A 56383-nucleotide genomic window follows, 5' to 3' on the forward strand; every position below is an offset into this window, starting at 1 on the left:
ACGAGTGGAAGACCATTCGCGGCGTGGACCGCAAGGTCGACGACGCGCTGTGGCGCCGCTTCTCGGACAACCCCGAACCGGGGGCGCCGGCGGACGACGGTTCCGAGACACCGTGTCCCGGAACACCGTTCACGCCGGCGGCGGTCGTGGCGCCGGACTTGTCGGCGGGCTGCGCGGACTGCGGCGTCGACGTACCCGTGGTGGCGGGCGCGCCATTGTTGGGCAGGGTGGTGTTCGCCGGAATGTGCGAAATCCCCTGTCCCAGTTGCTGGTTGTAGGCGTCGAGCTGGTTGCCGACCGCGCCGACACCCAGATCGGCCTTCAGATTGGAGTGGAACCACACGCCGTCGAGGCCGACGTGGGCGTCGAAGGCCCAGTCGGTGCCCAGGAAGACGCCGCCGCCCTGACCGGCGCCCGCGCCGATGCCGTCGAACGCGCCGGAGTGGTCGGCCAGGCCGGGCTGATGGTCGGGCACCAGGCCCGTCGCTCCCATGCCGGGCAGGTGCATGCCGTCGGAGCCGGGCAGCCCGAAACCGGGCAGGCCGGACGCGAAGCCCGGCAGGCCCGGCAGGTGTGACTGGTCGAGCGACGGCAGCTGCGGATTCTCTTGCGCCGGTTCCGATTCCGTCGGCTGCTCGCTCTCCATCGGCAGACCCCAGCCCGGGCGCGGCCCGTAGGTCGGGAAGGCGGTCATGGACGCGCCGGTGTCGGTGTCGGGCAGACCCATGCCGTGGAAGCCGGCGTGCGAGGGCTCGGTGGACGGGATGGCGTCGAGCGAGGGGAACAGTCCGGCGTCGGTGCCGTGGTATTCACCGAGCGGCCCGAAGACGCCGTTGACGGGCGCGACCACGGGACCGTGGTGCTGCGGCAGCGAGTCGGCGGTCAGGTCCGGGAAGGTGATGGTCGGGCTGGGCACGTTCGGCTGCGGGTCCTCGGCCTGCGACCAGCCGACGTTCTTGCTGTCGTGGTTGATCGCGGGCGATCCGCCGCGGCTGCCGCCGGCCGCGATGAGCGCGCCGCCGGTCACGTAGGCACCGCCCCGAGCCACGCGCGCGACACCGTTGGCAATGCGATAGGCGGCGTCACCGTCGTTCTCATCGGCGCCGGAAGCATCGTCGAAGGGCAGATCACGTGTCATGCTGGCTCCGCTCTCAGGGCTCCGGCGGCGCCGTACGCGGGCCACCGGACCAAACTCGTTTCACACCCTATTTCCGGATAACCGGTCTGTCACATCCGCCAGGTAGGGGATGGTGCGCTCAACGGTGTGCCACACAGCTTGTCACCCTGTGAATCCGGACGGAAGCCCCATTTTGGGCCTGCATACCGAACCTTGCGCTTGACCGGCCGACCGGAAGTTTCCCCACCCTATCCCCCCGGTGACGGCAGATGTCGCCACCCGCGGCCCCCAATTACTGTGCCCCCGTTCTCCGAGGGCATTACCGTGCCCGGATTCTCCGAGAGCCGGGCACGGGACCGAACACCAACCCACTCCCCCTAGTACTGTGCCCCGCTCCCGCAGGGAGCGGGGCACAGAAGCCCGGAGCGTCGGCTACTTCTTCTTGTCCGTGGCCGAGTCGGTCGACAGCGCCGCCACGAAGGCTTCCTGCGGCACCTCCACGCGACCGATGGTCTTCATGCGCTTCTTGCCTTCCTTCTGCTTCTCGAGCAGCTTGCGCTTACGGCTGATGTCACCGCCGTAGCACTTGGCGAGCACGTCCTTGCGGATCGCCCGGATGTTCTCGCGCGCAATGATCTTCGAGCCGATGGCCGCCTGGATCGGCACCTCGAACTGCTGGCGCGGGATGAGCTCGCGCAGCTTGGTGGTCATCTTGTGCCCGTACGCCTGCGCGGCGTCGCGGTGCAGGATGGCCGAGAACGCGTCCACAGCCTCACCCTGCAGCAGGATGTCCACCTTGACCAGGTCGGACTGCTGTTCGCCGACCTCCTCGTAGTCGAGTGAGGCGTAGCCGCGGGTGCGCGACTTCAGCGAGTCGAAGAAGTCGAAGATGATCTCCGCCATGGGCAGCGTGTAGCGCAGTTCCACGCGGGTCTCGGACAGGTAGTCCATGCCGAGCAGTTCGCCGCGCCGCGCCTGGCACAGTTCCATGATGGTGCCGATGAACTCGCTGGGCGCGATCACGGTGCACTTGGTCATCGGCTCGTGGGTCTCGCGCAGCTTGCCCTCGGGCCAGACCGACGGGTTGGTGACGATCTGTTCGGAGCCGTCCTCCATGACCACGCGGTAGATGACGTTGGGCGCGGTGGAGATCAGGTCGAGCCCGAACTCGCGCTCGAGCCGCTCGCGGGTGATCTCCATGTGCAGCAGACCGAGGAAGCCGCAGCGGAAACCGAAGCCCAGCGCCACCGAGGTTTCCGGCGAGTAGGTGAGCGCGGCATCATTGAGCTGCAGTTTGTCGAGTGCGTCGCGCAGGACCGGGTAGTCGGAGCCGTCGACCGGGTACAGGCCGGAATACACCATCGGCCGCGGTTCCTGATATCCGGCCAGCGCCTCGGTCGCACCGTCGCGGGCGGTGGTGACGGTGTCACCGACCTTCGACTGCCGCACGTCCTTCACGCCGGTGATCAGGTAGCCGACCTCGCCGACGCCCAGTCCCTGCGTGGGCTTGGGTTCCGGTGAGACGATGCCGATCTCGAGCAGTTCGTGCTGCGCGCCGGTGGACATCATCTTGATCTTCTGACGCGGGGTCAGCTTGCCGTCGACCACACGCACATAGGTGACGACGCCACGGTAGGTGTCGTAGACCGAGTCGAAGATGAGCGCGCGGGCGGGCGCGTCCGGGTCGCCGACCGGTGCGGGGATCTCCGCGATCACCTTGTTCAGCAGTTCCGCCACGCCGACACCGGTCTTGCCGGAGACCCGCAGCACGTCGTCGGGATCGCAACCCACGATGTGGGCGATCTCGGCGGCATAGCGGTCGGGGTCCGCGGCCGGAAGGTCGATCTTGTTCAGGACCGGAATGATGGTCAGGTCCTTCTCGAGCGCCAGGTACAGGTTGGCCAGCGTCTGCGCCTCGATGCCCTGGGCCGCGTCGACCAGCAGTACCGCGCCTTCACAGGCTTCCAGCGCACGTGACACCTCGTAGGTGAAGTCGACGTGGCCGGGGGTATCGATCAGGTGGATGACGTAGTCCTCGCCGTCGACCATCCACGGCAGCCGCACGTTCTGCGCCTTGATCGTGATGCCGCGTTCGCGCTCGATATCCATGCGGTCCAGGTACTGGGCGCGCATGGCGCGCTCCTCGACCACACCGGTGAGTTGCAGCATCCGGTCGGCCAGGGTCGATTTCCCGTGGTCGATGTGCGCGATGATGCAGAAGTTCCTGATCCGGCTGGGATCGGTGAACGTCTTGTCGGCGAAGCTGCTAATCGGAGTCACTCCTCGGCATGGCGAAACAGCGGCATGTCAACCGGCAAGTCTACGGGGTTGGACCCGATGACCTCGCCCCGGTCTTCCCCGGACGTGAACGACCCGTCGCCGCAGGCGAATCCACTGCGGATGAGAATCGGGGTCTCCGCCGTTAGGCTGCGGTGTCATGGCCGGCAGGTGGAACGCTCTGGGGAAGCAGTTGGGGATCGTGGCTAAGGAGCAGGGCACCCAGCTCGTCACGCAGCAGGCGCCGAAGTTGATCGGGCGGGTGCGGCAGTCGACGGTCTGGGACCGCGCGTTGAAGGCGGTGGGGACGCCCCGCAAGGGTCCGGGGGTGAACGTGCGGCCGACCTCCTCGGCGGGGGTGCCGTCGCACGAACGCGCGCGGATGATCGTCTACAGCCCGCAGCTGGACGGGCGCGCCGATCCGGGCGAGATCGTGTGGACCTGGGTGCCCTACGAGGAGGACCCGGACAACGGCAAGGACCGGCCGGTGCTGGTGGTGGGCCGCGAGGGCGGCACGCTGCTCGGGCTCATGCTGTCCTCCAATGCAGATCACGCGCACCACGACAACTGGGTGGGTATCGGCAACGGGCCGTGGGATCACGAGGGCCGCGACAGCTGGGTGCGGCTGGACCGGGTGCTCGATGTCCCCGAGATGGGCATTCGCCGCGAGGGCGCGATCGTGCCGCGCAAGACCTTCGACAAGGTCGCGCACCGACTGTGCGCCGAATACCACTGGCACTAGGGCTTTCCCGAACAAGCGATCGGTCCCCGCTCCGGAACGGAACGGGGGCCGATCGAGGATTCGCGACGCTCAGCTGATCATGTTGCGCGAGCGGCCGAACATCAGGCTGTACACCAGCGCGCCCAGCACGCCGCCGATCAGCGGGAACACGATGAACACCCACAGCTGCGCGGGCGCGCCGTCCTGGTAGAAGGCCACCGCCAGGCTGCGGGCCGGGTTCACCGAGGTGTTGTCGACCGGGATCGAGATCAGGTGGATGACGGCCAGGGTGAAGCCGATCGACAGACCCGCCAGCGGCACGTCCGACAGCTGGTCGGTGGAGGCCAGCACCACGAACACCAGCAGCGCGGTCAGGATCACCTCGACGGTGATGGCCGCCGCCAGGCCGTAGCCATTGGTGGTGACGTCACCGAGCACCAGCTTGGACGGGCTGTGCTCGCCCCAGCCGTTCGCCCCCAGACCGTCTTTCGCGCGGTCGTAGGACGGCAGGTTCTTGGCGACGGCGTAGATGACCGCGCCACCGATCAGACCGCCCACGATCTGCGCGACCCAGTAGCCCGCCGCGACCACGATGTTCACCCGGCCCAGCAGCAGCTGGCCGACGGTGACCGCCGGGTTCACGTGGCAGCCCGAGATCGGGCCGATCGCGTACACCAGGAACAGCAGGGTCAGGCCGAAGGCCAGTGCCACGCCGAGCGCGCCGACCCGGCTCCCGGCCAGCACCGCGGTGCCGACGCCGCCCAGGACCAGGACGAAGGTGCCGAGCGCCTCGGCGAACAGCTTGCGCCCCAGCGTGGGTGGTTGTAGGTCGGTGAGATCCTCGGCGACTTCCTGAGCTGTGGGAGACATCGGCTACCTTCCGCTTGCATGGACAACGCACCGGTGTAGAGCGAGCGGCGCGAGCCGGAAACCTCAGGCCAGGCGGGTTATTTCCACCACCACGTCGAGATCGGTCGAGCCGCTTCCGCTGAAGATACCTTTCAAGGGGGGCACATCCGCGTAATCACGACCCACACCGACCGAGACGTGTTGCTCGGTGACCGCAATGTTGTTGGTCGGGTCGTAGCCCCACCACTGCCCGGTCCAGGCCTCCACCCAGGCGTGCATCTGGCCCGCCACGGTGTGGCCCACCTCGGCGGCGGGATCGGGGTGCAGATAGCCGGAGACGTACCGGCTGGGAATCCCCATGCCGCGCAACAGCAGCAGCGTGAGGTGCGCGTAATCCTGGCATACGCCTTGCCGTTCGGCGTACGCCTGCACCGCGGAGGTGTGCACCGACGTGGTCCCGGCCAGGTAGTTCATCTCCCGATGCACCCATTCGGCCGCGCGGACAACCGCTTTGGCGGGCGGCACGCCGCGGGCCAGCTGCCGCGACACCGAGGCCAGCCGCCGCGCCCGGGGCACGAACTCGGTGGGTTCGAGCAGTTCGTCGAAGCGGTCGCCGATGGCGTCGTCGCGCAGCTCCTCCCAGGACAGTTCCTCGGGCGGGCCCGCGAACGGCTCGGTCTCGACCACCGACGCGCTGGTCACCTCCAGTTCGGTGTGCGGGGCGTGCAGATCGAAGGCGGTGACGGCGGTCCCCCAGTAGTCGGTGTACCGGTAGGACCGGGTGGAGGGCACGGTGTCGACGCGATTGAGGATCACGTTCTGCCGGCTGTCGGCGCGCGGCGTGAGCCGGGCCTCGTTGAACGACCGGGTGACCGGCGCGTCGTAGACGTATCCGGTGGTGTGCACCACCCGCATGCGCCAGCTCATGCTGTTTCCTCCTCGGCGCGAACGGGGCCCTGTGTGGTTACGCCGCGCTCCCGCCTCCGGGCCTGACCGTTCACGCCGGCTCCTCCATCCGCTCGGCATTGCGGCCGTGCAGTCCCGTCCACGCCACCCAGGACTCGGCGTGGAAGTACTGCAGCGCCACGGCCTCCCCGACCTCGCGGCAGGTCTGCTGCAACCACAGCAGCCGGCTGGGCAGGTCCTCCAGCAGCACCGTCGAGGGCAGGAACTCCAGCTCGCTGCGCGCCCGCCCGAGCAGGCGGTGCGCCTCGTGGCGGGCCGCGAACCGGCTGTTGGGCCGTTGATCCAGTTCCTGCAGGCAGGCCTCGGCCACCCGCAGCGAATGGAACACCGACCGCGGGAACAGCCGGTCCAGCAGGATGAATTCCGCGATCTGATTGGCGTCGAGCACACCGCGGTGGGTGCGCAGGTACGGGTCGTGGGCCCCGGCCGAACGCAGCACCGTCACCCAGGCCGGGGACGAGGTGCGGTCCCCGGCGCGCGAATGCAGCAGGCGCACGGTCATGTCCACGCGTTCGATGGAGCGGCCCAGCAGCAGGAAGCGGTAGCCGTCGTCGCGGCTGAGGGTGGAATCGGAGAGTCCGACGAACATGGCGGCGCGGTCGGTGATGTAGTGGCAGAACTCGTGCGGCCCCAGCGCCCGCGCCGCCCGTTCGGCCGCGGCCAGGCCGTTGAAGGTGGCATTGAGGCATTCCCACATTTCGGTGGAGGTGACTTCCCGTGCGCCGCGAGCATTCTCGCGCGCATGGCTGATGGAATCGACGATCGAGCCGCCGTCGCGGCCGAAAGCCACCAACTCCGTCACCGACCAGACATCCAATTCCTGTTCCGCCTCGGGCGGTTCGATACCGAGCACGCGCAGCAGGACCCGCGACGTCCGATCCGGATCGACGGTCGCCTCTTCCAGCAATTGGTGGACCGCGACATCCAGAATGCGCGCCGTATATTCGGCACGCTCCACATACCGACCGATCCAGAACAAGGATTCGGCATTGCGCGCCAACATGATCCGACCACCTAACGCTGTAACCACCCGCCGAGCGCCATTGCCGCCGATGTTCTCGATTTCCTGCTGTTTCTCTTACTGTTGCTGCTGATGGGTGCGCACGGAAGGGGCTTCCCGCGACTGGTCCCGTTCCAGGGCGAGATCCATTTCGCCGACCAGCTCCGAGCCCGCCAATTCCCGTTGCGCCACAGACGTTCTCGGGGACAACACCCAGGTGTCCTTGCTACCGCCCCCTTGACTGGAATTCACCACCAGCGAGTTCGCGGGCAGCGCCACCCGGGTCAGTCCGCCCGGCAGCACCCAGATGTCGTCGCCATCGTTGACCGCGAACGGGCGCAGGTCCACATGCCGGGGTGCGAGGCGGCCGTTGATCTTGCTGGGCACGGTGGACAGCTGCACCACCGGCTGCGCGATCCAGCCGCGCGGATTCGCCCGCACCTTGCGCCGGGTCGCCTCCAGTTCGCGCGGGCCCGCGGCCGGGCCGATCACGATGCCGTACCCGCCGGAGCCCTCCACCGGTTTGATCACCAGTTCCGCGACCCGGTCGAGCACCTCGTCGCGTTCGGCCGGTTCCCAGCAGCGGTAGGAGTCCACGTTCGGCAGGATCGGCTTCTCGCCCAGGTAGTACTCGATGAAGGCGGGCACGTAGGTGTAGACCAGCTTGTCGTCGCCGACGCCGTTGCCCACCGCGTTGGCCAGCACCACGGTGCCCGCGCGGGCCGCGTTCAGGATGCCCGCGACGCCCAGCATGGAATCGGGCCGGAACTGCATGGGATCGAGGAAGGTGTCGTCGATGCGGCGGTAGATGACGTCCACCTGCCGCTCCCCCGCGGTGGTCCGCATGTAGACGACATTGTCGCGGCAGAACAGGTCCCGGCCCTCGACCAGTTCCACACCCATCTGCCGGGCCAGCAGCGAATGCTCGAAGTAGGCGGAGTTGTGGACGCCCGGGGTCAGCACCACCACGGTCGGGTCGGCCTCGTTGGGGGCGGCCGCGGCCCGCAGCGCCCGCAGCAGGTGGGCCGGGTAGTCGCCGACCGCGCGCACCCGGTGCGAGGCGAACAGGTCCGGGAACACCCGGGCCATGGTGCGGCGGTTCTCCATCACATAGGAGACGCCCGACGGGGAGCGCAGATTGTCTTCCAGCACACGGAAATCGCCGTGCTCGTCGCGCACCAGGTCGATTCCGGCCACGTGGATGCGGACACCATTGGGCGGCACCAGGCCCGCGGCCTCCCGGTGGAAGTGGGCGCAGGAGGTGACCAGGCGCTTGGGGATGACGCCGTCACGCAGGATGGTCTGCTCGCCGTAGACGTCGGCGAGGAAGGCCTCCAGGGCGCGCACCCGCTGCTTGATGCCGCGCTCGAGTTTGGTCCACTCGGTGGCGGCGATCACCCGGGGCACCAGGTCGAGCGGGAAGGGCCGCTCCTGGCCCGAGAGAGAGAAGGTGATGCCCTGATCGACGAAGGCGCGGTCCAGCGCCTCGGCGCGAGCGGCCAGGTCCTCGGCGTCGATGGCGGCCAGGGCATTGAATATGCCCCGGTAGGGCGAGCGCGGGCGGCCCGCGGAATCGAACATCTCGTCGTAGGCGCGGTGATAGCGTCCGGGCTGATAGCCAGCGAATACCCCGGCGGGAGCAGTTGCGGCGGGAGTGAGCGCGGCCATGCAAAAATGGTCCATCACGCAGGGGCAACGCGCAGTTGGACGGGGATAAATTTCTGGTTTCGTCCATGTCGCGGACCAGGCCGATTTCGTGCCCCGACACCTTGCCTGGTAGCCTCGACGGTCGGTGCTGCGACTACCCATCTCGTAGTGCGCACGAAGACTTTGCATCCCGCATACACACCAAACGAAGGAACACGAGGAAACCGGCGTGGCCAACATCAAGTCCCAGATGAAGCGGATCCGCACCAACGAGCTTGCGCGCCAGCGTAACCAGTCGGTGAAGTCCGCGCTGCGCACCTCGATCCGCAAGTTCCGCGAGGCCGCGGCTGCGGGCGAGAAGGACAAGGCGCTCGAGCTGATGCATTCGGCGAGCAAGAGCCTGGACAAGGCCGCCTCGAAGGGCGTCATCCACGCCAACCAGGCCGCCAACAAGAAGTCGGCGATCTCGCTGGCCTTCAACAAGCTCGGCTGATCCGACTCCGGTAGCACTTACCGGATCAAAGCTTTAGAACAGCCGCCGTGGCCACGAAGACCACGGCGGCTTTTGCCGTACCGCCTCCCCGGGACTTCAGCGCACGGCTCGGTGCCGCTGACCGCCCTGCATGGGGACCGGCGGTTGAGAGCCAAGACAATTTTGGGCGTACCCGGCGAGTTACCCTCATCGGCACGAGATCAGTTGTGACGCCTGTAACGGGAACCGTTGTGTTGTCGACTGTGTCGGAGAGACTTGCTGACTTCGGCGGCACGCAGCAGGATGGCTGCGACACCGTCGGGGTGACATCGACACCTGTACTGGAGAGTTCTCTTGGCATCGCTGCGTGACAACCGTTCCTACTGGACCCGCGGCTCGCTGGCCGCCGGCGTGGCCGCGGTCGCGCTGACCACCGGAATGGGTGTCGCGACCGCGCGGCCCATCGGCCCGTTCGAGGTGGGCGGGGCCATCGAGGCCGAGTACGACCGGGCGGGCGGGCCGGAGTTCTTCGGCGACCCGACCACCCCGGAGGCCGACGCGGCCGGCGGCGGCAAGAAGCAGGACTTCGTCAACAACGCCTCCATCTACTGGACCCCGGCCACCGACGCGCACGCCATCGGCGGCGCCATCCGCGACAAGTGGCGCGGCACCGGCTCGGAGTCGGGCTCGCTGAAGTACCCCGTCACCGACGAGGGCCAGACCGCCAAGCCCGGTCGCTTCCAGCACTTCCAGGGCGGGTCCATCTACTGGTCGGTCGGCTCGGGCACCCACGTGCTCAGCGGCGTGATCCGCGACAAGTTCGCCTCCGTCGGCTGGGAGAACAGCCCGCTCGGCTTCCCCATCGCCGACGAGAACAAGACCAACAGCTCCTCGACCCACATCCAGCTGTTCGAGGGCGGGGCGATCTACTCCACCCAGAAGACGGGCACCCACATCGTGTGGGGCGCGATTCGCGACACCTGGGTGCGCAATGGCGCCGAGAACGGCCGCTACGGCTTCCCGAGCGGCGACGAGTACGACTACGAGGGCGGCAAGGCCCAGGACTTCCAGGGCGGCAAGATCATCTGGAAGCCGGAGGCCTAGTCCCCCGGGCGCGGCGCTGTCCGCCGCGCCTACGGGGCGCTCTCGCGCAGGTCCAGAATCCGCGAGAGCGCGTGCTCCAGCGCGTAATCCGCGTCGGCGGCCTGGCCCTTCACGTCGGCGTTGAGTCCGGCCACCACCTGCAGGGCCGCGCCGATGGTCGCGCCGGTCCAGCCGCGCGCCTGCCCCTGGGCCTTCTTCACCTTCCACGGCGGCATGCCCAGGTCGCCCGCCATCTTGAACGGGTCTCCGCGCCCGGCCGATCCGACGCGTGCGATGGTGTGCACCGAATCCGCGAGGGCGTCGGCGAGCAGCACCGCGGGCACGCCCCGGTCGATGGCCCAGCGCAGCGCCTCCATGGCGGCGGGGCGGTCCCCCGACACGGCTAGGTCCGCGACCTCGAATCCGGTCACCTCGGCCTTGCCGGAGTAGTACTGCCGCACCGCGGCGATGTCCACCTTGCCGCCGGTGTCGGCGGCCAACTGTGAACTGGCGGCGGCCAGTTCCCGCAGATCCGAGCCGACCGCCTCCAGCAGGGCCTGCACCACGTCCGCGGACACCTTCACATTGGCGGCCCGGAACTCGTTGCGCACGAACTCGACCCGCTCCCCCGCCTTGGTCAGCTTCGCGCAGTTGTGCACGACCGCGCCCAGCTTCTGCAGGGCCGGTGCGAGCGCCTTGGCCCGTCCACCACCGCTGTGCAGCACGACCAGCACCACGCCCTCGGGCGGTGACGACGCGGCGTCCTGGATGACCGCGACCGCGTCCTTGCCCGCCTCGGCCGCCGACTCCAGCACGATCACCCGGTCCTCCGCGAAGAGCGAGGGACTCAGCAGCTCCGCCAATTCCGGGGTGCTGGCATCGCCGGCCCGCCGCCGATCCACCGGCAGCGCCGAAGGATCCGTGGTGGTGGCCCGAGCCTGTGCGGTGATGGCCGCCACCGCCCGTTCGATCAGCAGTTCCTCTTCACCGAGCACGAGATGCAGGGGCGCGGGTCGCTGGTTCACGCAACGATCCTACGAGTCCGCCCCGACAACCCCGCGAGCACCAGCCCGCATACCACCGCCGCGACCAGACCCGACCGCACTCCGGTGGGCACGGTGACCGACGCGCCCAGCGCCGCCGCCCGGTCTGACACGGTCAGCAGCCACCACAGCGGCGGGGCGGTGCAGTGGATGACCACCGCGGCGGGTGGCGACCAGACCACCGCGAACACCGCACCCAGCGCCCCCAGGATGGTGATAGGCGCGATCACCGGCTCCACCAGCATGTTCACCGCGATGGCCACCAGGCTGAGGTGGCCGGTCATGGCGATCACCAGCGGGGTGGTGACCACGAAGGCCGCGGCGGCCACCGCGAACGAGTCCGCCGGAATCCGCCACCAGCCATGCGCCCGAAGCCATTCCGACCAACCCGGCGCGATCACGATCAGCCCGGCCGTGGCCTGCACCGACAGCGCGAACCCGGCATCCACCGCCAACCCCGGCGACCATGCCAGCAGCCCGATCACCGCGGCGCACAGCGCGGGTAGCGCCTGCTTCCGGCGCCCGGTGCACACCGCCAGCAGTGCGATCGCCCCCATGACGGCGGCCCGCAGCACGCTCGGCGATGGCCGGGCCAGGATCACGAACATGACCAGCGCGGCGCCCGCCGCCATCGCCCCGATCCGCGGATCCACCGTGAGCGCGCGCATCGAAACCAGCACGGCCCCTAGCAAGATCGTGATGTTCGCCCCGCTGACAGCGGTCAAGTGAGCCAGATCCACCTCGCGGAAGTTCTCCGCGACGTGCTCGGTCAGACCCGACGTATCGCCGATGACCAACCCGGGCAGCAGTCCCGCCGCGTCATCCGACAGTGCCCGACGCGCGGAGCTACCGAAATCCCCGCGCACCTGCCCGGCGGCCCGCTGCCACCACGGCGCCGCACGCACGGCGACCGGAGCGCCATCGGCCCGCAGCACGGCCACCGTCAGGTCGGCGCGCCACGGACGCCCCACGCGCGCCCCGAATTCCACCCGCTGCCCCGGCATCAATGTCCGCCACCCGCCCGCCGGAGCCAGCACGGTGACCGCACCGCCCGCCCGCACGATCCGCCCGCCCACCCGGTACTCGACCACTTCACCCCGCACCATCACCTTCGGACCACCGAAGGCCTTGCCCGACAATCGCTTCGGATCCTCGCCCAGCTCCACCACCGCGACGATCCGCTGCCCGGCCCGCACCGCCCCCAGCGGATGCTCCCGCACCCGATGCGCATGCCACGCCCCCGCCAGCCCGAACCCCGCCCCGATCAGCAAGGCCCCCAACACGACCCAGACCACCCCACCGACCCGACCCACCCGAGCCAGCCGAACAGCCAGGGCGGACACGCCCACCCCGGCCACCACACACCCGGCCGCGACCCCGACGCCCGCCTGCCACCCCACCACCACGGCGACAACCGTTGCGCCCCACCCGCACACCGCCGCAAGCACCAGCCGAGCATCCAGCACCTCCGGCACATCGGCCGGTCCGTGGTCCGCACCCACCGCCCCGTCGTCGGCCGTCATCGCCGCCACCCCGATTCGCGACTCCGCGGCACGGCAGCGCATCTCACGGCGCTCATGTGGTGACCCGGTCGCGGAGGCGGTTGAGCCGGGAGTGCCCGATCCCGTCGATTTCGGCGAGCTGGTCGACGGAGGTGAAGCGGCCGTGGCGGGCCCGCCAGGTGAGGATCGCTTTCGCGGTGACCGGTCCGACGCCGGGAAGGGTGTCGAGTTCGGATTCGGTGGCGGTGTTGAGGTTCACCTTCGCGGCCGCGGCGGTCGAACGGGGAGGTCCGGTAGCGACGGGCGAATCGGCGGTGGAGTGAACGGAATTCACGATCGTGCTCCCGACCCTGGTGGGGGTTGTGCGTGGTGTCGCACGAGCGACGACGATCTGGTCGCCGTCGGTGAGCTGCTGGGCGAGGTTGAGGGTCGACAGGTCCGCCTCGGGTCGCGGGACGGCGGCACGCAGGGCATCGGCCACCCGGGCTCCGGGCTGCAATCGACGGAGACCACCGTGCTCGACCAGACCGATGACGCTGACAACCAGCTCCGACGACGCGGCGGTCCCGCCCGGCGTCGGAACGGCGGTGGCGACGATCGGATTCCGACCCGATGGCGGGACGGCGGGACCTGACGCGACCGGTGCGGGAACGGCCGGCCGCGGCGCAGCGCCTGCTGACGCGACGGGTTCGGTCGCGGCGATGGCGGGCGGATCCTGGCCGGCCGGTGCGGTGTCACTGAGGGGCGCGATGGGTGGGACCGGTTGGGAGACAGGGGTTTCCCGCAGGGACACGTAGGCGGCGAGAAGGATGGCGAACACGGCCAGGGCGGCGAGGACGAGGACACCCCGCGGGCCCGGGTCCCAGCGGGTGCCGCGGAAGCGTTCGGGGACCAGGCGTTCGTGCCAGAGGGAGACAGGACCGCACGGCTCGGAGAGCCAGGCGGGAGGGGCGGAGTCGGGGTCTCGAAGGTCGTCGAGCGATTCCTCGTCCCAGCGGGACGGGTGCGGGCGGCCGGGGGTGAATTCCGTTGGGCTCGGACGGGGTTCGCTGTCCGGGCGATCGGTGAGGCGCTGAAGTGGAGTGCGTTCGTCGAGTTGCGGCATGGGGCTCACGGTAGGAGCCGGGGCCGCTCGAGCTGGGACCGCGACCTGGCGTTTTCGTCGGGCTGTGGATACAGAAATCCATTGTGGACAAGCAGATTTCCAGCACTGGCCGCCGCGTCATCCCACCCCAGCCGGTGACGCTGGCCGACCGGTAGTCCCCGCGGTGAGCGGGGACTCTGTCAGCCGCAGCCGCCCGGGACGACCAGCGCGCCGACGGCTCCCACGCCCAGGTGGACGCCCAGGGTCGGCCCGAACTCGGAGATGATCACCTCGCGGATGCCGGGGATGAGGGATTGGAGTTGAGTCGCGATGGTGGAGGCGGCGTCCTCCGCGCCGAGGTGCTGGACGGCGACCGCCGCGCCGTCCTCGCCGGCCGCGTCGACCGCGGCGGCGACGAGTTTGGTGAACGCCTTCGACCGGGTGCGGGCCTTCTCGCGGAGTTCCAGGCGGCCGTCGACGATCTGCAGGATCGGCTTGGTCACCAGTTCGGAGCCGAAGAAGGCGGCGGCGGAGGTCAATCGGCCGCCGCGGCGCAACTGCTCGGTCCGGTTGACCACGATGAACGCCCGCCCGCGGCTGGCGGCCGCGACCGCCGAGTCGTAGACCACGTCGAGGGGTTCGCCCGAGCGGGCGCGGCGGGCGGCCGCGAGCACGGGCAGGCCGGTGCCGAGCCCGGCGCTGAGCGAATCCACCAGCCGGATGCGGTGGGCGGCGTCCATATCGCGCACCGCCTGCCGTCCGGCTTCCCAGGTGCCCGACAGCTGCCGCGAGATGTGCACGGCCACGACGCCGTCGCCGTCGCTCAGTTCCAGCGCGCGCTCGTAGACCGCGCGCAGCTCACCCGGCGAGGCGGCGGAGGTGGTGACCTGCGAGGACCCGTAGTCGATCTCGCACTCGTCGACGCCCTCGCGCATCTCGCGGTCGTCGACCAGCACGTGCAACGGCACCGCCAGCACCCCCAGGTCGGCGGCGAGTTCGGCCGGGAGACTGGCCGACGAGTCGGTCACCACCACCACGGTCATGCAGGTTGTACCTCGTCGGTCGTCACCTCGGTCAGCACCTTGACCATGGCCCGCGCGACCGCGGTGTGGCCCTCCCAGCCCCAATGGATACCGTCGGGGTTGGCGGGGCCGTTGAACACGTTGTCGCGCACGGCTTCCCCGAGGTCCACCAGCGGTACGTCGTGTTCGGCGGCCCACTCGGTCACGGCCCGCACCATGGGTTCGCGGCCGGTGTGCACCTCGGCGTAGGCCTCACACTTGTGCACCGACGGCAGCACCGCCACGAACGGCAGCTCGGGCCGCAACTGCGCCAGCGAGTTCCGCGACTGCTCCAGGTAGTCCACGCTGACCTTGGGCGGCAACGCCACCGGCCAGCCCAGCGGGGACAGCCGCGGCTGCAGCCAGTTGTAGGCCTCGCGCACCCGGCGGCGCAGGCCCGCCGGACGCGTGTAGCGGATGAGCTCGCGCAGCGCGGTGGGTAGCGGCGAGGGCAGCGAATCCATACCGCCGGTGGCGAACACGACCGCCCCGGCGTTCGGCACGGCGGCCCACACGCGCGGATCGCCGATCAGCGCCCAGTAGGCGTCCCGGCAGGTCCACCCGATGCGCGCGACCAGTTCGACATCCCAGTCGAGTTCGGCGGCAACGAGATTGGGCCAGATGCGCGGATGATCCGCGGGCAGACCGCCTTTGGGGCCGAAGTAGGACAGCGAGTCCGCGACCACGACCAGCACCTTGCGCTGCGGCGCGGTCTCGATCACCGAATCGTCGGCTGCCGCGGCGCTCGTCGGCCGGTCGGCACCGTTGTCAGAGGCCATCGGGAGCCGCCTTGGCGACCGCGTTCCACACGTCCAGTCGCCAGCCGGGCCGGTCGATGCCGGGGCCGTGGCTGGTCAGCTGCACCCAGCTGGTGTTGGCGAGGCCGCCCAGGGCGGGCCAGCTGGACTCGGGCAGTTCCAGCAGGGCCGCGGTGAGGGCCGCGATGAGCCCGCCGTGCGCGACCAGCATGACGCTGCGGCCGGGCCAGTCCTCGCGGGTGGCGAAGAGTTCCTGCACCACGGGCAGCGAACGCGCGCCGACCTCGAGCTTGGATTCGCCGCCGGGCGGGGTGAAGCGGGCGTCGAGCCGCCACGCCTTGCGCGCGCCGGGGAACTGGGCGTCGACCTGGCGGTGGTCCATGCCCTCCCAGTCGCCGAGGTTGGTCTCGCGCAGGCGCGGGTCGGTGACGACCGGCATGGCGGCGCATTCGGCGACGGCCAGCGCGGTGTCGTGGGCGCGCTTGAGATCGGAGGAGACGATGGCGATCAGGTCGTTGGTCGCCATATCGGGGGCACAGTCCTTGGCCTGGCGCCGGCCGATGTCACTGAGTTCGGTATCGGTCTGGCCCTGCATGCGGTCGGTGGCATTCCATTCGGTCTGTCCGTGCCGCAGCAGAATCAACCGGCGGACGCCGGCCATCTTGCTCACTCGTCGTCCCCAGCCTTGTCTTCATCTGTCGTGGCGTCCCGGTCCGCTGCCGCGGTCCGCGGGTCGCCGATCCCCTCGACCGCCACCTGCGGGCAGTCCTTCCACAGTCGTTCCAGGCCGTAGAAGTCGCGCTCGTCCTCGTGCTGCACGTGCACCACGATCTCGACGTAGTCGAGCAGCGCCCAGCGGCCCTCGCGGGTGCCCTCGCGGCGCACCGGCTTGTATCCGGCGTCGCGCAGCTTGTCCTCGATATTGTCGACGATCGCGTTGACCTGGCGCTCGTTGGGCGCGGACGCGATGACGAAGCAGTCGGTGATGACCAGCTGCTCGGAGACATCCAGCACGACCACGTCGACGGCCAGCTTCTCGTCGGCGGCCAGTGCGGCCACCGTCGCCATCTTGACCGCTTCTGCCGATGCTGTCACCCTGCTACCTCTTCCCTGCGCACTTTCACAATGCACGCTCTTGCGACACGTACAGGTGCCGTTTCGATATGTATTGGACGACCCCGTCCGGGACGAGGTACCAGACCGGCCGGCCCTCCCCCGCCCGTCGCCGGCATTCGCTCGACGAGATGGCCAGGGCCGGGATCTCGATCATCGTGACCGTGCCCTCCGGGAAATCGCGGAGATGATCGGCGAGATGGTCGATATTCAATTCGTACCCCGGACGGGTCACGCCGACGAATTTCGCCAGCTCGAACAGTTCCGACCAATCCTGCCATGTGAGGATGCTGGCCAGCGCGTCCGCTCCGGTGATGAAGTACAGATCCGCGTCGGGGTGCTGTTCGGCCAGGTCACGCAGGGTGTCGACGGTGTAGGTCTCCTTGCCGCGGTCCACGTCCACGCGACTGACCGAGAACCGCGGGTTGGAGGCGGTGGCGATGACCGTCATCAGATAGCGGTCCTCGGCCGGACTGACCGGCCGGTCCCCCTTCTGCCAGGGCTGCCCGGTCGGGACGAAGATCACTTCGTCCAGGTCGAACCGGTTGGCGACCTCGCTGGCCGCGACCAGGTGCCCGTGGTGGATGGGGTCGAAGGTGCCACCCATCACGCCCAGCTTGCGGCGGCCGTTCGTATGCACGAAACGCGAGCTTACCGGGGGCTGAGCCGCCTACCGCGCAGCGGCGGCCCCCTGGAGGACGATGGTGGTCATGCAGAGCACCCTCATCGAAGTGAAAACCGGCCGCAGCGAAGTCGTCCACGACCTCACGCCGCAGTGCGCGGCCTTCCTCCACGAGGTGACCGCCGGCGGCGACGGCCTGCTGCACGTCTTCGTCCCCCACGCGACCGCGGGCATCGCACTGATCGAACTCGGCGCACACAGCGACGACGACCTGCTCGCCGCCCTGCGCGACCTGCTCCCCGCCGACGACCGCTGGCGCCACGCGCACGGCTCCCCCGGCCACGGCCGCTCCCACGTGATGCCCGCCCTGATCGCCCCCTACGCGACCGTCCCGGTCCTCCGCGGCGAACTGGCCCTGGGCACCTGGCAGTCCATCGCGATGGTCGACCTCAATGTCGACAACCCGATCCGCCAGGTGCGCCTGTCCTTCCTGGCCGGCTGAGCTCCTAGACGGGGAGGAGGCGGCCGACCAGGGCGGTGAGCTGACGGGCGGAGCGGCATTCGTGCATGTCGATGATGTCGGCGTAGCGGTTGGCCGCGGAATCGCCTGTGCCCCACATCTTTTCGGCCTCGGGGTTGAGCCAGTGCGCGTGTTTGGCGGTCTCGACGAGCTGCCGCAGGGTGTCGAGCGCGGGGTCGCGATAGTTGGTGCGGGCGTCGCCGAGGATGAGCAACGAGGTGCGGCTGGTGACGGCGTCGGGGAAGCGTTCGGCGAAACCCTCCAGGGCCGAGCCGTAGTCGGAGTGGCCCTCGATGCCGACGACCTCGGCCTCGGCGAAGATGCGGCGGGTCAGTTGGTCGAGCGGGGTGGCGGCGTCGAACAGGCCGGTCACCTCGTCCACGCGGTCCACGAAGGCGAAGATGCGGACCCGGGAGAACTGTTCGCGCAGGGCGTTCACCAGCAGCATGGTGAAGCTGGAGAATCCGGCCACCGAGCCCGAGATGTCGCACAGCAGCACCAGATCCGGGCGGCCGGGGCGCGGCTTGCGGGTGACCAGGTTGACGGGGACGCCGCCCGTGGACATGGATTTGCGCATGGTCTTGCGCAGGTCGATCTCGCCGCGCCGGGAGCGGCGGCGGCGAGCCGCCAAGCGGGAGGCCAGGACTCGGGCCAGGCGCTGGCTGCCGCGGCGCAGTTCGTCGAGTTCGTTCTGGGAGATGCGCAGGAAGTCGGCGTCCTCGGCCTGACGGGCCACGCCGTAGGTGGCGACGCGTTCGCGGCCGATGCGTTCGGCGACGCGGCGGCGGGTCTCGGCCTCCACGGTGCCGCGGAAGCCCTTGATGCGCTGGCGCGCCGCGCGGCGGGCGACCTCGGTGTCGAAGTCGGAGTTGTCCATGCCCTGGGCCAGACCGGCGAGGATCTTGCTCACCAGCAGTTCGGGCTGGAGATCCTTGAGGGTCTGATAGGCGGAGAAGGACGGTCCGCCCGCGGCCTGGTACTGGCCCATCTGGTCGACCATCTGCGCGGCCAGCGCCTGCAACTGCTGCGCCTGCTCGCCGGAGGGGTCCTGAACCAGCAGCTCCGCCAGCATCTTCCGCAGTTCGAGGATGTCGACCGAGCCGTCGGGCTTGACCGGCAACTCGATCCCCTCGGCCCCGATCCGCTCCCCGAGCGCGGCCGGGAACCACAGGTCGAACATGCCGTCGAAGGTGGCGCGCTGGGTGGTGCGGCGCAGCAGCGCGCACGCCAGGCCCTCGCGCAGGGCCTCGCGATCCATCAGGTCCAGGACGGTGAGAACCTGTCCGGCGTCCACGGTTTCGGACGGACCGACCGGAATTCCCCGGCGGCGCAACGCTTCCACGAAGCCGACCAGATGCCCCGGCAGGCCGTGCTCGGCCGTCGGCCCCGGGACCGTGGTCACCGGCATGGCCGGAGTGGCATTGCTGGTGAAGGCCCGCATGGCCGCCGACACCAGCCCGCGCGGCGTGTTCTCCCGGCCCGTGCCCGCCATGACGTCAGGCCAGCTTCAGCTCGGCCTGGGCGCGCACATGGTCGGCTTGATGCTTGAGCACCACGCCGAGGGTCGCGCGCACGGTCTTGTCGTCGAGGTCCTTGGCACCCAGGGCGAGCAGGGTGCGCGCCCAGTCGATGGATTCCGCGACCGAGGGCAGCTTCTTGAGCTGCATGCCGCGCAGCACGTGCACGATCCGCACCAGCTGCGCCGCGACGGCGGGCTTGAGCTCCGGCACCCGGCTGGCCAGGATGCGACGCTCGAGCTCCTCGTCGGGGAAGTCGATGTGCAGGTACAGGCAGCGCCGCTTGAGCGCCTCGGACAGCTCGCGGGTGGCATTGGAGGTGAGCACCACGAACGGCTTGCGGCTCGCCGCGATGGTGCCCAGTTCCGGCACGGTGACGGTGAAGTCGCTGAGCACCTCGAGCAGCAGGCCCTCGATCTCGACGTCGGCCTTGTCGGTCTCGTCGATGAGCAGCACCGTCGGCTCGTCGCGCCGGATGGCGGTGAGCAGCGGGCGTTCCAGCAGGAACTCCTCGGTGAAGACGTCGGCCTTGGTCTCGGCCCAGTCGTTCTCCGAGGACGCCTGGATGCGCAGGATCTGCTTGGCGTGGTTCCACTCGTAGAGCGCCCGCGCCTCGTCGACGCCCTCGTAGCACTGCAACCGCACCAGTTCCGCGCCCGCGACCTGGGCGACGGCCTTGGACAGCTCGGTCTTGCCGACACCCGCGGGGCCCTCGATGAGCAGTGGCTTGCCGAGCCGGTCGGCGAGGAAAACCGAGGTGGCGGTGGCCTTGTCGGCCAGGTAGCCGGTGCGGGCCAGCCGCTCGATCACATCGTCGACCGACGAGAAGATCGGCTCCTGGGTGGGCGCGGTGGTCGGAGCCACGGGCGGTCCTCCTACTTTCGGGGGTCCCGGGGGAAGCCCCCGGACCCCAATTCAGCCGGCGGAAGCCGGGTTTTCCTACACGGGGCGAATTTGCCCGTCGCCCCACACGATCCACTTGGTGGACGTCAGTTCGGGCAGGCCCATGGGTCCGCGGGCGTGCAGCTTCTGGGTCGAGATGCCGATCTCCGCGCCGAAGCCGAACTGCTCGCCGTCGGTGAACGCGGTGGAGGCGTTGACCATGACGGCGGCGGCGTCCACGCGGGCGCTGAACTCGCGCGCGGCCTTCAGGTCGGCGGTCACGATGGCCTCGGTGTGGCCGGTGCCCCACTCGTTGATGTGGTCGACCGCGGCGTCGAGATCGTCGACGACCTTCAAAGCGATGTCCAGGGACAGGTATTCGTCGGCCCAGTCGGTGTCGGTGGCGGGCACCAGGCCCGGCAGGTCACCGTGGATGGTGACGCCCTTGTCCTCGAGTGCCTGGATCATGCGCGGCACCGCGACCTCGGCGATGGCCCGGTCGATGAGGACCGTCTCGGCGGTGTTGCACACCGAGGGCCGCCGGGTCTTGGCATTGATCAGGATGGACTCGGCCATATCCAGATCCGCGTCCTTGTGGACGAAGACGTGGCAGTTGCCGGTGCCGGTCTCGATGGTCGGCACCAGCGCGTCGCGCACCACGGCGTTGATCAGGCCCGCGCCGCCGCGCGGGATCACCACGTCGACCAGGCCGCGGGCCTGGATCAGGTGGGTCACGCTGGAACGGTCCTCGGAGGGCAGCAGTTGCACGGCGTCGGCCGGAAGACCCTGCGCTTCAAGGGCTTCCCGCAGCACCTTCACCAGGGCGGCATTGGAGTTCGCGGCCGAGGACGATCCGCGCAGCAGCGCGGCGTTGCCCGACTTGAGCGCCAGCCCGAAGGCGTCGACCGTGACGTTCGGCCGCGCCTCGTACACCATGCCGACCACGCCGAGCGGCACCCGCACCTGGCGGATCTCGAGGCCGTTGGGCAGCGTTTTGCCGCGCACCACGTCGCCGATCGGGTCCGGCAGCGCGGCCACCTGCCGCAGCCCGGCCGCGATCCCGTCGACCCGGGCCTCGGTCAGCCGCAGCCGGTCCAGCTGGGATTCGGCGGTGCCGCCGGCCTTGGCGATCTCGATGTCCTCGGCATTGGCCGCGAGGACGGCGGCCGCGGCCGCGAGCAGCGCGTCGGCCGCGGCGTGCAGCGCGGCGTCCTTCTGCGCGGTGGTGAGCTGGGCCAGCGTCCGCGACGCCACCCGAGCCCGGCGCGCCGAGTTGTGCACCGCCTCGCGGACGGCGTCCCGGTCGGTGGTCGTGGGAGCAGTCATACCGACAGATTACTGACTGCGTTCCGCCGCCGGTCACGGGCAGGTTGTTACCTTGGACCCATGACCGCGAGCATCCGGTTGTCCTCGGGCACCGGCCGATGGGTTCTGCTGGCCACCGTCCTCGGTTCGGGGATGGCCATGCTGGACGCGACCGTCGTCAATGTCGCCCTGCCGCGGATCGGGGACGAGTTCGGCGCGTCCATGGCGGGCCTGCAGTGGACCGTCAACGCGTACACGCTGACCCTGGCCGGATTGATCCTGCTCGGCGGGTCGCTGGGCGACCGGTACGGGCGGCGGCGGGTGTTCCTGATCGGGGTGGTGTGGTTCGCCGTCGCCTCGGCATTGTGCGGTGCGGCGCAGGACATTTCGATGCTGATCGCGGCACGCGCGTTGCAGGGCGTCGGCGGTGCGCTGCTGACACCCGGATCGCTGGCCATCATCCAGGCCTCGTTCGCGCCCGGGGAACGGGCGCGGGCGGTCGGGGCCTGGTCAGGACTGGGCGGCGTGGCCGGAGCCATCGGGCCGTTCCTGGGCGGCTGGCTGGTGGAGGCGGCCGGATGGCGGTGGGTGTTCCTGCTCAACATTCCGTTGGCCGCCTTGGTGATCGCGGTGACGGTCAAGCACGTACCCGAGACGAGGGATGCCGGCGCGCACGGGCGGTTCGACGTCCTGGGCGCGGTGCTGGCCGCGCTGTGCCTGGCCGGGCTGACCTACGCGCTGACCATGGCGCCCGAACACGATGCGAGCCGAATACTGGTGTGGGGCAGCGCGATCGCAGGGGTCGCGGCCGGTGCGGCGTTCGTGATCGTCGAGCGGCGGCGCTCGCGCCCGGACGAGGATCCCGCGGCCATGCTGCCGGTGACCATCTTCTCCTCCAAGCAGTTCACCGCGATCAATGTGGTCACCTTCGTCATGTACGGGGCGATGAGCGTGGTGTTCTTCCTGCTGGTGCTGACCCTGCAGGTGGTGTCCGGGTTCAATCCGATCGCCGCGGGTACGGCCATGCTGCCGGTGACCGTGCTGATGCTGCTGTTCTCGGCCCGGGCCGGCGCGCTCGCCCAGCGCGTCGGCCCGCGCCTGCCCATCACCATAGGCGTGCTGCTGGCGGCGGCGGGCATGCTGCTCATGACCCGGGTCGGCCTGCACACCTCATATCTGCGCGATGTCCTGCCCGCCGCACTGGTTTTCGGCCTCGGCCTGACCCTGGCGGTGGCTCCGCTGACCGCGACCGTGCTGGCCACGGCCGACGAACGGCACGCGGGGGTGGCCAGCGGCGTCAACAACGCGGTCGCCCGCGCGGCGGGGCTGCTCGGCGTCGCCGCCATCCCGCCGCTCGCGGGTCTCACCGGCGCGGCGTACACCAACCCGCCCGATTTCGCGCACGGCTTCCACCTGGCCATCGTGACCTGCTCCGTGCTCATGCTCGCGGCCGCCGCCCTGGCCTTCTTCACCGTCCGCGACGACGCCCTGCGCACCGCCCCGCCCGAGTGCGAGCCCGAATGCCGTACCTTCTCCGCGGTGGCGAGCCCACCTCTGGAACCCGATCACCACATCCCGACCACCGGAAGCGAGCGCGTATGACCACCACCGAACCGACCGTCACCCAGTCCACCGACACCGTCCCCCAGTTCTTCGGCATCAAGGTCGGTGAGACCCGCGCGGGTCTCACCGCCTATGTCGACCACGGCCGTCAGCGCATCTTCTTCCACACCGAGATCGATGACGCCTACGCCGGTCAGGGCCTGGCCTCCAAGCTGATCTCGGCCGCCCTCACCGCCACCCGCGCGGCGGGCCGCCGCATCGTCCCCGTCTGCCCGTTCGTGAAGGCGTACGTGGAGAAGCACCACGACTTCGACGACATCCTCGACCCGGTCACCCCCGAAGCCGTCACCACCGTCGAATCCGCCCTCGGCTGATCCGGCTGCACTAGGGTCCCGGCCATGGCGCGAATCGCGGTGGTGGGCAGCATCAATATGGATCTGGTGACGACCGTGGGGCGGCGGCCGGAGGCCGGGGAGACGGTGTCCGGGGACGGGTTCGCGCTGGTGCCGGGCGGGAAGGGGTCGAATCAGGCGATCGCGGCGCGCCGGGCCGGCGCGGAGGTCGAGTTCGTCGGCGCGGTCGGGTCGGATGTGTTCGCGGACGCGCTGCGAAAGGTGTTGCGGGAGGACGGGGTCGGGATCGCACGGCTGCGGGAGGTGGACGGACCGTGCGGGATCGCCACCATCGTGGTGGACGCGGGCGGCGAGAACACCATCATCGTGGTGGCGGGGGCCAACGGGCGGATGACGGAATTGCGCGCGGCGGATCTGGAGACGATCGCGGCCGCGGATGTGCTGCTGTGCCAGTTGGAGATTCCGGTGCCGACGGTGCTCGCGGCCGCCCGGCACGCGCGGGCCAACGGCACCGTGGCGCTGTTGAATCCCTCTCCGGTGCGCGACCTTCCGGACGAAGTCTGGGCCGAGGTCGATATCGCCGTGGTCAACGAGGGCGAGGCCGCGCGCCTGGAGTCCGCGTTGCGCGACGTCCCGCACGTGGTCACCACGCTCGGCGGTGCGGGCGCGTCCTATCGCGGCCCCGGCGGGCTTGCGCTCTCCCACCCAGGTTTTCCGGTGCGGGTGGTGGACACCACCGGTGCGGGCGACACCTTCACCGGAGCGCTCGCCGCGCACTGGCACGAGGGCCCGGCGGCCGCGCTCGCCTGGGCCTGCGCGGCCGGGGCCCTGGCCACCACGAAATTGGGCGCCAGCGCATCGGTTCCGGCGGCGGACGAGGTCGAGGCGGTACTCGCGGCGGCCGGCGCTCGATAGCCGAATGTGATGATGGGCTGAGGCTCGACGAAAGGGTGTGGCATGTCGCTGCGGCATGGGTTGCTGGGGTTGCTGGCGGAGGGCCCGGCCAGCGGGTACGACCTGGCCCAGCGGTTCCAGGAGGCGCTGGGCCCGGTGTGGCCCGCCCGGCATCCCAAGATCTACGCCGAACTGGGCAAGCTGGCCCAGGCCGGGATGATCGAGATCGACAGCGAGGGCGCGCGGGGCCGCAAGGCGTACCGGATCACCGAGTCGGGCCTGACCGAGGTGCGCCGCTGGCTGGTCGAGGAGGAGGTCGACCACACGCTGCGGGTGGAACCGCTGCTGCGGTCCTTCTTCTCCTGGCTGATGGACCCCGCCGATCTGGACGAGCATCTGGAGCGCGAGGCCAAGTTCTTCGGCGACACCGCGGCCATGTACCGGGAGCTCGCGCTGGCCAAGGACCGCGGCGATTTCGGCGACGACCCGCACGCCAAGTCCAAGCGGATCACCGTCGAGGCGGGGATCCGGCTCTACGAGGCGCTGGCCGAATGGGCGGAGTGGGCGCGCGACGAGATCGCCGAGGATCGGTAAACACCCGCACCACACCGGAATTCGCATCGACAGGGGTACTCGTATCCATTGACATGTCCCTTGGGACATGTACCCTTGTTCACGTACCCGGGTACATGCGAATCAACCGCGACTCGATCCGAGGCTTCCCATGACAGCACCCACCAACGTGCGCGCCATCCTGCTGACCGGCGCGAACGGCGGCATCGGCCGTGCCTGCGCACAGGCCCTGGCCGCCAAGGGATTTCACGTCTACGCCGGTGTCCGCACACCGGCGCCCCAGCTCGATGCCCCCGGCATCACCCAGATCACCCTCGACGTCACCGACCCCGGCAGCGTCGCCGCGGCCGCCGAGTACATCGACAAATCCCAGGACGGGCACGGCCTGCACGCCGTGATCAACAATGCGGGCGTACTCGTGCAGGGCCCCGTCGAACTGGTGCCCATCGAGGAATGGCATCGCCAGTTCGAGGTCAATGTGCACGGCCCCGTACGCGTCATCCAGGCGTTCCTGCCGCTGCTCCGCGCCGGCGGGGGCCGCATCGTCAATGTCAGCGCGGCCAGCGCCCGGGCCGCCTTCCCGTTCCTGGGCCCGATCGGCGCGAGCAAGTCCGCGCTGGAGTCGTATTCGGAGTCACTGCGGGTCGAGCTGGCCCCGTGGCGTATCCCGGTGTCGATCGTGCAGCCCGGGGCCATGCGCACCGAGATCTTCGCCAAGTCCACCGCCGCCGCCGAATCCGCACGGGCACAGGCCGATCCGCGGACTGTGAAACTCTACGAACGCCAGCTCGTCGCCTTCGACACGGCGGCCGCCGGACAGCGGTACGCCCCGCCGGAGGTCGCGGCCGCCGCCATCGTCCGCGCCGTCGCGGCCCGGCGGCCCAAAGCCGTCTATGTCGCGGGAACCGATGCGCGGCTGGCGGTGTGGCTTTCCCGCATCCCAGCCCGGCTGCGGGACAGCGTCTTCCAGCGTGCCCTCGGCCTGTCCGGCATCGAACCCGCCCCCGCCCACTGAATCAGGAATCGAGCACATGGATCTGGGACTCACCGGGCGGACCGCCCTCATCACCGGCGCGTCCGCCGGCATCGGCGCGGAGACCGCGCGCGTACTGGCCGCCGAAGGCTGCCATCTGCATCTCGCCGCCCGCGGCAAGGAACGCCTCGACGACCTCGCCGAGCGGCTGCGCGCCGTGCACGGCGTCGAGGTCCACACCCACCCGGCCGATCTGCGCGAGGCCACCGATATCGAGCGGCTCGCGGCTGTCGCCGGCGCGCCGGACATTCTGATCAACAATGCCGGGGACATGCCCGGCGGTTCCCTCGCCGCGGTCGACGAGCAGGCCTGGCGGCACGGGTGGGAGCTGAAGGTGTTCGGCTACATCAATCTGAGCCGCCTCGTCTACGCCCGCATGAAGGAACAGGGCCGGGGCGTGGTCGTGAATGTGATCGGCGCGGCGGGCGAACGCCCCGACGCCGAGTACATCGCGGGCAGCACCGCCAATGCCGCGCTCATGGCCTTCACCCGCGCCCTGGGCAGTCGCAGCTGGCGCGACGGCATCCGGGTGGTCGGCATCAATCCGGGTCCGGTGGCGACAGCGCGCATCGCCGCGCTCATCGAGCACAATGCCCGCTTCGCCGAGATGGCCGCGGACTTCCCCTTCGGCCGCCCGGCCCACCCGCGCGAGATCGCCGATATGGCAGCGTTTCTCGCTTCGGACCGGTCGGGTTACACCACCGGCACGGTCGTCACCATCGACGGTGGCCTGAGCCTGATCTGACGCTCAGACGGCCGTCGTCGTCGCCGTGTGCAGGGCGACGAGGTCGGCCATCTGCCGGCCGACGCGTTCCAGGGGTGCGGTCGATCGGGTCGCCAGCGACATGACGACCGCGCCCTCGACCGCGGCGATGATGGTGGTCGCCAGCGCGCGAGCGGTGGCCGGTTCCACCTGCTCGGCTTCCAGGCGGGTGGCGAGGATGGTCTCCCACTCCTGGAAGGTCTCCCCCGCCACGTCGGCGGCCTCGGGGGATTCCGAGCGGCCCAGAGCGGCGGCGGTGATCGGGCAGCCGGCGGCGAAATCGCTCGAGACCAGGACTTCTCGCCACATGGCCGGGAAGGCGGCGATGGCGCTGGCGAGGTCGGTGCTCGCGGTGACGGTGCGCATGAGGGCGCTGGTGGCCTTCCCGGCGGCGCGGGTGGCCTCGGCGATCAGTTCGGATTTGCCGCCGGGGAAGTTGAGGTAGATCGACCGCCGTGAGATGCCGCTGTGCTCGAGCAGCTGGGCGATGCCTGTTCCGGCGATGCCGTTGCAGCGCATCAGGGCGATGGCGCTGTCGATGAGGCGGTCGCGGGCACCCATGGTCGATTCCTCCTTGTTGTATACCGATCGGTGTACTACCGTCAGTGATATACCGATTGGTCTACCGAGTGTAGTCCGCCGATCAGCACTTCGACGAGAATCGGAGCACCTATGCCCCCGGCCGCCCCAGAGCCGACCCTGTCCGATCCCCTGCCCCTGGCCAGCGGGCAGGTGCTACCCAATCGCATTATGAAGTCGGCCCTGAGCGAGGGACTGGCGAATGGCGACAATGCCCCCGACGCGCGCCTGGAACGTCTCTACGGGCAGTGGAGTCGCGGCGGCTACGGCCTGATCGTCACGGGCAATGTCATGGTCGACCGGCGGCACTGCGGCGAGCCCGGCAATGTGGCCATGGAAGACGAACGCCACCTGGGCGCGCTCACCCGCTGGGCCAAGATCGCCAAGGAGGGCGGCGCGAAGGTCTGGGTGCAGCTGAATCATCCCGGACGGCAGGCCAATCCGATCGTCACCCGTACCCGCGCGGTCGCCCCCTCCGCCGTCGCGGTGGGCATTCCGGGCATCCCCGCCCCGCGCGCGTTGACCGAGGACGAGATCCTCGACATCATCGCCCGCTTCGGCGCCGCCGCCCGGGTCGCCGAGGCCGCCGGATTCGACGGCGTGCAGATCCACGGCGCGCACGGCTATCTCGTCTCCCAGTTCCTGTCGCCGCTGTCCAATCAGCGCACCGACGCCTGGGGCGGTGACGCCGAACGGCGGCGGCGCTTCGTGCTCGAGGTGGCGCGGAGCATTCGCGCGGCGGTGAGCCCCGGGTTCGGCGTGGGCATCAAGCTCAACTCCGCGGACTTCCAGCGCGGCGGATTCACCGAGGAGGAGTCGCGCGCGGTCATCGAACAGCTGTCCACCGAGCAGCTGGATCTGATCGAGATCAGCGGCGGCAGTTACGAATCCCCCGCCATGCTGAACCGTCCCAGCACCGTGTCGGCCAGCACCCGCACCCGCGAGGCGTACTTCCTGGACTACGCGGGCACCGCCCGCCAGGCCGCGGGCTCGGTGCCGATCGCGGTGACCGGCGGCTTCCGGTCCCGCTCGGCCATGTCCGAGGCGCTGTCCGAGGGGGCCTGCGACGTGATCGGCCTGGGCCGCCCGACCGCGGTGATCCCCACCGCCGCGGCCGACCTGATCACCGAGCGCACCGACACCCTGCGGTCCCCGCACATCACCTTGAGCCTGCCGCCGCGCCTGGCCGCCAATCGCGGGCTCAAGGCCATGGACGGCGCGGTCGACCTGCAGTGGCACACCGATCAGCTGCACCTGCTCGGCGCGGGCAGCGCCCCGGATCCGGACCGTTCGCCGTGGCGGACCGCGGTGATCATGCTGCGCCGCAATGGTTTCGACGCCTTCCGCAGCAAGCGGCCCGCCGCGCCGCGCAGCGCCGCCGACCGGGCCGCCCGCAAGTTCCGGATCGAGCGGGCCGTCGGCCGCGCGGTCATGAACCCGACCGTGCGCGCCCTCGACAAGGTCGGCATCCGCACCAGCTTCGCCAGCGAGATCGAGACCGTGGGCCGCAAGTCCGGTCAGCCGCGCCGGGTTCCGGTGTCGCTGCTGTTCGACGACGAGGGCGCGTGGGCCATCTGCCAGCACGGCATGCGCTCGGGCTGGGGCCTGAACATCGCGGCGAACCCGAATGTCCGGGTCCGCCAGGGCGATCGCTGGCGCACCGGCACCGCCGCCCTGCTCCCCGACGACGATGTGGTGGCCCGGACCCGCGGCTTCGCCCCGCACCCGCTGCTGGCTCCGCTGGCCCGCGGCATGTTCGCCGCCCTCGAGAGCGATCCCGTGACCGTCCGGATCACCTTCACGAATCGATGATCCGGTGACGATTCACCGTCACCAAGAGGTTATTTTCTTGTGATATGATGAAAGCGGAATCGAATTCTCCTGTCTACCATCGGATCTCGCGGCAATTGCCAAGTTTCGGACGATGGGAGAATTCGATGGACGACGGCTCACCGAGCGACAAGGGCCCGAGCCGGACCGCGATGATCGCGGCCGCGGCCCGAGCCGCGCATCTGGTCGTGGATCACCCGCCGCATCTGTTCCACGACACCGTGGCCGCGACGCTGCTGGGTGAGCGAGCCGCCGAACTCCTGGCCTACCATCGCGAATCCGGTGATCACCCGGTCCTCAGCGGCAGCCGGTCCCAGGTCAGCGCACGCGCTCACTACACCGAGGCACGGCTGGCGGCAGGCGTTTTCGAGCAGTACGTGATCCTCGGCGCGGGCTTGGACACCTTCGCCTGGCGCGCGGCGCCGGCCGGGCGGGTCTCGGTCTACGAGGTGGACCATCCGGCCACGCAGGCGTGGAAGCGGGAGCTGCTGACCGACGCCGGATTCGACACGGCGGCGGTGGAATTCGTCGGCGTCGACTTCGAGCGCGACGATCTGACCGCGCAGCTGAAGGCCCAGGGGTTCGACCCGGATCGCCCCGCCCTGGTGAGCTGGCTCGGCGTCACCATGTACCTGACCGGACCGGCGATCGCGGCCACCCTGGACACCCTGTCCGGTCTCGCGCCCGGCACCGAACTGGTCATGGAATACGCGCTCCCGGAGGAACTACAGGACGAATCCGGCCGGGTGTTCGCCCAATTCGCCCGCATGGCCACCGCGCAGCAGGGCGAGCCCATGCTCAGCTTCTTCTCCCCCGAGTCGGTGACGGCCCTGCTGAACGAGCACGGATTCACGGTCGCCGAGCACATCTCGCAACGCGAAGCCGTCGACGCCGCGCTCTGGCAGCGCACGGATGGTCTTGCGCCCGTGGACTTCTGCCGATTGGTGCGCGCTCACAACTGAGGGCGGACCAGGATCTGGATGTGGTCGTCGGGGTTGCGCAGGGCCTCGATGGCGTCCGCGACCCCGTCCAGTCCCACCTGATCGGTGATGAGCGAGGCGGCGTCGACGGTGCCGTCGGCAATGCGGCGCAAGGTCTTCGCGTACTCCTCCTGCGGGTAGACCATGCACATCTGCAGCGAGATGTCCTTGTAGATGCCGACGACGGGGCGGATGACGTCGTCGGTCATGACCGCGCCGATCTGCAGGATGGCGGTCTCGCGCGGGACCTTGTACATGAGGTCGTTGAGCAGGCCGGGCACCGAGGCGCAGACCCACACGTGCAGCTTCTGTCCGGGTGCGGCCGTTTCCTGCCACACCTCGACCGGGTCCTCGACGGCCGGGTCGACCACGCGGTGCGCGCCCATCCGCAGCGCGGCCTCGCGGCGCAGTTTCGACGGGTCGGAGGCGACGATGGGGGCGACGCCGCGTTCGGCCAGCGCGGCCACCGCGCCCAGACCGACGGGGCCGCAACCGATCACGATGCCGGTACCGTCCGGCCCGATGCCGGTGCGGGCCACATTGCCGAAGCCGACGGCGAGGGGTTCGGTGAGGGCGGCGACGTGCGGGGGCACGTGGTCGGGGATCGGTTCGAGCGCCATGGCCTGCAACACCATGCGCTCGCCGAAGCCGCCGGGGAATTCGTTGGAGTAGCCGATGCCGTGGATGCCGCCCGCGCGGTCCAGCGCCCAGGGCAGCGCGACCACGGCCTGCCCCTCGACGAACGGCGTGTCCGGTCCGGCGCCGATGACCCGGGCCGACAGCTCGTGGCCCAGCACCAGGTCCCGGCACGGATCGAACAGGAAGGTCGGCACCCCGCTGTCCCGGGAGGCCTGGAGGAACTCGTCGGTGTAGTCGAGGGCCTGTTTGTCGGACCCGCAGATCCCGCAGGCGATGGTCTCGACCAGCACCTGCCCCGGACCGGGCACCGGTTCCGGAATCTCGTCCACGACGAGCTTCCGGTTCCGCATGACTACCGCGCGCATGTTTCTTCCTACCTCGGGTCAGGGTGCCGACCGCGAATTCACTGTCCTAGCCGCGGGCCCATTCGTGGCCCCAGTAGCTGTCGGCGGTCATCTCCTCGGCCACGTAGTCGTCGCCGACGAGCATGCCCTCGCAACCGAATTCGAGATCCCAGTTGCCGGGGGTGCGCACGTAGAAGGAGATCATCTTGTCGTTGGTGTGGCGGCCCAGCGTCGAGGACAGGTGGTAGCCCGCCTTGTTGACGCGGTCCAGCGCGCGGCCGACATCGTCGAGCGAGTCGACCTCGACCATGACGTGCACGATGCCGGGGCCGTCCGGACGCGAGCCGGGGATCAGCGCCAGGCTGTGGTGGCGCGGGTTGACGCCCATGAAGCGGATCCAGATCGGGTGCTCGGGCGGGCCGACCCGGAACGAGCCGCGCGAGGCGAATCCCAGGACCTCGGTGTAGAACTCGCGGGCTTCCTCGATGTCGCGCACCGGCAGCACCACGTGGCCCAGGCCCAGGTCGCCGGTGACGAAGCGGTTGCCGAACTTGCCGACCACCGGGCTGTGGTCCAGCAGCGGGCCGTGGAAGACCTCGATGGTGAAGCCGGACGGGTCGACGAAGGAGATGGCTTCCTCGACGTGGCGGTTCACGGCCTCGGCGACCGAGAGGGTGGTGACCTCGATCTTGGCCTGCTCCAGGATCTCCCGCACCAGGTTCAGCGAGCGGCGGTCGGCGACCTGCCAGCCGACGGCGATGACCGCGTCCCGGTCGCCGGGCACCAGTTCCAAGCGGTAGGTGTGCTCGTCGACGCGCAGGTAGATGGAGTCCGGGTTGGGGCCGGTGCCCTCCGCGAAACCGATGGTGTCGAAGGCGAACGCGCGCCAGGCGTCCACATCGGCGATGTGGGCGCGCACGTAGCCGAGCGAGGCGAAGGCAGCCATGGTGATACTCCTCGGGGGTTCGGGATATCAGGAATAGGTGACGGTGACGTCGTCGGTGACCGGAACGGCCTGGCAGGCGAGCACATAGCCGTCGGCGATGTCCTCCTCCTCCAGAATCTCGTTGCGGCGCATGGTGACCTCGCCGGTCAGGACGCGGCACACGCAGGCGCTGCACGCGCCTTCCTTGCACGAGTACGGGGCGTCCAGTCCCTTGGCGAGCATGGTGTCGAGCAGCGTCTGCTGACGCGGCCAGGGCATTTCGTGGTTCTCGCCGTCGAGTTCGACCTGCACGGTCGCGGCGTCGCCGTCGTCGATCACGACCTCGCTCGCTGCGGTGTCGACCTCGAACGGATTGCCGGACAGCGACACGAACTTCTCGGCGTGCACGCGCTTGCGGTCCGCGCCCAGCTCGGTCATGGCGGCGGCGACCGCGTCCATGAACGGGCCGGGACCACAGACGAAGACCTCCCGGCCCGCCCACGGCCGCGCCAGCGCGGCCAGGGTGGCCACGCTGGGCAGGCCCTGCACGGACTGCAGCCAGTGCAGCACCAGCAGCCGATCCGGGTGCGCGGCAGCCAGTTCGGCGAGTTCCTCGGCGAAGATCACCGAGTTCTCGTGCTGGTTGGCGTAGATCAGCGTGCAGTGGCCGGTGCCCTGCGCGAGCACGGATTTCAGGATGGACAGCACCGGGGTGATGCCGCTGCCGCCGGCGAACAGCAGCAGGTCGGTGTCCAGCGAGTCGGGGGTGAAGATGCCGGCCGGCGGCAGCACGTCCAGGGCCAGGCCCTCGGCGGCGTTGTCGCACAGCCAGTTCGAGCCGTAGCCGTCGACGGTCCGCTTGACGGTGACCTTCAGCGGGCCGCCCTCGTGCGGGGCGCTCGACAGCGAGTAGCAGCGGCTGACCGAGCCGGTCAGGTCGCTGGGGATGCGCAGGGTGAGGAACTGGCCCGGACGGTAGGAGAACCGTTCGGTGTGCGCGGCGTCGGGAACGAGCTCGAGCGACACCGCGTCGGCGGTCTCGCGCACCACGCGCACGATCGTCGCCGATGTGATCCCGCTCACCTGAGCGGTCGCCACGGCCTCGTCTACCTCGAAGTCTGTGACCGTCATCCGTTCCACCAGTTCCATTCCTGTGCTGTTCGTTTCGAACCCGCCCAGGCGGGTATCAGTAAACCGGGGCCGACCGCCGACGATGTCGGAAGGCCCACCCGGAGGAGGCCGGCCCGCGGCGGGCCGGCACTCACTCAGGCCTGAGTTCGCCCGCGGGTCTGTACGTCCGTATCCCGCGTGCTGACCGTCAGCGCACCCGAGGCGACAGCCTCGTCGATGCTGGCCCGCAGCTCACGGCAGGTGTGCGAACGCAACCCGGTCTGCTCGAGTTCCGTGCACGCGGCCTGCGCGTCCTTGTTCCACTGCACGCTGGTGTGCTGGTCGCTGAACTTCTCCACCAGCACGCAGGTCCCGCAGGACCGGCACGAAACCTCGTCCATGGCAATGCCTCTCAGGCGCCGGTATGGGATACGTGGCCCGCCACGGCAGCGTCGCGCTTGGCCAGGTTGTCGGCGACCTCGGCCTCCCACGCGGTGACCGCGCGGGTGGTGTCCACCTCGAACTCGAAGCGGTCGGTCATCTCGTCCGCGACCTCGGCCGCGTCCACGTAGAACTGCTCGTACCAGCGACGCAGCTGGTAGACCGGGCCGTCCTCCTCGCACAGCAGCGGGTTGTTGATCCGCGACTTCCGCTTCCAGATGGCCGCGTCCTGCTCGAAGCCCTTGCCCAGGCCGCCGACGAACTTGGCGGCGATCTCCGCGGCCTGCTCGGCCGGGACGCCCTCGGGCTTCTTGGCGATCGCGCCGTACTGCAGCACGAACTGGTTCTCGTTGATCGGGTAGTGGCAGTTGATCAGGTAGCCCTCGACCACGAGACCGTTGGGGCTCTCGCTCTTGAGGTAGTCGATCATGTAGGACGGCCCGTAGTAGGAGGCCTCCGACTGCAGCACGTTCTTGCCGCCCAGCGCCTTGGCGGTCTCGCCCATCATGTCCTCGCGCGAGACGGAGGTCATGTACTGGCTGGCGGTGTGGCCCTCGAAGACGTTCTTGAAGAAGGTCGGGAAGCCGTAGTGCACGTAGAAGAAGTGCGCCATGTCGACCACGTTGTCCACCACCTCGCGGCAGTTGGCGTCGACGATCATGGAGTTCCAGGTCCAGTCGGTCCACTGGTCGTCGAAGGCGGCGTCGATGCGCGGGATGGCCAGCTCGGCGGGCGGCTGCTTGTTCTCCGGGTCGTGCCAGACGAACAGCTGCTTGTTCTCGACCATGGTCGGCCACGCCTTGGTGCGGGCCAGCGGGGGCACGCGGCGCGCGTAGGGGATGCCGGTGCACTTGCCCTTGCCGTTCCAGCGCCAGTCGTGGAACGGGCAGGCGATGGAGTCGCCCTTGACGGTGCCGTCGGCCAGGTTGCCGCCCATGTGGGGGCAGTAGGCGTTGAGCACGTTCAGCTCGCCGTTCTCGGTCGCGAACACCACGATCTCGGTGCCGAAAGCCTTGACGGTGTGCGGCTTTCCGTCGCGGAAGGAGTCGGCCAGGCCCAGGCAGTGCCAGCCGCGCGCGAATCGAGTCGGGGGCTTCCCGGCATCGATGACTCGCACCTCACTGTCCGTGGTGGTCATGTGAATTCCTCTCCCTTGCCTTGCTTCGATGGTTGCGGCCGGTGTGACGGTGACGACAGCGCAGTCTCACTGGCCGGGCGGTGACTACTGATAGTCGAGACGGGCCCGTTTACGGATGCTCGAGACGACCGAACGCGGCGCGGTAGAACAGCAGCGGCTTGGCTTCGGAATGTTCATTCAAGCAGGTCACGCGTCCGATGACGATGGTGTGGTCGCCGCCGTCGGCCTCGTCGTAGAGCTCGCAGTCGATCGACGCCATGGCGCCCGCGAGCAACGGCGAACCGTTCTCCGAGGGGGCCCACTCGACGCCCGCGAACTTGTCCGGGCCGGGGCGGCCCAGCTGCCGGCAGAGCTCGGCCTGGTCGTCGGCCAGAATGTTGACACAGAACCGCCCGATCTCGCGGATACGCGGCCACGTGCTCGAGCTGCGCGCCGGGAAGAAGCTCACCAGCGGCGGGTCGATGGACAGCGATGCGAACGACTGGCAGGCGAAGCCGAGCGGCTCATCCTCGTCGAGGGCGGTGATCACGGTGACCCCCGAGCAGAAACGCCCGAGGACGGTCTTGAAGGCCGTCGCGTCGATGGCCGGGGTCTGATCGAGCACCGGCTCCTCCTTATTTCGATCCGAAATATAGCTAGCAGTCATGACAGCAGGTCGTGAGCAGGAGGCGTCAACACGGTGGTTCGGTGATCGGGACACGGATCCGTAGGTTTTACGTAGTTCTCCCGATTCCGCAGGTTGTGGCGTGCGGCACTGTGATGGGTAGCACAAGGTCCGAGCTAGGTACATGCCTAATCGGAATAGCCCCATCCGATACACCCAGCCCGGATATGAACCAACGGAGGTACATATGACCATCGCCATGCTGCCGCCCGCGGATACTCGACACCCCCACAACCCCATGCGCGCCAAGGAATCTCGCGCGAGTGCCGAGGTCCCCGTCTCGATGATCGAGCGCATGACGCTGATCCTGGACGCCTTCGACGCCTCCACCCCGACCCTCACGCTGCTCGGACTGGTCGAGCGCACCGGGCTGCCGCGGTCCACCGTGCACCGGATCCTCGACCAGATGATCAAGCTGCGCTGGCTGGCCCACACCTCGGGCGGCTACCGGCTGGGCATGCGCGCCCTCGAATTGGGCGGCCTGACCGCCGACCACAACGAGATCCGCGACGCCGTCTCCCCGCTGCTGCACGAGCTGAGCCAGCGCACCGGCATGGTCGGCCACCTGGCGGTGCTCGACGGCCGCGACGTGGTCTACCTGGACAAGGCCGGCGGCCGCTTCGCCGCGAGCCTGCCCACCCGCCTGGGCGGCCGGATGCCCGCGCACGCAACCGCTCTCGGCAAGGCCATGCTGGCCTGTCTCGAGCCCAACATCGCCGAGGCCGCGCTGCGCACCCGCCTGCCGCGCCTGACCCCGCGCACCATCTGCGAGCCCGAGGCGCTGACCCGCGAGCTGCAGCAGATCCGCCTGCGCCAAGGCGTGGCCATCGACCGCGAGGAGGCCATCGCCGGCATCGCCTGCGTCGCCGCGCCGCTGCGGGGCCGGGGCACCGCGCCCGCCGCGCTGTCGCTGTCGGGTCGCGCCGAGGGCATGAGCTACGACCGGCTGGCCCGCGTCGTGCTCGAGGTCGCCCACGAGGCCGGCCGCACCCTGTTCCCGCGTCGCGCGCACTGGCGTTGATCGGAGCGGGCACATGCCGGGGCGATACAGTTCGATGATGATCGATGGCGTGCCGTCCGCGGAGGCGCGGGCGATTCCGGACCTGCCCACGACCGCGTGGGCGGTGCTCGGAATGCTCTCGCATGCCGAGGAACTCTCCGGATACGACCTCAAGAAGTGGGCCGACTGGAGTCTGCAGTTCTTCTACTGGAGCCCCTCGTTCTCCCAGATCTACGCCGAGCTCAAGCGTTTGGAGAAGCACGGGTACGCGGTGTCGCGGACCGTGGTCTCCGAGGACGGCATGCGCGGCAAGCGCATGTACGCCATCACCGAGGCCGGGCGTGAGGCCGCCTCGGAGTGGGTCAACCACTCCCCCGTCGAAGCGCCGGTGCTCAAACACAGTGTGATGCTGCGGGCTTGGCTCGGTCATCTGGCCGAGCCGGACCGGATGCGCGAGATCCTGCAGCAGCACATCGAATACACCGAGACCATGCGCCGCCGGGCACAGGCCGACGCCGAGGGCGCGGACGTGAATCCGGATTGGGCCTATCCGAGCGCGGTCTTGCGTTGGTGCGTCAAGCATTACGAGGCGGAGAAGGAATTCGCAGAGGACTTGCTGTCAGATTTGGACAAACTGGCGAGGCAGCGTAGCCGCCGGAAGACCACGAAGAAATAGAATTCCGGTAATTCCCACTGACCGGACTTTGTGATGGGCAGCACTCCCCGGGCGTGACACGGTTCACAGGATCGTGTTACTACCCACCCTGGAGGACGCACTATGTCCACCTCCGTCGACACCGCGGTGCCGCCCGGAACTGCGCCTGACGACTCGGGTCGTCTCGATGGCGCATCGAACCTGAGGATCTGGTCGGTCCTCGCAATCATCGTGCTGTTCACCGAGATCTCTCCGATGCAGTACGTCATGGTCGCCTCGGCCCTGCGCCAGATCGCGCCCACCTTCCCCGAGCAGGGCGCGAACATCAACTGGGCCATCATCGTCTTCGGCATCTTCGGTGCCGCGGTGTCCCCGCTGATCGGCAAGCTCAGTGACATCTACGGCAAGAAGCGGATGTTCCTGGTCTGCGCCGGGCTGTTCCTCATCGGCACGGTCATGTGCGCGCTGACCAGCACCTGGGCGATCTTCCTGGTGGGCCGCGCGCTGCAGGCTTCGGCTATCGCGACGACCGTGGTGTCCTACGGTCTGATCCGCGACCTGATGCCGCGCCGCATGGTTCCCATCGGCCTGGGCATCGCCTCCACGGGTCTGGGCGTCTCCGCGCTCGCGGGTCCGCTGATCGGCGGCTACATCACCGATCACACCAGCTGGCGCGGACTGTTCTGGTTCCTGTTCATCTTCACCCTGGTGATGACTCCGCTGCTGATCGTGTTCGTGCCGGAGTCGAAGCTGCGCACCCCGCAGCGCCTGGACATCATCGGCGCGGTGCTGCTCGGCGCGGGCGCCACCCTCACCCTGCTGTACCTGGACAAGGGCCAGGACTGGGGCTGGAGCAAGCCGTCCACGCTGGTGTGGCTGATCGGCGGCCTGGTGCTGCTGGCGCTGTTCCCGATCGTGGAGATGCGCGCCAAGAACCCCATCATGGATATGAAGCTGCTGTTCAACCCGCGCGTCAGCGTGGTGCTGTTCATCGGTCTGCTGGCCTCTTTCATGATCGGATACCAGTCCTACGCAACCGGTTACATGACCCAGTCGCCGCCGTCGTCGGCGGTGGTCTCGCAGGTCAAGGACGCCACCTGGGAGCAGGTGAAGTCCGGTGCGCTGGCCCAGGCCCAAGCCCAGGCGCTCACCCAGGCGCGGGCCCAGGGCCTCGCTCAGGCCGAGGCGCAGGCCAAGGCCGCCATGCCGCCGGGCATGGACCTGCCGCCGGATCTGGTCAAGCAGTTGACCGAGAAGGTGAATGCTCAGGTGACCCCGGAGGTCGTCAACGCTCAGGTGCCGCCGGAGATGGTGTACCAGCACCTGCCGCCGGACATGGTCAAGGTCGATCTGGAGCCGGGCTACTCCTACGGCGACAACTTCACCCTGATGAAGTACGCCACGCACGTCACGCTCGCCCAGTCCTTGATCGCCATGCTCTTCGGCTTCCTCGGCGGTCTGTGGATCCGGCGCTCCGGTGCCCGCTGGCCGCTCATCACGGCCCTGACCATCTCCGTCGGCTCCGCTCTGGCCTACGCGGCCATGTCGCACGGGTGGCAGACCATCACGCTGATCAGCGCGGTCTACGGTGTCGCGTTCGCGTTCTACTACGCGTCCACGCCGAACCTGATCGTGGAAGGTGTTCCGGCGCAACAGCAGGGCATCAGCGCGGGCATGCTGGGCGTCATGCAGGCCATGGGCGCGGCCATCGGTCTCGCGGTGGCCACCGCGTTCCTGACCGCCAACCCGGTCAAGGCCGTGGTGTCGGTGACGGGCGCGCCGCCGGTCACCCAGGAGATCCCGATGCTGTACGCCGACAAGGGTTATGAGCTGGGCTTCTACTTCGTGGCCGCCTCCGCGGCGGTGGCGCTGGTCGGGGCGCTCATCATGAAGCACGGCCGGACCCCGGCGACGGGTGGTGCCGCCCACTGACGTAGGACCTGATTGAAGGGAGAACGGCCCGGGAGCGATTGGCTTCCGGGCCGTTTTCGTGCCCATTGAGCGGGATCTGACCTCGATGTTCTCCGTCAGTCATATTTCTATTGGTAATAGGCCGCTAGCCCCAAGTTCTGCAAGCCATCGTTCGTGCGGCCGGAGAGGTTGGTCGACGATGACCGGTGCACTGGACTCCATCGAGAGCGCGGTGGCGGCGGTGGCCCGCGGCGGCCTGGTGCTGGTCGTGGACGACGAGAACCGCGAGAACGAGGGCGATCTGATCCTGGCCGCCGAGCACGCGACCGCGGCCAACATCGCGTTCCTGGTGCGGCACACCAGCGGCGTCATCTGCGTGCCCATGACCGGCGAGGACTGCGACCGGCTCGGACTGCCGCCCATGACCGCGGTCAACGAGGACCCCAAGGGCACCGCGTACACCGTCTCCGTGGACGCCGTCACCGGTGTCAGCACCGGCATCTCCGCGGCCGACCGCGCGCACACCATGCGCCTGCTGGCCGACCCGCGCACCACCGCCGAACAGCTCTCCCGCCCGGGGCACGTGTTCCCGTTGCGCGCCAACGACCGTGGCGTGCTGGGTCGTCCGGGCCACACCGAGGCCGCCGTGGATCTCATGCGCCTGGCCGGGCTGCGGCCCGCCGGCGTCATCGCCGAGGTGGTCAATGACGACGGCAGCATGGCCCGGCTCCCCGATCTGCTGATCCTGGCGAAGGAGTGGGACATCCCGCTGGTCTCCATCGCCGACCTGATCGAGTACCGGAAACGGTTGGAGCACGGCATCTCCCGCGAGGTCGAGACGCGGCTGCCCACCCGCTTCGGCGATTTCCGGGTCTACGGCTACGCCGACGCCCACACCGGTGACGAGCACCTGGCCCTGGTCCTGGGCGACCCGTCGGGCGAGAACGCCCTGGCGCGAGTGCATTCCGAATGCCTGACCGGCGACGCCTTCGGCTCGCTGCGCTGCGACTGCGGCGAACAGCTCGACGCCGCGCTGGCGGCGGTGGCCGCTGCGGGCCGCGGGGTCGTGGTCTACCTGCGCGGTCAGGAGGGCCGGGGCATCGGGCTGCTCAACAAGCTGCGCGCCTACGAACTGCAGGACGGCGGGGCCGACACCGTGGACGCCAATGTCCGGCTCGGCCTGCCCATCGACGCCCGCGACTATCGGGCGGCCGCCCACATCCTGCGTGATCTGGGCGTGAATTCGGTTCGGCTGCTGAGCAACAACCCGGCCAAGCAGACCGGGTTGCAGGCCCACGGGATCGCGGTGCACGCCCGGATCCCGCTGCAGACCCAGCCGACCGAGCACAATGTGCACTACCTGACCACCAAGCGGGATCGGATGAGCCACCTGCTGACCGACATTCCGGCGGTCGGCTAGTCGTCAAGCCTCGTCCGGCCGGTGCTCGTCCCACCGCAACCCGAGCCGGAACGCCTGCAACGCCGGTTTGGCCGGTGACACCCAGGCCTGAAATCGCAAGTCCGACGGGTACTTCGCGCCCGAGCGGCGGATCGCGGCCTTGGTCTCGGCCGCCATCCGCCGGGCCGCGCCGACGCCGTGGTTGTACATCTGCCCGCGCGCGTGGTCGTCCTCGCGGACCTCGAGCCGGGACTGGGAGTTGGCGGCGAAGAAACCCTGCGCGACCCAGTGCGGGCGTTCGGCCAGGGTGATCACCCAGATCACGTGCGGGACAAGGGGATGCAGCACCGGCAGGTCCACGGTCAGGGACTGGAACAAGTGGTCGATGTGGTCCTCGAGCTCCTCGAGGGTGGCCGCGTCGGGCTCCTTGTGGCTCCACGCCCCGGCATCCGTGGCCCGCGACTCGTCCGTCCAGGCCAGCCAGCATTCCCGGGGCCAGTGGTCCTCGTCGTACTCCCACGCGAATTCGCGTTCGGCCTCGGCCGGACCACGCTGCTCGATCCGCAGGCTCACCTCGAGGGGCCGGATCGAGCGGCCCAGGGTCAGGGTCTCGCGGCCGCGCCACCAGATGGCCATCGCGCCCGGGCCGCCAACCAGGTCGGGTTCGCCCAGGACGCTGACGCATTCGGCCAGGGCGGTGGTGAAGACATGATCGACGAGGGCCGATTCGCAGGGGTAGGACAGCCGCAGCTGTTCGACCTCGCCGTGGCCGAAGCCCGGCCCGGTGACCGAGCGGAGGGTGTCCACCGCGACGAACTCCGCGCCACCCGCGGTCGCCGACGTCAGCCCGCCGGAGTCGTCCCGGATGGACTCCCACGCCAATTTCTCGATGACGCCGTCGATCTCGCGCCGTGACCAATCGCCGAAGTCGAAGGCCAGCAGGACCGACAGCGCCTCACCGAAGGATCCGAGATCCACCGTTCGGCCGTAGTTGCGCCCCCACCACTCGTTCGCCTCCGCATCGCGTTGCCGCCGTTGCTCTTCCGACGGGTGCCGGAAGTCTTCCCCAAGGTCTTCACTCACGGGCGCAGCGTATTCGACCCGGTCGGCGACACCTACCGCCGCCGGGCGCGCCGCTCGCCCCGCACGCGAACGCGGCGACTACAGCCACCGGACCGGCGTCACCTCGCGAATGTGCACGAGGACGTCGAAGGCCTCCGGCAGATCGCGAATCGCCAAGTGCTCGTCGGCATCCCGGATCGGGTCGTACACGCCGCTGATCACCCGCAGCTTGGCCGGACCCGGCAGCGGATCGGTGCGCAGGTCGCGCCACAGCCCTTCCGGGCCCGCCTCACCGAGCTTCGCGTCCAGGAAATCTCCTGCCGGAGCAGGGATCCGAGCCACGCCGACATCACCGTGATGGAATCCGATCGCCACCGCGGCGTAGTCGCGGCCGAAATGCTCGCGCAGCACGCTACCCACGCTGGCGGTCGCCTCCTGCCCCGCGGCCAGACCGATCGCGGCGGCGCCGGCGGAGACGTGCGCGATGCCGTCCCAGTACACGGTGCGCGATCCGGTGCGCTGATGGTGGCCGATGATCGTGGCCGCCCACCGCTCACCGTCGCCGGCGAAACTCCCCCGGCCCGCGACGCTGTACCGATGGAACTCCTCGATCAAAGCCATTGGGGCGCGGACGGTCTCGCCGAGTTCGGGGATCGACGCCACCAGCGCCGACGCGTCGCGGGCGTGGTCGAGGAAGAGGCGGCCCGGGTGGACGCCGCGGGCGCGCTGGACGTGTTCGTCGAGGGTATGCGCGGTGCGGATGGGGTCCAGGTGCGTGGCCAGTTCGGCGGCGCGGTCCGGCGCGTGGGCCCGGACCGCGTCCAGGACGGTGTCGTAGTCCGCGGGCTTGGCCTGCACCGGCTTGACGCCGATGATGGCGACCTGATCGTCGGGGTGGGCCTGATTGAATTCCCGGATCCAGGTCAGGGCCTCCGCCATTTCCGCTGTGCGCCAAGGCCGCCAGGACAGGTCGAGGGCGGAGACGGCGGTACCCGCGCCGGTGCGGACGTAGGCGTCCAGGGTCGCGCCGACGTCGGCGCTGTCCTGCACGGCGAGGGTGCGGAAGCCGTGGCACTCGACCAGGTTTCGGAAGATCGCCGCGCGCACGGCGAAGGTCTGATGGGCGAAACGGGTGGACTCGCCGATGCCGACGACGACCGCGTGCGACAGCGAGCGCGCGAGGGTCTCGGCGGTCGTGTCATCGAAGGGCGTGACGGCGAGGGTGGTTTCGGTCGACATGACCCCACCCTCCAACCTCAACCAATCTTGATGTCAAGCAACTGGCTCACCCGGGCTCCCATCGCCCGTCCCGCCGCCAGCAACGGCTCGGTCGAGCGCAGGGTCCGGCTGAGCACGAACGCGCCTTCCAGGGCGCACAATACGGCGACCATCAGCTCCCGGGCATCGGCTTCACCGAGGCCGCGCCGCACGAAATAGCCTGTCCCCTCGTCGATCCAGGACCGCATGACGTCCGCGGCCACCTCGCGGATCCCGGGTTCGCTGTCGGCGACCTCCCCGGCCACGGTCCCGACCGGGCACATGTTCATCCACCCACTCTGCTCGATGGTCTCGGCGGCGGCGGTGAACGCGGCGGGCACGGCCTCGCGCAGATCCTCGTGCGCGTCCATGAGCAGCGGCAGCAGTTGAATGTAGGCCGCGCCCGAGGTGCGCAGCGCCTCCGCCGCGATGCCCGCCTTCCCGGCCGGGAAGTGGTGGTAGAGCGAGCCCATCGGGGCGCCCGAGGCCGCGGTGATCTGTTTGACGGTGATCGCGCTGTAGCCCTGGACACGCATGAGCTCGGCGACGGCGGTGACCAGGCGATCCCGGGTGGTGGTTGACAGCTTCTCGCTCACCCGTCCAGACTAGAGCAAACGCACTAGAGCGTGTGCTCTAGAGGGGAGAAGGCGATGCCGACAGTCGAGCTGAGTGTGGGACGGGTGCACTACGCCGAGCGGGGCGCGGGACCGGCGGTGGTGCTGCTGCACGGACTGCTCATGAATCACACGGTGTGGGACGAGGTGATCGGCAAGCTGCCCCCGGGCTTCCGGTACGTCCTGCCGGACCTGCCGCTGGGCGCGCATCCCGAACCGCTGCGCGCGGACGCCGACCTGAGCATGCGGGGGTTGAATCAGCTGCTCGCCGAATTCCTCACCGCGCTGGATCTGCGCGACGTCACCCTGGTGCACAGCGATTGGGGCGGCGGGCTGTTCCTCACCGCGTACGGCCTCGACGAGCGAGTCGGGCGACTGATCGTGCTGCCCTGCGAGGCGTTCGACAACTTCCCGCCCGGACTGCCCGGCAAGACCGCCGTCGTGGCGTGCGCGCTGCCCGGCGGAGTCACGCTGGCGCTCAGGCAGTTACGGGTGTCGTGGCTGCGCGCCACCCCGGTCATGTTCGGCTGGATGGCGCGCCGCCCGATCGACGACGACCTGGTCCGCGGCTGGACCGAACCGGGCCTGCGGGACAAGCGGATTCGACGGGACCTGCTCGGCTACGCGCGCTCGCCGCGGTCGAAGGCCGAGTACATCGCGAATACCGAAGCACTGCGCGACTTCCCCGGTGACGCGTTGATCCTGTGGTCGTCGGCGGGCAAGGTGATGCCGCGCGAGCACGGCCGCCGCCTGGCCGAGCTGATCCCCAAGGCCCGGCTGCTCGAACTCGACGACGCCTACGTCCTGTCGATGCTGGATCGCCCCGACGCCGTGGCCGAGGCCATGTCCGCCTTCCTGACCGGCGCCGTCGTCGAGAACGAATAGGCCGGGCCGGGGTTTCGGTATCGTCGGCGGAAGCGGCCACACGACGCGGTGTGGGCACCCGAGACACCCCGGAGGCGCGAATGCCCAGCCTGCTCAGCCGGATAGTGCCCTGGTATCTGCGGGTCACGCGCGCCAACCGCCCGTTCATCACCGCGGAGGGCGCGCGGGAACGCATCCGGGAGCGCACCCTGCGGCCGCTGCCCTACGGCCCGCCGCGCCGCCTGCGCTCGGACGTCGAGGTCTCGGTGCTCCAGGATTCGGTCCGGCCCGTCTACACGCTGACGCCGCGGTCCGGTCGCGCCCGCGGCAATGTCGTCTACGCGCACGGCGGGGGCTGGGTCAACGAGATCGCGCCGCAGCACTGGCGGCTGGCCGCGGAGATCGCGGCCCGCGCGGAAACCACTGTTACGCTTCCCATCTACCCGCTCATCCCTTTCGGCACCGCCGATCGGGTCATCCCGGCCTTCGCGGAGCTGGTACTGGCCAACCGGGCCCGATACGGCGAGGTGTGCCTGGCCGGTGATTCGGCGGGCGGGCAGATCTCGCTGTCCACCGCCCTGCTCCTGCGTGACGAGCACGAGGTGATCCTGCCGCGCACGGTGCTGATCTCCCCCGCCCTGGACCTCTCGATGAGCAATCCGGAGATCGCCGAGGTGCAGCCGAGCGACCCGTGGCTGGGCCGCCCCGGCGGCCTGGTGCTCGGCGAGCACTGGAGCGGATCGCTGCCCATCACCGACCCGCGGGTCAGCCCGTTGTTCGCGGACTTCACCGGGCTCGGGCCGCTGACCGTGTTCTGCGGCACCCGCGACATCCTGATGCCGGATGCGCGGCTGCTGGTCGGCAAGGCCCGGGCGGCGGGCGTGGCGGTCGACTATCACGAGGCGGCGGAGCTGGTGCACGTCTACCCGCTGACGCCGACCCCGGAAGGCCGTGCGGCACAGGCCGTCCTGATCGCCGGCCTGCGCGCGGCGCTCCGGCCGAACGGCGCGGAGCCGTCCGCTCACCCCTGAGCGGCGGGCCCGTTCTCGGCCAGCCACTTGCGGGCGCGAGTGGCCGAGGCGCGCGAAAGCCAGGCGTCCTGCACGACTTCGGCGAGTTCACCCAGGGTCAGTTCGGGAATTCGGCTGCCGCGCACCAGAACCGACAGGTGTCCCCGGAAGTGCGGCGTGGTGAAGAACGGTGAGCCGGGGTCCTGGGTCAGGGCGAGTTTGTCGTCCTCGGACGGCACCCAGATGATGATGACGTCGTCGTAGCGCTCCCCCGTCTCCAGGTCGGCGGCGTCGGGGCGCGGGGTGCGGAAGTAGACGAAGGACTTGCGGCCCACCTGATAGACCGGATTGCCCGCGGGCCCGTGCTCGACGGTGACGTGCGGCATGGCCCCGGCCAGGTCGTGGACGTCGGCGAGGCGGGCGCGGCGGCTGCTGCTCGGCACCTGGTCGAGTGTATCGCCGCACACACCGACGACGTCCGCGAGCTGGGTTTATGCGAGCCTGCTGGCCTTGAATGCGGCAAATCACATAGGTTGGACGCCATGGCGCGGCGTGTCAATGGAAACCTCCCCGAAGAGGTCACTTCATTCGTCGGCCGTCGCGAAGAACTGGCTACCGCGAAACGTCTACTGCCGACCACCCGGGTGCTAACCCTGCTGGGCCCCGGCGGCATGGGCAAGACCCGCCTGTCGCGGCAGATCGGGCACCTGGTGGCGCGGGCCTTCCCGGACGGTGTGTGGCTGGTGGAGCTGGCCGACGTGCAGGATCCTGCCCTGGTCACGCTGAGCGTCGCCGAGGCGCTGAATCTGCGCGACGAGTCCACCGCGCCATTGCCCCGGCTCACCGAATTCCTGGCCGACAAGCGGCTGCTGCTGATCCTGGACAACTGTGAGCATCTGATCGAGGCGTGCGCCGCGCTGGTCGGCCGGATCATCGCCACCACCCCCGATGTGCGGGTGCTGGCCACCAGCCGCGAGGTGCTCGGCATCCCCGGCGAACAGGTGATGCCGGTGCCGCCGCTGACCGTGCCCGACACCGCGGGCGAGGACGGCGACGCGCTGCAGCTGTTCATCGAGCGGGCCACCGCCGCCAACCCCGGCTTCGAGGCCACCCCCGCCAATCGGGCGGTGCTCGCCGAGATCTGCCGCCGCCTCGAGGGCATGCCGCTCGCACTGGAACTCGCGGCGCTGCGGCTGCGCATGTTCACCCCCGAACAGATCCGCGACCGCCTCGACGACACCATCGGGCTGCTCAGCGCCGGGCCGCGCACCGCGCCGCAACGGCAGCAGACCATCGAGGGCGCGATCCGCTGGAGCTACGACCTGTGCACCATCGCCGAACAGACACTGTGGGAACAGCTTTCGGTGTTCGCGGGCGGCTTCGACATCGACGCCGCGGAGGCGGTGTGCGAGCTGGCGCCGGGCGCGCTCATCGAGGCGCTCACCGGGCTGGTCGACAAATCGGTGGTGATGCTGCGCTTCGACGGCGACGTGGCCCGGTACTCGATGCTGGAGCCGATCCGCCAGTTCGCCGCCGACCGGCTCGCCGAACGCGGTACGGCGCAGGAGGTTCGGGCCCGGCATCGCGAGCACTACCGGGAACTGGCCATGCGCGGGCAGACCGCGTACTGGACCGCCGAGGACGTGGACTGGTTCCGCGAACTGAGCCGCGAGCACGCGAACCTGCGCGCGGCGCTGAAGTCGGGCCTGGAGGACGATCCCCTGCACACCATGGCCACGGTGACCGTGCTGCGGCCGTTCTGGGAGCACAACCGGTTCCTGTCCGAGGGCTACCGCTGGCTCACCGACTCACTGGCCCGCAACCCCGCGCGGACCGCCGAGCGCGCCCGGGCGCTGTCCTCGGCGGGCTCGCTGGCCGCGCTGCTGGGCGATCAGGAATCCGCGGCGCGGCTGGTCGCGGAGTGCGTGGAACTGGCCGCGAGCCTCGACGATCACGACATCCTCGCCGAGGTGGCGCTGGATCAGTCGCTGCTGGCCTTCGCCAACGACCGCGAACGCTCCCTGGAACTGGGCCGCAGCGCCATCTCCCTGGCGGCCGAGCACGAACAGCACGCCATCGAGATGGACTCGCACGCCTTCTCCTTCATGGCCGCCATGGTGCTGGAAGCGCCCGGCCGCACCGAATTGGCCGAGCGGTTCCTGGAACTCACCACCGAGAGCGGCTCGCATCTGCTGGGCGGGCTGGCGCTGTGGACGGTCGGCATCGACCACTGGCGGCGCGGCGACCTCGAGGCGGCCGCCGACTTCCACGGCCGCGCCATCGAAAGCCTGGCCCTGTTCGAGCGCTGCATCTGGCTGTCCTCGGCCTTCGAAGGCCTGGCCTGGACGGTGTCGGCGGGCGGTGACCACGAGCGGGCCGCCCGGCTGATGGGCGCGGCGGAGTCCTTGCAGCGCAGCACCATCCGGCTCGCGCACACCATCACGGTGGCGGTCGGCGAGAAGGAGCGGCTCAAGGTCCGCGAAGCGCTGGGCGAGGAGGCCTTCCGCAGCGCGTTCGGCGCGGGCGCGAGCCTGCCGCTGAGCGAGGCCATCGACTACGCGCTCGGCCACACCGCCGCACCGGAGCCGGAACCGGTCACCGCACCGCCCGCGCTCAAGCGACCCGCCCGCTCCGTCACGGCGACGCTGTCGGAGACCAATGTGCTGACCCGCCGGCAGAAGGACGTGGCCCGGCTGGTGGCGGCCGGACACAGCAACAAGAAGATCGCCGCCGACCTGGTCATCTCGGTGCGCACCGCCGAGACCCACGTCGAACACATCCTCACCAAGCTCGGCCTGACCTCCCGCACCCAGCTGGCGGCCTGGGCCCACGAACACGACCTGTAGCTCCCGATCAGCACCCCGGAGGACTTGCTCGCATGACTATCATCGACGACTACCACCGGACCCGTGAGAGCCTGCACGCGGTGGCCGAGCAACTGCTCGCCGGGCCGGAATACCTGCGCAGCAAGACGATTCGGCTGACCCCCGTGCCGGGCGGATTCGCCACGGTGTCGGAGCCGCGACTCGCGGTGCGCGCGGATGTGCTGCTGCTCGACGACGCGCCGATCGGGAAGCTGGACGGCGCGACCATCGCGGAGTTGGCCACCGCGGCGGGCGTCGAACCCGGGATGCCGGAGGGCGTGTACGCGAGCCGCACGACCTTCAACCCGCACGTGCCCCTGTTCGTCGACGCCCGGCAGTCCCGGATCCTCACCAGCGCTTACGGACTCGGCGATGCCGCCCTGCGCGCCCTGGCCCCCGACCACACGCCGGTGCTGTGGTCGGAGCATTTCGATCTCGGGATCGACCTCGACGAAGTCAACTACGGCGTCTCCCCCGGCGACGCCCTGATCGGCGAGCCCTACGCCTACGTCGGCCCGTGGCGGCCGCGCTCCGGCGACTTCTGGAACCAGTCCTTCGGCGCGGCTCGCACGATCGCCGAACTCGGCGACCTCGACGCGCTCACCGAGTTCTTCGCGGAGGGGCGCCGCCGCGCCGCGGAGTGACGACGCGTCACTGGTAGCCCGTCGCCCCGTCGATGCGTTCGCGGAGCAGGTCGGCGTGGCCGGCGTGGCGGCCGTACTCCTCGATCATGTGCAGGTACATCCAGCGCAGGCTCAGGTCCTTGCCGGTGTGGGGATGCCGGGTGGCGTGGTCGAGCGGCAGGTCGGCGATGGCCTTGTCGCACACCGCGATCTCCTCGAGGAAGCGACCGTAGTCGGCCTCGGCCCGCGCGGGGTCGATGTCGTCGAAGTCGCCGTCGCGGTTCACCTCGTCGGAGTAGATGTACCCAGGCTCCTCGCCGGCCGCGCGCATGCGGAACCAGCCGCGTTCCACCTCGGTCATGTGCCGGATCAGGCCCAGCAGAGACATGCTGGACGGCTCCACGCTGCGGGCCGCGAGCTGAGCGCCGGTGAGGCCCTGGCATTTCCACAGCAGGATCTCGCGGCCGCGGGTGAGCAGGGAGTGCAGCACGGCGCGCTCGTCGCCGACCAACACCTGCTGGGAACGGGTGACCTCGGGGGCAGTCCACGTCATGGTCGGACTCTAACGCCGGGCCGGAAGCCGGGAAAACGAATTCGGGGGGTGGGAAATCCCACCCCCCGAATCCCGGGAAACCGCTTGCTACAGACCGTTGTCCAGGAAGTCGATCACCGAACGCTCGAACGCGTCCTTGCGCTCCACCATGACCCAGTGGCCGCAGCGCGCGAAGGTGCGCAGGTCCGCGTTGGGGATCTGCCGGGCCGCGAAGAGCGAGCCCTCCACCGGGGTCACCCGGTCGTCACGGCCCCACAGGATCAGCACTTCCTGCTTGATGCCCTTGAGCCGCGCCCACAGCGGAACCGGCTCGGCCAGCTTCGGGTTGTAGAAGGTGGCGTAGGCGTCGCGCAGGGCGGCCTGACCCTTCGGGTCGGCGGCGGCCTTCAGGCGCTTGGCGACGAGTTCCTCGGTGAGGGTGGCCGGGTTGGAGACCATGGCCCGCAGGAAGCCCATGGCCTTCTCGTCGCTGGGGTTCATATTGAACTCCATGAGCCGGTTGATGCCCTCGGACGGTTCAGGTCCGAGGATGTTCACCCCGACCCCGCCGGGGGCCATCAGCACCACGCGGTCCACGCGGCCCGGATGCTCGAGCGCGAGCAGGGTCGCGACCGTGCCGCCCATGGAATTGCCGAGCACGTGCGCCTTCTCCAGGCCCAGCTCGTCGAGCAGGCCGATCACCGCGTCGGCGGCGATGCGCAGGTAGTTGCGCTCGTACACCTCCGGGCGGCCGCTCTCGCCGAAGCCCGGCTGATCCAGGATCAGGCAGCGGAAGTGCTGGGCCAGCACCGGCAGGTTCTCACCGAAGTTGGCCCAGCCGGAGACGCCCGCGCCGGAGCCGTGCAACAGCACCAGCGCCGGGCCCTCACCGGCCTCGTGATAGCGGAGCTTGTGACCGTCGACGGTCACCCACTTGGTGGTGCTCTCCGCGGTGAGGGTCATCAGAGCATCCGATCCGCGACCTCGAGGCCCATGGCGCCCTTGCCGTACATGGCCAGCGCGCGCTCCACGTCGTTGATCACGTGCACGCTGCCCGCGTGGGCGTCGCGCCAGTTGCGCTCGATGATGTTCGGCTGGCGGATGGCGTGGCCGCCGGAGTTCTTGAACAGCAGGTCGATCGCCTCGAGCGCGCGCTCGGTGCCGCGCACCTGGTCGCGGCGGGTGGCCAGCCGCAGCTCGAACGGGATCTCCTCACCGGCCTGCGCGTAGCGCAGCTGCTCGGACATGTTGCGTTCCATCTGGAGCACGGCGGCGTCGATTTCCGAAGCGGCGCGGGCGATCCGGACGTGGGCGAAGGGATCCTCGGAGACCTTCTGACCGCCGTAGGACAGCCGCACCCGCTCGCGCTGACGCTCGATGTGCGCGTCGTAGGCGCCCTGCGCCGCGCCGATGATCGGGGCGGTGATGGTGTTGGAGAACAGCGCGCCGAACGAGATCTTGTACAGCGGGTTGGTGTTCACCGCCTGGCCGGGGCCGATCAGGTTGGCCTGATCCGCGGCCGAGTAGGCGCGGTAGGCCGGGACGAAGGCCTTCTCGATGACGATGTCGTTGGAGCCGGTGCCCGCCAGGCCCGACACGTTCCAGGTGTCCTCGATGCGGTAATCGGTGCGCGGCACCAGGACCGTGTAGTAGTCCATGCCGGTCGCGGTCGGCACCAGCGCGCCCAGGAACACCCACTGGCCGTGGTCGCAGCCCGAGGAGAACTGCCAGCGGCCCGACAGCTCGTAGCCGCCGTCGACGACGGTCAGCTTGCCGGTCGGCGCGTAGGAGGAGGACACCAGGGTGTCGGGGTTCTCGGCCCACACGTCCTGCTGCGCCTGGTCCTCGAACAGGGCCAGCTGCCACGGGTGCGCGCCCAGCACCGAGGACACCCACGCGGTGGACGGGCACACGGTGCCGATCGCGCGGATCACCTCGTAGAAGGCGACCGGGGACTCCTCCATGCCGCCGAAACGGGCCGGCTGCAGCATGCGGAACACACCGGCCTCGGTGAGCTCGGCGATGCTGGCGTCGGGCACCCGCCGCTGCTCTTCGGCCTGAACCGCGCGTTCCCGGATCGCGGGCAGCAGATCGCGGACCCGATCGAGCACCTTGTTAGTCATGCGGGCGTTCCTCCTCGTGCAGAGTTTCCTGCCATCGAAGTTATGACCATCCAGGTGTTTCGAACCGAAATAGTCCCGATCATCGGAACGTCGGTCACTTGTGGGCGTACTCCCAGGTGATGTCCTCGTCGAGGGCCTCGCGGATGGCGGCGTCGAGGCCGGGGTTCCAGTCGGCCGGCTGGGCGACGGCGACCCAGCCGTCGAGGACCAGGTCGCCGTAGCGGTGGCCGTGGCCCGAGGGCACGCCCTGCGCGTTGGCGAGGTCGGCGCTGATCTGCCAGAAGGTGACGATGGGCCACCAGCGGATGGATTTGGAGACATCCGCGCCGCGCGGTTCCTTCAGCCAATCCGGTTGGGTGAACAGCAGATCCGGCGACCACCACACGATGGGGTCGGAGGCGTGTTGCAGGTAGACCACGCGTGGGTCGGTCCACTGGCGGGCGGGGCGGGCGAGATCCGGTGCGGTGGCGGCGAAGCGGACGATGAGGCCGTCGGCGTAGATCGGCAGGATCTCCGGCGTCCCCACGTCGCGGCGCTGCTCGATCTGACTCCAGATGCGGTTCGAGTTGGGCGGGCCCACCCACAGCACGCCGTCCACCATGCTGCGGATGTCGTCGAGTCCGGAGAACGCGCCCTCGGAGCCCTGTGAGCCCAGGCTCTCGCCGTAGACCAGCAGCTTGGGCCGGTGCTCCGGGGGCAGCTGGGCCCACCGTTCGTGGACGGCGTGGATGACCAGTCGCCCGGACTCGGTGGCCTTCTCACGGTCGGACAGGAACGACAGCACGCTGGGCAGGTACGAGTACTGGGTGGCGGCGATGGCGCTGTCGCCGCCGTACATGTACTCGATCGAGGAGGCGGTGGTGGAGTCCACCCAGCCGGTGCCGGTGGTGGTCACCACCACCAGCACCTTGCGGTCGAAGGCCCGGGTGCGGTCGAGTTCGCGCACCACCAGGGCGGCGATGTCCTCGGGCTCCTTCGCCGAGTCCAGGCCCGCGTACACCCGAATCGGTTCGCGCGCGGGCTTTCCCGTGACCCGCGCGATCCGTTCGGCGGTCGGCGCGGTGGCCACGAACCAGCGGCCCTCCGAACCGAGGGTGTCCCATCCGGCCAGAGACTGTGGGCTGCCGGACCTTTCGGGCAGCTGCGGCTGGATCGCGCTCTCCGAGGTCTTGCCGTTGCGCAGGCTGAACGCCGAATTGGCCGTGGCGAAGAAGGCTTTCGCCAGCACGCCCTGGAACAGCAGCACCGCCAGCACGGCCACCACGACGACCGCGCCGGGGTAGGCCAGGCCGCGCGGAATGTGCCAGTCGATATTGAGCAGCCGCACGATCAGCCGGATCAGCCACCGCACCACGCGGTACGCGGCGATCACCAGGGCCAGGGTGGCCGCGGCCAGCAGTTCGGCGCGCAGGTAGCTCGACGTGGTGGTCGGTTCCATCCCCATCAGCGTTTCGAGGTCGCGCTGCCAGCGGGCCGACCGGGCCAGCACCAGCGCGGCGCCGACGATGGTGCCGACCAGGATCACGACTTTGCCGACGGCCCGGGTGGTTTCGCTCGGATTCCACAGTTTGGCCAGGCCCTCGGCGGAGTCGGGCAGCCGCGGCTGCACCCACTTCTCGAACGCCCACGCCAGCACGCAGCCCACGCCGTAGCCGATGGCCGCGCTGATCCCGCAGACCAGGCCCTCGAACAGCCAGGTGCGGGGCAGCAGGGAGGGCGACACCGCCCACAGGAAGAAGATCCACGCCACGATCAGGCCGGGATAGTTCGGGTTGATCGCGCGTTCCACGCGGGCGATGACCGCCCACACGCGGGACGGGAACGATCGGGTGTCCGGCTGCGCGTCGTCGGCGAGCATGTCGTCGGCGGGCTTGTCGAGGTCCTGACCGTCGGCCTTCATGTCTCGAGTCTGATCTCCAGGACTCGCCCGGACCGCAGCGACACGCGCGCACGACACCGGCGCCGCCGGACGCCGGGGGCTCAGGCCGGTGTCCGGCGGCGCCGGCTATCCGAGATTCCCTCATCGGGAAATGAGGGGTGCGCCTCATCGAGAAATGAGGCGGCCACGAACCGCAGGGAGGTTCGCGGTGGACGACGCAGCCCCCCGCGTTGTCCGCCCACGTCTGGCAACAGTAGGGCGTCCCCCCAGCAATGTGAAACAGCTATTCTTCGGTGATTGACAAGCCGCACTTGTCAATCAGAGGTGAGCCGGTAGTGTCCGATCCTCGAAATCGGGCCGTTCCAGCAGCTCGACCAGTTCCGGACGCGCGGCCCGGACCTCCCGCGCGATCTCGACGAACGAACGCACCAGCGGGGTCTCGTGTTCCGCGGGCCAGGCCACGGTTACCTCGTTGCGCGGGGCATCGACAATCGGCAGCAACCGGACCCGGGGAAACGGCATCCAGCGCGCCGACGCGACGGTCAGCACCACGCCGACGCCCGCCGACACCTTGTGCAGCTCCTCCAGCAGCGACTTCGACCGCGACACCACCGGCGCGGGCGTCCCGTCGCGGTGATCGTGCAACTCCCAGAACGCATTCCACACCGGATCGTCGTTGTCCGCGCCGAGCAGCGGCTGGTCCAGCAGGTCCCGCACCCGCACCTCGGGCAGTGCGGTCAGCGGATGCTCGGCGGGCACCAGCGCCACCAGCGGCTCGGCGAACAGCGGCTCCACCCGGATTCCGTCCGCGCGGAACGGAAGTCGCGCGAAGGCCACGTCCACGCTGCCGTCGGCCAGACCGGCGGCGGGCTCCTCGTAGGTGAACTGCCGCATGTCGACCGTCACGTCCGGATGCCGTTCCCGGAAGGCCGCCAGGATCGGCTCGGTGAGCGTCAGCGCCGCGCCCTCGAGGAACCCGAGCACCAGCCGGTCCGACTCGCGCCGCTGCGCCACCCGCGCCTGCTCCACGGCCAGGCCCAAGGTGGTCAGCGCGCCGCGGACCCCCTCGAGCAGCGCCTCCCCCGCCGCGGTGAGCTCCACACTGCGCGTGGTCCGGATGAACAGCACCAGGTCCAGGGCCTGCTCCAACTGCTTGATCTGCGCACTCAACCCCTGCTGCGCCACGTGCAGCCGCTGCGCGGCCCGCGTGAAACTCAGGTCCTCCGCCACCGCGACGAAATACCGCAACTGCCGCGAGTGCACATCCATAGCGAGCGAGTCTAGATCGAAACCGCCTGCCCGATTCGTGAGTTCACGCGCGCCGGGCGGCGGCGGTTCCGGCCCGGCGGCCGAAGAAAGTGCCGTCACCCAGCGAGGTTCCGGAAATGTAGCCGAACCCGTGCAGCCCGTTGGCGGCCCGGCCCGCGGCGTAGAGACCCGCGATCGGCTTGCCGTCGTGGTCGAGCACGTGCCCATCCAGATCGGTGTGCAGACCGCCCAGGGTGAACACCGAGGCGCCGGTGCCGCGCCGATCACCGGCCTCCGACGGCGGGCGGACCCCGGCCTTCACGTCGATGGCGGCCAGCGGCGGGGTGAGTTCCCGCAGCCAGCGCGCGGCCTTGTGGTGATCGAGATCCGCGCCCTGCCGGGCGAATTCGTTGTAGCGGCCGATGGCGGTGCTCAGCGACCCCGCGGGCAGGCCGGTGAGTTGCTCGAGCTCCTCGGGCGTCTCGGCGACGTGCGTGGGCCGCACACCCCAGCGCTGGGGTTCGGGGACGTCCTCGAAACCCTCCTCGTCGACGATGACCCACACCGCGGTGTCGTCGCCCGCCCAGCTGCCGCCCATGTTCTGGCGGTAGAGCGCGTGCTGGCCGATGCGGCCCGGGTAGGTGTCCTCGTTGACGAAGCGGCGGCCCAGGGCGTTGACCACCATGCCGCGCACGGCCAGCCCCGGGATCAGGGACATGCCGACCTGCCCGGCGGACATGTGGCGCACGGCCGCGCCCAGCGCCTGGGCCATCCGGATGCCGGAGCCGTCGTCGGTGCCCGCGCTGACCTTGGTGTGGCCGAGCAGCTGCGGGGCGTGGGCGGCGAGCATGGCGTCGTTGTCGACGAAACCTCCGGTGGTGAGCACGATTCCGCGCCGGGCGCGAATGGTGATCTCCTCGCCGTAGCGGCGCGCGACCGCGCCGACCACGACGCCGTCCTCGTCGACGACGAGCGTGCTGACGTAGGTGTCGAATCGCGTGGTGGCCCCGGCTGCCTCGGCCGCGGCGGCCAGGCACTCCATGAGCAGCTTGCCGCCGAAGTCGTTGGCGGTGGGCCGGTGCCCGCGCGGGGCGGGGTGGGCCAGTTCGGTGAAGGGCCAGCTGTTCTCGCCCAGCCACATCAGGCCGTCGTCGGTGGGCGGCACCCAGGTGGGGGCATTCCACATGGTCGGCTTGAACGGCACGCCGCGGTCGACCAGCCAGTGGAAGTGCTCGACGCTGCCCGCGCAGTACTCGTCGATCTTGGCGGTGTCCGCGCCCGCGCCGAGCGCGGCCTTCAGGAACGCGGCCATGGCCTCGGGGGTGTCGTCGAAGCCGCAGGCCACCTGGATCGGGGTGCCGCCGCCGAGGTAGATCTCGCCGCCGGAATTGGCCGACGCGCCGCCCGGACCGCCCGCCCGGTCCACGATCAGCACCTGCGCGCCCGCGTGCGCGGCCTCGAAGGCCGCCGCGGCCCCGGCCGCGCCGTAGCCGACGATCAGCACATCGGTCTCGATGTCGTAGGGGCCCACCTCGCCGGCCGCCCGCGGCGTGACCGAATTCCGCACTGTCATGCCTCGACGGTGCCCGCTCCGACCGCCATTCCTTAGCGGTCCATCTTGCTGACCGATTCGCCGATCCCGTTCAACGGGACTGCGACCCGTCACACCCTCGTGTAATAGGGATGGTGTGTGAACGGCGTCACTGTGGTTGGGGACGCCTGCACGAGGAGGAGAGTCAATGCGGATTCTGGTCACCGGAGTCACCGAGCCGAGCGGCCGCGCCGTCGCGCGCATGCTGCTGGCCGCCGGCCACGAGGTATCCGGTCTGGACCGGCAGCGGCACCGCTACGTGGACCCGCGGGTCGAGGTGACCGTCGGCGACCTGTCCGACGCGCAGGTGTGCGCGCGGGCCGCGGCCGGGGCCGACGTGATCGTGCACCTGGCGGGCCCGGCGGTCGCGGCGATCGCGAAGG

General features: G+C 69.7%; 54 protein-coding genes and 1 pseudogene (1 of these 55 cut by a window edge). 21 read left to right on the forward strand and 34 right to left on the reverse strand.

The features are described 5' to 3' along the window. Positions 1-1138: pseudogene (locus tag ACWEOI_RS23935) on the reverse strand (hypothetical protein); the annotation flags it as partial. Positions 1139-1549: 411 nt separating this feature from the next. Then, a complete protein-coding gene (gene lepA, locus ACWEOI_RS23940) occupies positions 1550-3397 on the reverse strand; it encodes a translation elongation factor 4 (RefSeq protein WP_452361074.1) in 1848 nt (615 codons plus the stop codon). Positions 3398-3554: 157 nt separating this feature from the next. Here lepA and ACWEOI_RS23945 point away from each other — a divergent pair, with 157 nt between their 5' ends. Then, positions 3555-4136 (forward strand): type II toxin-antitoxin system PemK/MazF family toxin, encoded by a 582-nt coding sequence (locus ACWEOI_RS23945; RefSeq protein WP_433671797.1) that lies wholly within the window; start codon positions 3555-3557, stop codon positions 4134-4136. Between the two features lie 69 nt (positions 4137-4205). On the opposite strand, the gene ACWEOI_RS23950 is transcribed toward ACWEOI_RS23945, so the two are convergent. The 4 genes from ACWEOI_RS23950 to ACWEOI_RS23965 all read right to left on the reverse strand — a co-directional run bounded on the left by ACWEOI_RS23950 (position 4206) and on the right by ACWEOI_RS23965 (position 8598). Beyond that, entirely contained in the window at positions 4206-4985 is a 780-nt protein-coding gene (locus ACWEOI_RS23950; RefSeq protein ID WP_433671796.1) for an aquaporin, read from the reverse strand. 63 nt (positions 4986-5048) lie between these two features. Further along, positions 5049-5891: a transglutaminase family protein gene (locus ACWEOI_RS23955; RefSeq protein ID WP_379101410.1), complete on the reverse strand. Its 843-nt coding sequence runs from the start codon at positions 5889-5891 to the stop codon at positions 5049-5051. 70 nt (positions 5892-5961) lie between these two features. Beyond that, positions 5962-6933 carry an alpha-E domain-containing protein gene (locus ACWEOI_RS23960; protein WP_433671795.1) on the reverse strand — a complete coding sequence of 324 codons (972 nt, stop codon included), beginning with the start codon at positions 6931-6933 and terminating at the stop codon, positions 5962-5964. A gap of 75 nt (positions 6934-7008) precedes the next feature. Next, entirely contained in the window at positions 7009-8598 is a 1590-nt protein-coding gene (locus ACWEOI_RS23965; protein ID WP_452361075.1) for a circularly permuted type 2 ATP-grasp protein, read from the reverse strand. 208 nt (positions 8599-8806) lie between these two features. Here ACWEOI_RS23965 and rpsT point away from each other — a divergent pair, with 208 nt between their 5' ends. Together rpsT and ACWEOI_RS23975 are read left to right on the forward strand one after the other, a co-directional pair. Then, complete coding sequence (gene rpsT, locus ACWEOI_RS23970) at positions 8807-9070, forward strand: 30S ribosomal protein S20 (protein WP_433671793.1); 264 nt, start codon at positions 8807-8809, stop codon at positions 9068-9070. Positions 9071-9403: 333 nt separating this feature from the next. Then, positions 9404-10153: an LGFP repeat-containing protein gene (locus ACWEOI_RS23975; protein WP_433671792.1), complete on the forward strand. Its 750-nt coding sequence runs from the start codon at positions 9404-9406 to the stop codon at positions 10151-10153. A 29-nt stretch (positions 10154-10182) separates the two neighbouring features. On the opposite strand, the gene holA is transcribed toward ACWEOI_RS23975, so the two are convergent. From holA to nadD, 8 genes are all read right to left on the reverse strand, one after another. Next, entirely contained in the window at positions 10183-11157 is a 975-nt protein-coding gene (gene holA, locus ACWEOI_RS23980) for a DNA polymerase III subunit delta (protein WP_452361076.1), read from the reverse strand. Then, entirely contained in the window at positions 11154-12698 is a 1545-nt protein-coding gene (locus ACWEOI_RS23985) for a ComEC/Rec2 family competence protein (protein WP_452361077.1), read from the reverse strand. The genes holA and ACWEOI_RS23985 overlap by 4 nt, the downstream gene beginning before the upstream one ends. A gap of 52 nt (positions 12699-12750) precedes the next feature. Then, positions 12751-13782 (reverse strand): helix-hairpin-helix domain-containing protein, encoded by a 1032-nt coding sequence (locus ACWEOI_RS23990; protein WP_433671789.1) that lies wholly within the window; start codon positions 13780-13782, stop codon positions 12751-12753. A 179-nt stretch (positions 13783-13961) separates the two neighbouring features. Further along, entirely contained in the window at positions 13962-14804 is an 843-nt protein-coding gene (locus ACWEOI_RS23995; protein ID WP_433671788.1) for a DegV family protein, read from the reverse strand. Next, positions 14801-15601, reverse strand: coding sequence for a diglucosylglycerate octanoyltransferase (gene octT, locus ACWEOI_RS24000; RefSeq protein ID WP_452361078.1), 801 nt, complete (start codon positions 15599-15601; stop codon positions 14801-14803). The genes ACWEOI_RS23995 and octT overlap by 4 nt, the downstream gene beginning before the upstream one ends. Beyond that, positions 15591-16241, reverse strand: coding sequence for a histidine phosphatase family protein (locus ACWEOI_RS24005; protein ID WP_433673272.1), 651 nt, complete (start codon positions 16239-16241; stop codon positions 15591-15593). Before ACWEOI_RS24005 ends, octT begins: the two co-directional genes overlap by 11 nt. A 5-nt stretch (positions 16242-16246) precedes the next feature. Then, the gene (gene rsfS / locus ACWEOI_RS24010; RefSeq protein WP_357090028.1) at positions 16247-16675 is read right to left on the reverse strand and encodes a ribosome silencing factor; all 429 of its coding nucleotides are present in this window, start codon (positions 16673-16675) and stop codon (positions 16247-16249) included. 25 nt (positions 16676-16700) lie between these two features. Continuing rightward, positions 16701-17333 (reverse strand): nicotinate-nucleotide adenylyltransferase, encoded by a 633-nt coding sequence (gene nadD / locus ACWEOI_RS24015; RefSeq protein ID WP_357090029.1) that lies wholly within the window; start codon positions 17331-17333, stop codon positions 16701-16703. Between the two features lie 70 nt (positions 17334-17403). On the opposite strand from nadD, the gene ACWEOI_RS24020 reads away from it, so the two are divergent. After that, positions 17404-17817 (forward strand): secondary thiamine-phosphate synthase enzyme YjbQ, encoded by a 414-nt coding sequence (locus ACWEOI_RS24020; RefSeq protein ID WP_452361079.1) that lies wholly within the window; start codon positions 17404-17406, stop codon positions 17815-17817. Positions 17818-17821: 4 nt separating this feature from the next. Here the strand turns inward: ACWEOI_RS24020 and ACWEOI_RS24025 are convergent, their stop codons facing one another. The 3 genes from ACWEOI_RS24025 to ACWEOI_RS24035 all read right to left on the reverse strand — a co-directional run bounded on the left by ACWEOI_RS24025 (position 17822) and on the right by ACWEOI_RS24035 (position 21560). Beyond that, a complete protein-coding gene (locus ACWEOI_RS24025) occupies positions 17822-19243 on the reverse strand; it encodes a VWA domain-containing protein (protein ID WP_433673271.1) in 1422 nt (473 codons plus the stop codon). Positions 19244-19331: 88 nt separating this feature from the next. After that, entirely contained in the window at positions 19332-20216 is an 885-nt protein-coding gene (locus ACWEOI_RS24030; protein ID WP_379276611.1) for an AAA family ATPase, read from the reverse strand. Between the two features lie 75 nt (positions 20217-20291). Next, the gene (locus ACWEOI_RS24035) at positions 20292-21560 is read right to left on the reverse strand and encodes a glutamate-5-semialdehyde dehydrogenase (protein WP_452361080.1); all 1269 of its coding nucleotides are present in this window, start codon (positions 21558-21560) and stop codon (positions 20292-20294) included. Positions 21561-21620: 60 nt separating this feature from the next. Between ACWEOI_RS24035 and ACWEOI_RS24040 the strand changes: the two genes are divergently transcribed. The 6 genes from ACWEOI_RS24040 (at position 21621) to ACWEOI_RS24065 (ending at position 26700) form a co-directional block, all read left to right on the forward strand. After that, a complete protein-coding gene (locus tag ACWEOI_RS24040; protein WP_452361081.1) occupies positions 21621-23141 on the forward strand; it encodes an MFS transporter in 1521 nt (506 codons plus the stop codon). Continuing rightward, the gene (locus tag ACWEOI_RS24045; RefSeq protein ID WP_452361082.1) at positions 23138-23476 is read left to right on the forward strand and encodes a GNAT family N-acetyltransferase; all 339 of its coding nucleotides are present in this window, start codon (positions 23138-23140) and stop codon (positions 23474-23476) included. The genes ACWEOI_RS24040 and ACWEOI_RS24045 overlap by 4 nt, the downstream gene beginning before the upstream one ends. A 24-nt stretch (positions 23477-23500) precedes the next feature. Next, positions 23501-24370, forward strand: coding sequence for a ribokinase (locus tag ACWEOI_RS24050; RefSeq protein ID WP_452361083.1), 870 nt, complete (start codon positions 23501-23503; stop codon positions 24368-24370). 42 nt (positions 24371-24412) lie between these two features. Next, the gene (locus tag ACWEOI_RS24055) at positions 24413-24943 is read left to right on the forward strand and encodes a helix-turn-helix transcriptional regulator (protein ID WP_433671780.1); all 531 of its coding nucleotides are present in this window, start codon (positions 24413-24415) and stop codon (positions 24941-24943) included. A 130-nt stretch (positions 24944-25073) separates the two neighbouring features. After that, positions 25074-25937: an SDR family NAD(P)-dependent oxidoreductase gene (locus ACWEOI_RS24060; RefSeq protein ID WP_433671779.1), complete on the forward strand. Its 864-nt coding sequence runs from the start codon at positions 25074-25076 to the stop codon at positions 25935-25937. 16 nt (positions 25938-25953) lie between these two features. Further along, a complete protein-coding gene (locus tag ACWEOI_RS24065; protein ID WP_452361084.1) occupies positions 25954-26700 on the forward strand; it encodes a short-chain dehydrogenase/reductase in 747 nt (248 codons plus the stop codon). A gap of 3 nt (positions 26701-26703) precedes the next feature. On the opposite strand, the gene ACWEOI_RS24070 is transcribed toward ACWEOI_RS24065, so the two are convergent. After that, positions 26704-27279 (reverse strand): LmrA/YxaF family transcription factor, encoded by a 576-nt coding sequence (locus tag ACWEOI_RS24070; protein ID WP_433671777.1) that lies wholly within the window; start codon positions 27277-27279, stop codon positions 26704-26706. A 189-nt stretch (positions 27280-27468) separates the two neighbouring features. Here ACWEOI_RS24070 and ACWEOI_RS24075 point away from each other — a divergent pair, with 189 nt between their 5' ends. Both ACWEOI_RS24075 and ACWEOI_RS24080 read left to right on the forward strand, forming a co-directional pair. After that, entirely contained in the window at positions 27469-29109 is a 1641-nt protein-coding gene (locus ACWEOI_RS24075) for a nitroreductase family deazaflavin-dependent oxidoreductase (RefSeq protein ID WP_452361085.1), read from the forward strand. A 125-nt stretch (positions 29110-29234) separates the two neighbouring features. Beyond that, a complete protein-coding gene (locus tag ACWEOI_RS24080; RefSeq protein WP_452361086.1) occupies positions 29235-30089 on the forward strand; it encodes a class I SAM-dependent methyltransferase in 855 nt (284 codons plus the stop codon). Here the strand turns inward: ACWEOI_RS24080 and ACWEOI_RS24085 are convergent. The 6 genes from ACWEOI_RS24085 to ACWEOI_RS24110 all read right to left on the reverse strand — a co-directional run bounded on the left by ACWEOI_RS24085 (position 30080) and on the right by ACWEOI_RS24110 (position 35308). Beyond that, the gene (locus ACWEOI_RS24085; protein ID WP_452361087.1) at positions 30080-31111 is read right to left on the reverse strand and encodes a zinc-binding dehydrogenase; all 1032 of its coding nucleotides are present in this window, start codon (positions 31109-31111) and stop codon (positions 30080-30082) included. The genes ACWEOI_RS24080 and ACWEOI_RS24085 overlap by 10 nt on opposite strands. A gap of 46 nt (positions 31112-31157) precedes the next feature. Next, positions 31158-32036: a VOC family protein gene (locus ACWEOI_RS24090; protein WP_452361088.1), complete on the reverse strand. Its 879-nt coding sequence runs from the start codon at positions 32034-32036 to the stop codon at positions 31158-31160. Positions 32037-32063: 27 nt separating this feature from the next. After that, positions 32064-33146 (reverse strand): 2Fe-2S iron-sulfur cluster-binding protein, encoded by a 1083-nt coding sequence (locus ACWEOI_RS24095; RefSeq protein ID WP_452361089.1) that lies wholly within the window; start codon positions 33144-33146, stop codon positions 32064-32066. A 134-nt stretch (positions 33147-33280) separates the two neighbouring features. Beyond that, positions 33281-33526 (reverse strand): hypothetical protein, encoded by a 246-nt coding sequence (locus ACWEOI_RS24100; RefSeq protein ID WP_452361090.1) that lies wholly within the window; start codon positions 33524-33526, stop codon positions 33281-33283. 11 nt (positions 33527-33537) lie between these two features. Continuing rightward, positions 33538-34704, reverse strand: a complete 1167-nt coding sequence (locus ACWEOI_RS24105; protein WP_379277709.1) for a Rieske 2Fe-2S domain-containing protein — start codon at positions 34702-34704, stop codon at positions 33538-33540. Between the two features lie 109 nt (positions 34705-34813). Further along, entirely contained in the window at positions 34814-35308 is a 495-nt protein-coding gene (locus ACWEOI_RS24110; RefSeq protein WP_357279627.1) for a flavin reductase family protein, read from the reverse strand. Between the two features lie 247 nt (positions 35309-35555). On the opposite strand from ACWEOI_RS24110, the gene ACWEOI_RS24115 reads away from it, so the two are divergent. The 4 genes from ACWEOI_RS24115 to ACWEOI_RS24130 all read left to right on the forward strand — a co-directional run bounded on the left by ACWEOI_RS24115 (position 35556) and on the right by ACWEOI_RS24130 (position 40354). Beyond that, positions 35556-36389, forward strand: a complete 834-nt coding sequence (locus ACWEOI_RS24115; protein WP_357090075.1) for an IclR family transcriptional regulator — start codon at positions 35556-35558, stop codon at positions 36387-36389. Between the two features lie 37 nt (positions 36390-36426). Further along, entirely contained in the window at positions 36427-37044 is a 618-nt protein-coding gene (locus ACWEOI_RS24120) for a helix-turn-helix transcriptional regulator (RefSeq protein ID WP_433671770.1), read from the forward strand. Between the two features lie 102 nt (positions 37045-37146). Continuing rightward, a complete protein-coding gene (locus tag ACWEOI_RS24125; protein ID WP_433671769.1) occupies positions 37147-38955 on the forward strand; it encodes an MFS transporter in 1809 nt (602 codons plus the stop codon). 178 nt (positions 38956-39133) lie between these two features. Further along, positions 39134-40354: a bifunctional 3,4-dihydroxy-2-butanone-4-phosphate synthase/GTP cyclohydrolase II gene (locus tag ACWEOI_RS24130; RefSeq protein WP_452361091.1), complete on the forward strand. Its 1221-nt coding sequence runs from the start codon at positions 39134-39136 to the stop codon at positions 40352-40354. A 3-nt stretch (positions 40355-40357) separates the two neighbouring features. On the opposite strand, the gene ACWEOI_RS24135 is transcribed toward ACWEOI_RS24130, so the two are convergent. From ACWEOI_RS24135 to ACWEOI_RS24145, 3 genes are all read right to left on the reverse strand, one after another. Beyond that, entirely contained in the window at positions 40358-41416 is a 1059-nt protein-coding gene (locus ACWEOI_RS24135; protein WP_452361092.1) for a hypothetical protein, read from the reverse strand. A gap of 78 nt (positions 41417-41494) precedes the next feature. Then, complete coding sequence (locus ACWEOI_RS24140) at positions 41495-42634, reverse strand: erythromycin esterase family protein (RefSeq protein WP_452361093.1); 1140 nt, start codon at positions 42632-42634, stop codon at positions 41495-41497. A 17-nt stretch (positions 42635-42651) separates the two neighbouring features. Beyond that, positions 42652-43248: an LmrA/YxaF family transcription factor gene (locus ACWEOI_RS24145; RefSeq protein ID WP_433671765.1), complete on the reverse strand. Its 597-nt coding sequence runs from the start codon at positions 43246-43248 to the stop codon at positions 42652-42654. Positions 43249-43302: 54 nt separating this feature from the next. Between ACWEOI_RS24145 and ACWEOI_RS24150 the strand changes: the two genes are divergently transcribed. Together ACWEOI_RS24150 and ACWEOI_RS24155 are read left to right on the forward strand one after the other, a co-directional pair. Beyond that, positions 43303-44151, forward strand: a complete 849-nt coding sequence (locus ACWEOI_RS24150) for an alpha/beta fold hydrolase (RefSeq protein WP_452361094.1) — start codon at positions 43303-43305, stop codon at positions 44149-44151. An 80-nt stretch (positions 44152-44231) separates the two neighbouring features. Beyond that, a complete protein-coding gene (locus ACWEOI_RS24155; protein ID WP_452361095.1) occupies positions 44232-45161 on the forward strand; it encodes an alpha/beta hydrolase fold domain-containing protein in 930 nt (309 codons plus the stop codon). Here ACWEOI_RS24155 and ACWEOI_RS24160 read toward each other — a convergent pair. Next, positions 45152-45583 (reverse strand): MmcQ/YjbR family DNA-binding protein, encoded by a 432-nt coding sequence (locus ACWEOI_RS24160; RefSeq protein ID WP_433671762.1) that lies wholly within the window; start codon positions 45581-45583, stop codon positions 45152-45154. The genes ACWEOI_RS24155 and ACWEOI_RS24160 overlap by 10 nt on opposite strands. Positions 45584-45682: 99 nt before the next feature. Here ACWEOI_RS24160 and ACWEOI_RS24165 point away from each other — a divergent pair, with 99 nt between their 5' ends. Further along, positions 45683-47986: a LuxR C-terminal-related transcriptional regulator gene (locus ACWEOI_RS24165; RefSeq protein WP_433671761.1), complete on the forward strand. Its 2304-nt coding sequence runs from the start codon at positions 45683-45685 to the stop codon at positions 47984-47986. A 32-nt stretch (positions 47987-48018) separates the two neighbouring features. After that, entirely contained in the window at positions 48019-48648 is a 630-nt protein-coding gene (locus ACWEOI_RS24170) for a hypothetical protein (protein ID WP_433671760.1), read from the forward strand. A 7-nt stretch (positions 48649-48655) separates the two neighbouring features. Here the strand turns inward: ACWEOI_RS24170 and ACWEOI_RS24175 are convergent, their stop codons facing one another. The 6 genes from ACWEOI_RS24175 to ACWEOI_RS24200 form a co-directional block, all read right to left on the reverse strand. Next, a complete protein-coding gene (locus tag ACWEOI_RS24175; protein ID WP_452361096.1) occupies positions 48656-49180 on the reverse strand; it encodes a DinB family protein in 525 nt (174 codons plus the stop codon). A gap of 87 nt (positions 49181-49267) precedes the next feature. Beyond that, entirely contained in the window at positions 49268-50122 is an 855-nt protein-coding gene (locus ACWEOI_RS24180; protein WP_452361097.1) for an alpha/beta fold hydrolase, read from the reverse strand. Then, a complete protein-coding gene (gene hsaA, locus ACWEOI_RS24185; protein ID WP_357090110.1) occupies positions 50122-51282 on the reverse strand; it encodes a 3-hydroxy-9,10-secoandrosta-1,3,5(10)-triene-9,17-dione monooxygenase oxygenase subunit in 1161 nt (386 codons plus the stop codon). The genes ACWEOI_RS24180 and hsaA overlap by 1 nt, the downstream gene beginning before the upstream one ends. Before the next feature lie 94 nt (positions 51283-51376). Then, the gene (locus ACWEOI_RS24190; RefSeq protein ID WP_452361098.1) at positions 51377-53182 is read right to left on the reverse strand and encodes an alpha/beta hydrolase; all 1806 of its coding nucleotides are present in this window, start codon (positions 53180-53182) and stop codon (positions 51377-51379) included. A 297-nt stretch (positions 53183-53479) separates the two neighbouring features. Then, complete coding sequence (locus ACWEOI_RS24195) at positions 53480-54430, reverse strand: LysR family transcriptional regulator (protein ID WP_379277833.1); 951 nt, start codon at positions 54428-54430, stop codon at positions 53480-53482. Positions 54431-54473: 43 nt separating this feature from the next. Continuing rightward, positions 54474-55982, reverse strand: a complete 1509-nt coding sequence (locus ACWEOI_RS24200) for an FAD-dependent oxidoreductase (RefSeq protein ID WP_452361099.1) — start codon at positions 55980-55982, stop codon at positions 54474-54476. Between the two features lie 166 nt (positions 55983-56148). Here ACWEOI_RS24200 and ACWEOI_RS24205 point away from each other — a divergent pair, with 166 nt between their 5' ends. After that, on the forward strand, positions 56149-56383 hold the 5' portion of the coding sequence (locus tag ACWEOI_RS24205) for a PEP-utilizing enzyme (protein ID WP_452361100.1). The gene runs 2156 nt beyond the window's last position; 235 of the gene's 2391 nt are visible here — the first part of the coding sequence; it begins with the start codon at positions 56149-56151; its stop codon lies off the right edge, out of view.

Source organism: Nocardia sp. NPDC004340 (assembly GCF_053602575.1).

Coding starts and splice junctions, on each gene's coding strand:
- ACWEOI_RS23945 (WP_433671797.1), top strand. CDS start 3,555: ATGGCCGGCAGGTGGAACGCTCTGGGGAAGCAGTTGGGGATCGTGGCT.
- ACWEOI_RS23950 (WP_433671796.1), bottom strand. CDS start 4,985: ATGTCTCCCACAGCTCAGGAAGTCGCCGAGGATCTCACCGACCTACAA.
- ACWEOI_RS23955 (WP_379101410.1), bottom strand. CDS start 5,891: ATGAGCTGGCGCATGCGGGTGGTGCACACCACCGGATACGTCTACGAC.
- ACWEOI_RS23960 (WP_433671795.1), bottom strand. CDS start 6,933: ATGTTGGCGCGCAATGCCGAATCCTTGTTCTGGATCGGTCGGTATGTG.
- ACWEOI_RS23965 (WP_452361075.1), bottom strand. CDS start 8,598: ATGGCCGCGCTCACTCCCGCCGCAACTGCTCCCGCCGGGGTATTCGCT.
- ACWEOI_RS23985 (WP_452361077.1), bottom strand. CDS start 12,698: ATGACGGCCGACGACGGGGCGGTGGGTGCGGACCACGGACCGGCCGAT.
- ACWEOI_RS23990 (WP_433671789.1), bottom strand. CDS start 13,782: ATGCCGCAACTCGACGAACGCACTCCACTTCAGCGCCTCACCGATCGC.
- ACWEOI_RS23995 (WP_433671788.1), bottom strand. CDS start 14,804: ATGACCGTGGTGGTGGTGACCGACTCGTCGGCCAGTCTCCCGGCCGAA.
- octT (WP_452361078.1), bottom strand. CDS start 15,601: ATGGCCTCTGACAACGGTGCCGACCGGCCGACGAGCGCCGCGGCAGCC.
- ACWEOI_RS24005 (WP_433673272.1), bottom strand. CDS start 16,241: ATGGCCGGCGTCCGCCGGTTGATTCTGCTGCGGCACGGACAGACCGAA.
- ACWEOI_RS24020 (WP_452361079.1), top strand. CDS start 17,404: ATGCAGAGCACCCTCATCGAAGTGAAAACCGGCCGCAGCGAAGTCGTC.
- ACWEOI_RS24025 (WP_433673271.1), bottom strand. CDS start 19,243: ATGCCGGTGACCACGGTCCCGGGGCCGACGGCCGAGCACGGCCTGCCG.
- ACWEOI_RS24035 (WP_452361080.1), bottom strand. CDS start 21,560: ATGACTGCTCCCACGACCACCGACCGGGACGCCGTCCGCGAGGCGGTG.
- ACWEOI_RS24040 (WP_452361081.1), top strand. CDS start 21,621: ATGACCGCGAGCATCCGGTTGTCCTCGGGCACCGGCCGATGGGTTCTG.
- ACWEOI_RS24045 (WP_452361082.1), top strand. CDS start 23,138: ATGACCACCACCGAACCGACCGTCACCCAGTCCACCGACACCGTCCCC.
- ACWEOI_RS24050 (WP_452361083.1), top strand. CDS start 23,501: ATGGCGCGAATCGCGGTGGTGGGCAGCATCAATATGGATCTGGTGACG.
- ACWEOI_RS24055 (WP_433671780.1), top strand. CDS start 24,413: ATGTCGCTGCGGCATGGGTTGCTGGGGTTGCTGGCGGAGGGCCCGGCC.
- ACWEOI_RS24060 (WP_433671779.1), top strand. CDS start 25,074: ATGACAGCACCCACCAACGTGCGCGCCATCCTGCTGACCGGCGCGAAC.
- ACWEOI_RS24065 (WP_452361084.1), top strand. CDS start 25,954: ATGGATCTGGGACTCACCGGGCGGACCGCCCTCATCACCGGCGCGTCC.
- ACWEOI_RS24070 (WP_433671777.1), bottom strand. CDS start 27,279: ATGGGTGCCCGCGACCGCCTCATCGACAGCGCCATCGCCCTGATGCGC.
- ACWEOI_RS24075 (WP_452361085.1), top strand. CDS start 27,469: ATGAAGTCGGCCCTGAGCGAGGGACTGGCGAATGGCGACAATGCCCCC.
- ACWEOI_RS24080 (WP_452361086.1), top strand. CDS start 29,235: ATGGACGACGGCTCACCGAGCGACAAGGGCCCGAGCCGGACCGCGATG.
- ACWEOI_RS24085 (WP_452361087.1), bottom strand. CDS start 31,111: ATGCGCGCGGTAGTCATGCGGAACCGGAAGCTCGTCGTGGACGAGATT.
- ACWEOI_RS24090 (WP_452361088.1), bottom strand. CDS start 32,036: ATGGCTGCCTTCGCCTCGCTCGGCTACGTGCGCGCCCACATCGCCGAT.
- ACWEOI_RS24095 (WP_452361089.1), bottom strand. CDS start 33,146: ATGACGGTCACAGACTTCGAGGTAGACGAGGCCGTGGCGACCGCTCAG.
- ACWEOI_RS24100 (WP_452361090.1), bottom strand. CDS start 33,526: ATGGACGAGGTTTCGTGCCGGTCCTGCGGGACCTGCGTGCTGGTGGAG.
- ACWEOI_RS24105 (WP_379277709.1), bottom strand. CDS start 34,704: ATGACCACCACGGACAGTGAGGTGCGAGTCATCGATGCCGGGAAGCCC.
- ACWEOI_RS24115 (WP_357090075.1), top strand. CDS start 35,556: ATGACCATCGCCATGCTGCCGCCCGCGGATACTCGACACCCCCACAAC.
- ACWEOI_RS24120 (WP_433671770.1), top strand. CDS start 36,427: ATGATCGATGGCGTGCCGTCCGCGGAGGCGCGGGCGATTCCGGACCTG.
- ACWEOI_RS24125 (WP_433671769.1), top strand. CDS start 37,147: ATGTCCACCTCCGTCGACACCGCGGTGCCGCCCGGAACTGCGCCTGAC.
- ACWEOI_RS24130 (WP_452361091.1), top strand. CDS start 39,134: ATGACCGGTGCACTGGACTCCATCGAGAGCGCGGTGGCGGCGGTGGCC.
- ACWEOI_RS24140 (WP_452361093.1), bottom strand. CDS start 42,634: ATGTCGACCGAAACCACCCTCGCCGTCACGCCCTTCGATGACACGACC.
- ACWEOI_RS24150 (WP_452361094.1), top strand. CDS start 43,303: ATGCCGACAGTCGAGCTGAGTGTGGGACGGGTGCACTACGCCGAGCGG.
- ACWEOI_RS24155 (WP_452361095.1), top strand. CDS start 44,232: ATGCCCAGCCTGCTCAGCCGGATAGTGCCCTGGTATCTGCGGGTCACG.
- ACWEOI_RS24165 (WP_433671761.1), top strand. CDS start 45,683: ATGGCGCGGCGTGTCAATGGAAACCTCCCCGAAGAGGTCACTTCATTC.
- ACWEOI_RS24170 (WP_433671760.1), top strand. CDS start 48,019: ATGACTATCATCGACGACTACCACCGGACCCGTGAGAGCCTGCACGCG.
- ACWEOI_RS24175 (WP_452361096.1), bottom strand. CDS start 49,180: ATGACGTGGACTGCCCCCGAGGTCACCCGTTCCCAGCAGGTGTTGGTC.
- ACWEOI_RS24180 (WP_452361097.1), bottom strand. CDS start 50,122: ATGACCCTCACCGCGGAGAGCACCACCAAGTGGGTGACCGTCGACGGT.
- hsaA (WP_357090110.1), bottom strand. CDS start 51,282: ATGACTAACAAGGTGCTCGATCGGGTCCGCGATCTGCTGCCCGCGATC.
- ACWEOI_RS24190 (WP_452361098.1), bottom strand. CDS start 53,182: ATGAAGGCCGACGGTCAGGACCTCGACAAGCCCGCCGACGACATGCTC.
- ACWEOI_RS24195 (WP_379277833.1), bottom strand. CDS start 54,430: ATGGATGTGCACTCGCGGCAGTTGCGGTATTTCGTCGCGGTGGCGGAG.
- ACWEOI_RS24200 (WP_452361099.1), bottom strand. CDS start 55,982: ATGACAGTGCGGAATTCGGTCACGCCGCGGGCGGCCGGCGAGGTGGGC.